Here is a 57,390-nt window from a genome sequence, read left to right on the forward strand (position 1 = left end):
CGAGGCGGCGGACGCCATCGCGGCCAAGCTGGACGCCCGCGCCTCGGTCGTCGCGGCCGAGTAAGCGGCGCGCGGCAGGGCGGCGCGCGGCCCCCTGCCCGGAATTTGGGCGCCGCCCCGTCGCGGGCGGGCCCGGCGCGGCGAGGGCGGGCGATGATCGGGGACGCTCCCCGGCTTGGCGCCCAGGGCGGATCGGTCCGGAATGGCGCGGCAAGGGCAGCGATGCTGTCGGGTTTCGCCCCTGCGGCGCCCGCCTCCTCCGCCGCCGCGCCGGGACGCCCCGGGTGACATGCGCGCCGCGTGCGCGCCACGTGTTTGCAGGAACTTGACGGCCACCGGCGACGGAGCGGGGCGCGCAGGGACGGGAGGCGACGGCGATGGGCGAGATCAGAACCGGCGGCTGCGCCTGCGGCGCGGTGCGATTCGAGGCGGAGGGCGAGCATTACGTGTTCGCCGGCGCGCTGGACCGGATCGACGACCTGCCGGTGGACCTGGAGATCTTCGCCGACCAGAAGCCGGCGCAGTGGAATCACCTGAGCGAAAGCTCGCGCAGGATGACCGCCGCGGAGACGCAGGCGATGTTCGACGCAGGCACGCCCTGACCATGGGCCCGAAACCGCGATGGACCGCCGAGGAAGGGAGGGCGACGCGATGAGAAAAGGCCTTTCCGGCGCTTCGTCCGGGCCGTTAGCCATTTTTCCCGTCAATTTTGTTAGGGATTCGCCACTAAACCATCGCTCATTCCGGCGGACGGGGAAGGCGCAGAGCGCGCCCGGGTCCGCTGATCGGATCAGAGCGAGGACCTTGCGCCATGAGCAAGCACGATCACCCGACTTTCGACCTGGCGGCGCGCCCGGCCTCGAACGCCCTGAGCGGGAGCGCGGCGCCGACGCCGGTCCCCGACTCGGCGGCGCTGGACCGGATCGAGGCCGAGGGCGCGCAGCGCGAAGTGACCGGCGGCTGCCTGTGCGGGACGGTGCGCTTCGCCGCGAAGCTGCGCGGCCATGGCTATTCCGCCTGCCATTGCGCGGAATGCCGGGCCTGGGCGGGCGGTCCGGTCCTGTCGGTGCGCACGAGCTGGTTCGTGCTGACCGCGGGCGAGGACAAGGTGGGCTTCCACCGCGCCTCGGAGACCCTGGAGCGTTCGTTCTGCACCTGCTGCGGGGGGCATCTGTCCTACCGGCTGGTTTCGCAGAGCGGCCTGCGGGACAATTCCCTGGCGATGCTGGGCGCGCTCGACGATTGCGAGACGCTGCCGCTGAACGCGGAGCTGCATGCGGACGCCCGCCTCAGCTCCCTGGGGCCGCTGGGCGCCCCGACGCAGATCGACACCGCGACGATGACCGCGCGGCGCGACATGAAACTGAAGACGATGACGGCCTGATCTCCCCTCCGAAGGGCGGATCCGGCCTGGAGTCAGGGCCGGGCGGCCCTTCGGAAGGAGATCCGCGATGACTGAATTCGACGCAAGCTGGGGCGCCCGCCACGAAGCGGAGCGCAAGCGCCTGGCCGAGACCGGCATGTTCCGCGAGGAGTTCGAGCACGCCTCCTGCGGCGTCGGGCTCGTGGTGGCGGTGGACGGCAAGCCGCGGCGGAGCGTGGTGGAGGCGGGGATCTCCGCGCTGTCCGCGATCTGGCACCGGGGCGCGGTGGATGCGGACGGCAAGACCGGCGACGGCGCCGGCATCCACGTGCAGATCCCCCGCGCCTTCTTCGAGGAACAGATCCGCCGCACGGGCCACGAACCCAAGCCCGGCCATCTGGCCGTGGGCCAGGTGTTCCTGCCCCGCGCCGATTTCGCGGCCCAGGAGGCCTGCCGCACCATCGTGGAGACGGAAGTCCTGCGCATGGGCCACTACATCTACGGCTGGCGGCACGTGCCGGTCGACATCTCGGTGCTGGGCGAGAAGGCCAACGCGACGCGGCCCGAGATCGAGCAGATCCTGATCGCCTGCAACACCGACGCCGATGTCGATACGTTCGAGCGCGAGCTTTACGTCATCCGCCGCCGGATCGAGAAGGCGGTGGCCGCGGCCCATGCCAACGGCTTCTACATCTGCTCGCTGAGCTGCCGGTCGGTGATCTACAAGGGCATGATGCTGGCCGAGGACGTGTCGGTCTTCTATCCCGACCTGCGCGACGACCGGTTCGAGAGCGCCTTCGCGCTGTATCACCAGCGCTATTCCACCAACACCTTCCCCCAGTGGTGGCTGGCGCAGCCGTTCCGGATGCTGGCCCATAACGGCGAGATCAACACGCTCAAGGGCAACGTCAACTGGATGAAGTCCCACGAGATCCGCATGGCCTCGACCTATTTCGGGGACACCGCGGAGGACATCAAGCCGATCGTGCCGTCGGGGTCTTCGGACTCGGCCGCGCTGGACGCGGTGTTCGAGGTGCTGGTCCATGCCGGCCGGTCCGCGCCGATGGCCAAGACCATGCTGGCGCCCGAGGCCTGGTCGAAGACCGCCTCGGCGATGCCGCAGACCTGGCGGGACATGTACGCCTATTCCAACTCGGTGATGGAGCCCTGGGACGGGCCCGCCGCGCTGGCGATGACCGACGGGCGCTGGGTTGTGGCGGGCGTGGACCGCAACGGTCTGCGGCCGATGCGCTATGTGGTGACCGGCGACGGGCTGGTGATCGCGGGGTCGGAGGCCGGCATGGTCCCGGTCAACGAGATGTCGGTGGTAGAGAAGGGCGCGCTGGGTCCGGGGCAGATGTTGGCCGTGGACATGGTCGGCGGCCGCCTGCTGCACGACTACGACCTGAAGGACGAGCTGGCGAACTCGCAGCCCTATGGGCAGTGGGTGGGCACCATCACCGACCTTGAAGAGGTGGTGAAGGGCGCCGACGAGCCCCGGCTGTTCGACCGCGACGAGCTGCGCAGGCGTCAGGCCGCGGCCGGCTATTCGATCGAGGAGCTGGAGACGATCCTGCACCCGATGGTCGAGGACGCGAAGGAGGCCATCGGCTCCATGGGCGACGACACGCCCTCCGCCGTGCTGTCCGAGCAGTATCGTCCGATGAGCCATTTCTTCCGGCAAAACTTCTCCCAGGTCACCAACCCGCCCATCGACTCGCTGCGGGAACATCGGGTGATGTCGCTCAAGACCCGGTTCGGCAATCTCAAGAACGTGCTGGACCAGGACAGCTCCCAGACCGAGATCCTGACGCTGGAGAGCCCGTTCGTCTCCAACGGTCAGTTCGAGGCGATGCGCGAGGCCTTCGGCGCCTCCCTGCGCCGGATCGACTGCGTGTATCCGGCCGATGAGGGCCAGGGCGCGCTGCGCCGTCACCTCGCCCGCGTGCGGACCGAGGCCGAAGAGGCCGTGCGCGCCGGGATCGGGCACCTGATCCTGACCGATGAGGGCGTGGACGCAGACAACGTGTCGATGCCGATGATCCTCGCGACCTCGGCGGTGCATAGCTGGCTGACCAAGAAGGGGCTGCGGACCTTCTGCTCGCTCAACGTGCGGTCGGCGGAGTGCATCGACCCGCACTACTTCGCGGTGCTGCTGGGCTGCGGCGCGACCACGGTCAACGCCTACCTGGCGCAGGATTCCATCGCCGACCGGATCGAGCGCGGCCTGCTGGACGGTCCGCTGACCGAGGCGGTGAAGCGCTTCCGCGAGGCGGTCGACCAGGGCCTGCTGAAGATCATGTCCAAGATGGGCATTTCGGTGATCTCGTCCTATCGCGGCGGGCTCAACTTCGAGGCCGTGGGCCTGTCGCGCGCCATGGTCGCCGACTATTTCCCCGGCATGACCTCGCGCATTTCGGGCATCGGGCTGTCGGGGCTTCAGAAGAAGACGGAAGGCATCCACGCCAAGGCCTTCGGGATGGGCGACTCGGTGCTGCCGATCGGCGGGCTCTACAAGCTGCGCCGTTCGGGCGAAACGCACGCCTGGGGCGCGCGGCTGATGCACATGATGCAGTCGGCCTGCGCCACCGGGTCCTTCGAGACGTGGAAGACGTATTCCGCGGGCATGGCCGCCCAGCCGCCGATCAACCTGCGCGACCTACTGGACTTCAAGCCCAAGGGCGCGCCGGTGCCGATCGAGGAGGTGGAGTCCATCACCTCGATCCGCAAGCGGTTCGTGACGCCGGGCATGTCGCTGGGGGCGCTGAGCCCGGAGGCGCACAAGACCCTCAACATCGCCATGAACCGCATCGGCGCCAAGTCCGACAGCGGCGAGGGCGGCGAGGACCCGTCGCATTTCGAGCCGATGCCCAACGGCGACAACGCCTCGGCCAAGATCAAGCAGGTGGCCTCCGGGCGCTTCGGCGTGACGGCGGAATACCTGAACCATTGCGAGGAGCTGGAGATCAAGGTGGCCCAGGGCGCCAAGCCCGGCGAGGGCGGGCAGCTGCCCGGCTTCAAGGTCACCGAGATGATCGCCAAGCTGCGCCACGCGACGCCGGGGGTGACGCTGATCTCGCCGCCGCCGCATCACGACATCTACTCGATCGAAGACCTCGCGCAGCTGATCTACGACCTCAAGCAGATCAACCCGCGGGCCAAGGTCTGCGTGAAGCTGGTGGCCTCCACCGGGGTCGGCACCATCGCGGCGGGCGTGGCCAAGGCCAAGGCCGACGTGATCCTGATCGCCGGCCATAACGGCGGCACGGGCGCGAGCCCCGTGACCTCGATCAAGTATGTGGGTCTTCCGTGGGAGATGGGGCTGACCGAGGCCCACCAGGTGCTGGCGCTCAACAACCTGCGGGAGCGCGTGACGCTGCGCACCGACGGCGGGCTGCGCACGGGGCGGGACATCGTGATCGCCGCGATGATGGGGGCCGAGGAATACGGCATCGGCACCGCCGCGCTGGTCGCGATGGGCTGCATCATGGTGCGTCAGTGCCAGTCCAACACCTGCCCGGTCGGCGTCTGCACCCAGGACCCGCGCCTGCGGGAGAAGTTCACCGGCTCGGCCGAGAAGGTGGTCAACCTCATCACCTTCTACGCGCAGGAGGTGCGGGAGATCCTCGCCTCGCTCGGCGCGCGGTCGCTGGACGAGGTGATCGGGCGTGCGGATCTGCTGAGCCAGGTCTCGCGCGGCGCGGCGCATCTGGACGATCTCGATCTCAACCCGCTGCTGATCAAGATCGACGAGGGCAAGCACGCCGTCTACGACCGCGCCAAGCCGCGCACCCCGGTGCCCGACACCCTGGACGCCCAGATCGTCGAGGACGCGCAGCCCTTCTTCAACAAGCGCGAGAAGATGGAGCTGAGCTACACGGTCCAGAACACCCAGCGCACGGTGGGCACGCGGGTGTCCTCGCATATCGTGCAGGCCTTCGGGATGCGGGACAACGGGCTCCAGGAAGGCCATCTGACGGTGAAGCTGAACGGCTCGGCCGGTCAGTCGCTGGGGGCCTTCGCGGCGCCGGGGCTGAAGATCGAGGTCTGGGGCGACGCCAACGACTATGTGGGCAAGGGCCTGTCGGGCGGCGTGGTGGTGGTGCGTCCGCCGCTGGGCAGCCCGCTGACCCCGCAGGACAACACCATCGTCGGCAACACCGTGCTTTACGGGGCGACGGCGGGGAAGCTCTTCGCCTCGGGCCGGGCGGGGGAGCGGTTCTGCGTCCGCAACTCCGGCGCCTCGGTGGTGGTCGAGGGCTGCGGGTCCAACGGCTGCGAATACATGACCGGCGGCGTGGCGGTGATCCTCGGCTCGGTCGGGGACAATTTCGGGGCCGGCATGACCGGGGGCATGGCCTTCGTCTACGACGCGGACGGCGAGTTCATGAAGCGCATGAACCCCGACACGCTGACCGCCCAGGGGCTTGAGAGCGCCCATTGGGAAGGCGTGCTGGAGGAGCTGGTGGAGGCCCATGCCGCCGCCACCGGCAGCCCGCTGGCCGCGCGTCTGCTGCGCGACTGGGACGTGGAGCGGGGCAAGTTCCTGCAGATCTGCCCGAAGGAGATGCTGACCCGTCTGTCGCATCCCCTGTCCGACAAGGCGGAGGCCGCCACGGCCTGATCCGACCGCCCTTTTCGGCGCCGTAACGCGGCCCCGCCCCTTCCGGGCGGGGCCGTTTTCGTTGCGGGACGCGGGGGGGCGCCGAAGGGGGCTGGGGCCACTGGACCGGGAACGCCGCGGGCGCCGTGGCGGGGGCGCGCGGCCGCGGCGTCGCGGGCGCCGGCGCGGCTTGCCTCCCGGCGGGGGGACGCTAGGGTCCGGCCATGGCTCTCCGCAAACGCCGCAAGTCCGCCCCTCCGCCCCGACGCCGCGGCCCCTTGCGCCGGCTGGCCCGCGGGATTCTGCAGGCCGTGCTGCTGGCCGGCGCTGTGGCCGTGGCCTGGGTGGCGCTCTACCGCGTGGTTCCGCCCCCCACCACCTTCCTGATCGAGAGCGAGCGCCTGCGGCTGGGCGGCATCCGCCGCGACGCGCTGGATTTCGACGCCCTGCCCGACCTGGTGCGGCTCGCCTTTCCGGCCGCCGAGGACGCGCGTTTCTGCACCCATCACGGGCTCGACGCCGAAGCGATCCGCGCCGCCTTCGAAGCCAATGCCGAGGGCAAGCGCCTGCGCGGCGGCTCCACCATCAGCCAGCAGGTGGCGAAGAACGCCTTCCTCTGGCCGGGGCGCAACTGGCTGCGCAAGGGGCTGGAGACCGGGTTCGCCCTGCTGGCGGAGACGCTGTGGCCCAAGCGGCGGATGCTGGAGATCTACCTGAACGTGGCCGAGATGGGCGAAGGCGTGTTCGGCCTGGAGGCCGCGGCGCAGACCCATTTCGGGGTGAGCGCGGGCCGGCTGTCGGCCCGCCAGGCGGCGCTGATCGCGGCCGCCCTGCCCAACCCGAAGGAGCGCGACCCGGCCCGGCCCTCGGGCGCGCAGGCGCGTCGGGCCGCGCAGATCGTGCAGGGGGCGGAGACGCTGCGCGCCAACGGTGCCGGGGCCTGCGTGCTGGACGGCTGAACGGCGGGCGCGCCCGGGCGCAGGCCCATGCCCGGGGATAGGGCGCGGATGTCGGCCATGGCGGACGGGACGGACGCGACGGGGCGGGCGGATGAGGCGCGCGGATGAGGCGCCGCATCGCGGGAACCGGCCCCGCGGCTCCCCGCCCCGGTTGCATCGGCACGCGCGAAAGACGAGGGTCTCGCGCATCCTGAACCGCTCCTCCTCCGGAAGACACCGACCCGATCATGCGCCGACTGCACCATATCGTCCTCTCGCCCTACGCCCGAAAAGTCCGCCTGGCGCTCGCCGAAAAGCGGGTGGAGGTGGAACTGATCGAGGAGACCCCCTGGACCCGCGAACTGCCGTTCCTGCGGCTGAACCCGGCGGCGACGGTGCCGGTCTTCGTGGACGATCCGGGGCATGGGGGGGCGGTGGTCGCCGACAGCGCGGCGATCTGCGAATATCTGGAGGAGACGCGCCCCGAGCCGCCGCTGCTGGCCGGCGATGCGCGGCAGCGGGCCGAGATCCGGCGGCTGGTGGCCTGGTTCGACGACAAGATGATGCGCGAGGTCACCGCCAACCTGGTCGAGGAGCGGGTGATGAAGAAGGTGCGCGGCGGCGGGCATCCGGATTCCGGGCGGATCCGGGCCGGGTCGCGCAACCTGGTGACGCATCTGGAATATATCGGCTGGCTGGCGGATCAGCGGCGCTGGCTGGCGGGGGACGCGATCAGCCTGGCGGATTTCGCGGCGGCGGCGCATCTGAGCTGCCTCGACTATATCGATTATGTGCGCTGGGAGGCGGCGCCGGCCGCGGCGAAGGACTGGTATCAGCGGATCAAGTCGCGGCCGGCCTTCCGCACGCTGCTCGCCGATCACCTGCCCGGCTTCCCGCCGCCCGAGCACTACGCCGACCTGGATTTCTGATGCCGGGGCGCGGGAGCGCCGCGTAGAGGGCCCGCGCGCAGCAACGGTCCGCCCGCGGCGCGCGGCGGGGCGGGCGCCCGGCCTCGCCGTCTCGGGCGGCGCGGTCGCAAACAGGAGGGCCGGGGGGTGTGTTTCCCCAGGCGCGCCGCCCGCGGCCCTCGCCCCCCGCGCCGAGGGTTCCAGCGCGCCGCGGCGCCCGGTTTCGGCCCTCGGGACCTCGGGCGGCGCGCCTCCGGGCCCCGTCCGCGCGTCATATCCGATTCCGCGCATACCGCATTGCGGCATCCCCCGCGCGGGACTAGCCTGCCCCACCTCGCGCCCCGCCGCACCGGCGACGGCGCCGCAACGCGGAGGCGCGCCATCCCCCTCGATCCCGCCCAGCTCAAGACCCGCCTCGCCGAGGCCGCCCGCGCCGAGGGCTTCGCCGCCATGGGCGTGTGCCGCCCCGACGCCATCCCCGAGGCCGCCCCGCGCCTCGCCCGCTTTCTGGAGGCAGGGCGGCATGGCGACATGGGCTGGATGGAGGCGCGGTCGCATTGGCGCGGCGATCCCACGACGCTGTGGCCCGAGGCGCGTTCCGTGATCATGCTGGCCGAGGCCTATACGCCGGCCGAAGACCCGCTGGCGCTGCTGGAGATGCCGGACCGGGCCTCGGTTTCGGTCTATGCGCGGGGGCCGGACTATCACGACCGGGTGAAGAAGCGGCTGAAGCGGCTGGCCGGGGCCTTCCTGGCCGAGGCCGGGCCGGAAACCGGCGTCAAGGTTTTCGTCGACACGGCCCCGGTGATGGAAAAGCCGCTGGCGCAGGCCGCGGGGCTGGGCTGGCAGGGCAAGCATACAAACCTGCTGGGGCGCGAGATCGGCAACTGGGTGTTTCTCGGGGCGATCTTCACCACCGCCGAACTGCCCGCCGACGCGCCGGAGGTTTCGCATTGCGGGACCTGCCGCAAATGTCTCGACATCTGCCCGACGCAGGCCTTTCCCGCGCCCTATCAGCTGGATGCGACGCGCTGCATCTCCTACCTGACCATCGAGCTGAAGGGGCCGATCCCGCGGGAATTCCGGCCGCTGATCGGCAACCGCATCTATGGCTGCGACGATTGCCTGGCGGTGTGCCCGTGGAACAAGTTCGCGGCGGAGGCCTCGGGGGCGCTGTATCAGAGCCGGGTGGAGCTGAACCGCCCGCGGCTGACCGACTTCGCGGCATTGGACGAGGCCGGGTTCCGGGAAGTGTTCGCAGGCTCGCCGATCAAGCGGATCGGACATGCGCGGTTCCTGCGTAACGTTCTGATCGCGATGGGAAATTCGGGGGTGTCCGAGTTGATCCCTTGGGTCGAGGCGCGGATCGACGACCCCGCCCCCCTGGTGCGGGGGACCGCGGTCTGGGCCCTGTCCCGGCTGGCGCCGGGGAGGCTGGCGGCGCGGGCTCCGGCGAGGCCCGATCCCGACCCGCAGGTCGCCGAGGAATGGCGACTGGCGCTGGCCGAGACCGGCGGCGCGGCGCGCCGCGCCTGACGGCCGCCGCTCGGGGCCGGCTCAGTCCCCGCCCACTCGGTCCCGGCCACTCGGTCCCCGCCCCCTTCAGTCCCCGCCCAGTTCCATCTGTTGAAGGGTGAGCCGGGCCTCCTCCCCCACCGGGCCGTCGCGATCGAGATCGACGGCCTTGAGCAGCGCCTCGCGCGCCTCGGGCTTGCGGCCCAGCGCGGCCTGGGCGGCGCCGGCCTCCAGCCAGGCGTCGGGGGCCTCGGGGGCGAGACGGGCGGCGGTCTCGGCATCGGTCAGGGCGGCCTCGGGCTCTCCGGCCTCACGGCGCAGGCGGGCGCGCAGCAGGAGCGCGGAGACGTCCTGCGGCGCTTCCTCCAGCACGGCGTCGAGCGGGGCGAGGGCCTCCGCGCCGCGCCCCAGCGCGGCCAGCGCCTCGGCCTTGTCCCGCAGCAGGAGGGCGGCGCCGGGCTCCATCGCCAGACCGGCCTCGGCGGAGTTCAGGGCCGCTTCGGGCTGGTCGTCGCGCAGCCAGAAGCCCGCGGCGGCCTGATGCAGGGCGGCGGCGGCGGAGCCGGCGGACACGGCGGCGAGGTCGAGCCGCAGGGCGGCGGCCCCGAGCGCGCCTATCGCCTCCAGCGCCAGCGATTCGCAGACCGCGGCGGGGACGCCGCCGCCGAAGCGGAACCAGCGGCGGGCGGCCTCGGCGGCCTCCTGCGGGTCCCGTTCGACCAGCGCGAGGCAGGCGTCGGGGTCGAGCGCGTCGGCGCCGGCGATCGGGGCCCCGGCGATCGGGGCGTTGTCGGCGGGGGCAGGCGCAGGCGCGGGCGCGGCTTCGGGCGAGGGCGGCGCTGCGGCGGGCGGCGGGGGCGGCGGCGGGGCTGTGCGGGGGGCGCCGGTCTGCGCATGGGCTGGGCCGAAGACCGCGAGGACGGCGGCGAAACCGAGCGTCAGTCCGAAGGTCGGTCCGAGCGTGATCGGGGCTCGCACGCGGAGCGGGGCGCATCGCATCGGGGGGAAACCTCCGTTACATCCGGGACGGCGCGACACCTACACCGGAGACCCTGCCATGCCCACCCTGCCCGGCTCCACCCGACCCAAACCCACCCTACTCAGCCTCGGCCACGGCTATTCGGCCCGACGGCTGGCCCGCGACCTGGTGGCGGAGGGCTGGCGGGTGATCGGGACCACCCGCTCGGCGGAGAAGGCCGAGGCGCTGCGGGGCGAAGGGGTGGAGCCGCTGGTCTGGCCCCCGGAAGCGGCGGGAGAGGACGCGGGGGGAGAGGACGCGGGGGCGGCGATCCGCCCGGCGCTGGAGGCGGCGAGCCATCTGCTGATCTCGGCCGGGCCGGACGCGCAGGGCGACCCGGTGCTGCGCGCGGCGGGGGCGGAGATCGCGGCGCGGGCGGAGGGGTTCGACTGGGTGGGCTACCTGTCGACCACCGGGGTCTACGGGGATCGCGGCGGCGCATGGATCGACGAGACGGCGACGCGCGCCCCCTCCACCCGCCGCGGGACCTGGCGGATGGCGGCCGAGGACGCGTGGCTGGCGCTGCATCGCGACCACGGGCTGCCGGTGCACCTGTTCCGGCTGGCGGGGATCTACGGGCCGGGCCGCGGGCCGTTCGAGAAGGTGCGTCGCGGAACGGCGCGGCGGGTGGTGAAGCCGGGGCAGGTGTTCTCGCGCATCCATGTGGATGACATCGCGGCGGTGCTGCGGGCCTCGATGGCGCGGCCGGCGCCGGGGCGGGCCTACAATGTGTGCGACGACGCGCCGGCCCCGCCGCAGGACGTGATCGCCGAGGCGGCGCGGCTGCTGGGCCTGCCGGTCCCGCCCGAGATCGCCTTCGAGGACGCCGAGATGACCCCGATGGCGCGCAGCTTCTACGCCGAGAGCAAGCGCACCTCCAACGCCCGCATCCGCGAGGAGCTGGGCGTGGACCTGCGCCACCCGGATTACCGGAGCGGGCTGCGGTCGCTGCTGGACGAAGCCGGCTGAGGGTTTCGCGCCGCCGGGCCGGCGTCGGGCGGGGCCCGCGAAAGGCGGGGACGGGAGGGTGCGGCGCGGCGGATAGGGAGGGATGGCGGGTTCGCACCCGCCCTACGGGTCGGGGTCCTCGATGACCGCAAGGCGCGCCTCGCCGGCGGTGAGGGGGCCGGAGGCGCGGTCGACGCGGAGCATCGCCAGACCCTCGCCCCCCGAAACGATCCCGAGCTGACCGGCGACGCGGCCGGACTCGGTCACGATCTCGGCGCCCGGCGCGGGGGGCTCGCCGGTGACGGCGACGCGCATCAGGCGGCGGCGCAGCTCGGTCTTGTGCTTCATGCGGGCGACGATCTCCTGGCCCACATAGCAGCCCTTGCGGAAGTCGACGCCGTGCAGACGCTCGAACCCGGCTTCGAGGATGTAGCTGTCGGGGCCGAGTTCGGCCCCCGCCTCGGGCGCGCGTACGGCGATGCGCAGCGCGTCATAGGCGCCTTCGGGGGCGGGGGCGGCGCCGGTGGCGGCGAGGGCCGCGGCCGGGTCCGGCGCGTAGAGCCGCCAGCCCAGCGCCGGGTCGCGGGGGTCGCGGACCAGGAGGGCGCCGGCCGGGGTCTGGGGCGGGGTCTGGGGCGGCGCGTCGCCCCAGAGCAGGGCCGCGTCGAGGCCGGCGGCCGTGATCTCGATCTTGCGGCGCAGGCGGTAGAGGGCGAGGCGCTTGGCCAGTTCGCCTCCATGCGCCAGCGGGGCGTCGACGAGCAGGGCGGGGACGTCGGGGTCGCGGCCGTCCTCGATCACGAAGAAATCCGAGAGATACTTGCCCTGGGGAGTGAGCAGGGCGGCCCAGACGGCGGTGTCGCCGCGGGCGCGGGAGACGTCGTTGGTCACGAGATCCTGGAGGAAGTCCCGCGCCTCCTCCCCCGCGAGGCGCAGCACGGCGCGCGCCGTCGTCATGCCTGTCAGACCGGTCATCGGTTCCTCCGTCTGGTCGCCTGTGGGGGCAACATAGGGGCGGGCGGGCCGGGCTGCGAGGGGGGCCGCGCGACACAGGGCGCGAAGGTGGCCGCGGGGGCGCCCGCGCGGCGCTGGATCCGGGGCGCGGGTGGCGAGGGGCGCGGGTGGCGAGGGGGCGCGAGGCGGGAAGGGGGCGGGAAGGGGGCGGCCTTCGCCCGGCCTCCGCCGACCCGGCGGTCAGGGAGGCGCAGGGCGGACGCAGGTCCGCGCGCGACCCGGCCTCAGGCGCGTCCCTCCCGGCCGCCCGGTCGAATTGCGACGAGGCGGGCGGGATTCGGCGTCGCCTCCGCCCGCCGCCGCTGCTAAACCGCGAGGCGTCCCGAACCGATGGAGCCCGCCATGTCCGCCGCCAAAGCCCCCGACCTGATCCTCAAGAACGGCACGGTGGCCAATCACGACGGGATCGGACTGGCCGACATCGCGGTCACCGACGGCAAGATCACCGATATCGGCGACCTGTCGGGCGTGGACGCCGGCGAGGTGATCGACTGCGCCGGCCTGCATATCCTGCCCGGCGTCATCGACAGCCAGGTGCATTTCCGCGAACCGGGCGCCGAGGCCAAGGAGGACCTGGAGACCGGGGCCGCCGCCGCCGCCATGGGCGGCGTGACCTGCGTCTTCGAGATGCCCAACACCAACCCGACCACCACCACCTACGAAGCGCTGGCCGACAAGGTGGCCCGCGGCCGCGACCGCATGGCGGTGGATTTCGCCTTCTGGTTCGGCGCCGCGGCCGAGAACGTGGACCTGCTGGCCGAGGCCGAGTGGCTGGAGGGCTGCGCCGGCATCAAGATGTTCATGGGATCGTCCACCGGCACCCTGCTGGTCGACGCCGACGAACATGTCGCGCGCGTGCTGGCCAATGGCCGCCGCCGCGTCGCCGTGCATTCGGAGGAGGAAACCCGGCTGGAGGAGCGCAAGGGCCTGCGGGTTCCGGGCGATCCGTCCTCCCACCCGGTCTGGCGCGACGCGACCGCGGCGCTGATGTGCACCACCCGCCTGATCCGCCATGCGCGCGAGCAGAACCGGCGGGTGCATGTCCTGCATATCTCGACCGCGGACGAATTCCCGATCCTCCAGGCCAACAAGGACCTGATCACCTGCGAGGCGACGCCCCATCACCTGAGCCTGAACGCCGACGACTACGCCCGGCTGGGGACCCTGTTGCAGATGAACCCGCCGGTTCGCGACGCCTCCCACCAGGCGGCGATCTGGGACGGGCTGCGGCGCGGCGTGATCGACGTGCTCGGCTCCGACCACGCGCCGCATGAGCTGGAGGCGAAGGCGAAGGAATACCCGGCCAGCCCCTCGGGGATGCCCGGCGTGCAGACGCTGGCGCCGATGATGCTGGATCACGTCGCCAGGGGGCGGCTGAGCCTGGCGCGGTTCGTCGACCTGACCTCGGCCGGACCGCAGCGGATCTTCGGGATCGCCGGCAAGGGCCGGATCGCGGCGGGCTATGACGCGGATTTCACCGTCGTGGACCTGAAGGCGCGGCGGGAGATCCGCAACGACTGGATCGCCTCGCGCTGCGGCTGGACGCCCTATGACGGGACCTGGGTGCAGGGCTGGGTGACGGGCACGGTGATCCGCGGGCGCCGGGTGATGTGGGAGGACGAGCTCGTGACCCCCCGCGGCGGCGCGCCGGTGAAGTTCTGCGAAGGCCATACGGGATGACGCCGCCCCTCCGGGGCACGGACGTTTCGACAGGCGCGCCGGCCCGGCCCGCCGGGCCCGGCCCGGTCGAGCCGCCGGAAGCCCAGGTCCGCTTCGCCTTCATCGCCATGATGTCGGCGATGATCGCCATCAACGCCTTCGCCGCCGACATGGTGATCCCCGGGCTGGGGGTCATCGCCGACCATTTCGCGCTGCAGGACCCCAATTCGCGGCAATGGGTGATCTACGCCTCCTTCCTGGGGATGGCGGTGTCGCAACTGCTGATCGGACCGCTGTCGGATTCGCTGGGCCGCAGGCCGGCGGCCTTCACCGGCCTGGCGGTGTTCGGGCTGGGCTGCATCCTCGCCGGCGTGGCGCAGGATTTCGAGACGCTGCTGGCGGGGCGCGTGCTGCAGGGGCTCGGCTCCGGCGGGTTGCGGGTGCTGGCCTACGCCATCCTGCGCGACCGGGTGGCGGGGGACGAGATGGCGCGGTCGTCCTCGCTGATCTCCATCGGGTTCCTGATCCTGATCTTCATCGCGCCGATGGCCGGTCAGCTGGTGATCATGCTGAGCGACTGGCGGGGGCTGTTCGCCTGGCTGCTGATCCAGAGCGGGCTGACCGCCCTGTGGCTGGCCCGCGCCCTGCCCGAGACCCTGCCGCCCGAGCGCCGGCGCCCGCTGGCGATCCGGCCCATGGTCAGGGCGATGCGGGTGGTGGCGGCGACCCCGGCGACGCTGGCCTGCGCGGGGGCGCTGGCGGCGACGCTGGGCTCGCTGGCGACCTATATCGCGACGGCGGAGCAGATCTTCAACGGCATCTACGGGCTGGGCGCGCTGATGCCGCTGGCTTTCGGCGCGCTGGCCCTGGCCGAGGGCGGGGCGGCGTTCTTCAATTCCCGCGCCGTGAAGCGGATCGGGGCGCTGAGGATGGCGCGGATCGGGCTGATCGGCTGGGTGTTCGGCGGCTCGATCGCCGCGGCGGTGTTCGCGCTGGGCTTCGACGGGGTGCCGCCGCTGTGGCTGTTCATGCTGTGGAACGCGGGCTCTCTGGCCATGTTCGCGCTGCTGTTCGGCAACCTGAACGCGGTGGCGATGGCGCCGATGGGGGACATGGCGGGGTCCGCGTCCTCGGTCCTGGCCTTCATGTCGACCGCGGGCGGGGCGCTGCTGGCCGCCGGCGCCGGGGCGGCCTTCGACGGGACGGTGGTGCCGCTGGCGGCGAGCTTCGCGGTGTCGGGCGCGGTGGGGCTGGGGGCGCTGACCTATGCCCAGCGCCGCGGCGCCTTCGCCTGACCGGAAGGGGGAGATCCCAGGATGACCGCGCCGCTGTCCATCGTGATCCCGACGCTGAACGCCTCCGGCGAGATCGGCCCCTGCCTCGGCGCGCTGGCCGAGGCGCTGACCGAGGGGCTGATCCGCGAGGTGATCCTGACCGACGGCGGCTCCTCGGACGGGATCGAACTGGTGGCCGATGCGGCGGGGGCGGAGCTGGTGTCCGGCCCGGCCGGGCGCGGCGGGCAGCTGGCGCGCGGGGCGGAGGCGGCGCAGGGCGAATGGCTGCTGTTCCTGCACGCGGACACCATCCTCAGCCGCGGCTGGTCGGAGGCGGTGCGCCGCCACATGCGCGAGACGCCGGAGGCCGCCGGCTGGTTCCGCCTGCAATTCGACGCCAGCGGCGCGGCCCCGGCGCTGGTCGCGGCCTGGGCGAATTTCCGCGCCCGGCGCTTCGGGCTGCCTTATGGCGACCAGGGGCTGCTGGTCTCGCGGCGGGTATACCGGCGGGCGGGGGGCTTCGACGCGATCCCGCTGATGGAGGACGTGGCGCTGGTCCGCCGGATGCCGGCGCTGCGGGAGCTGGACGCCAACGCGGTGACCTCGGCCCGGCGTTACCGCGAACAGGGCTGGCTGCGCCGCGGCTGGCGCAACCTGAGCACCTGCGCGCTGTGGCGGCTGGGGATGTCGCCCGAGCGGCTGGCCCGGCGCTATGAGCGCTGAGGCGCCGCGCCGGGCGCGGGCGCGCGCGGGGGTCGCCCGGCGGCAGGTCGTGATCTTCGTGAAGGTTCCGCGGCCGGGGCGGGTCAAGACCCGGCTGGCGCGCGGGGTGGGGGCGCCGGAGGCGGCGCGCTGGTTCCGGGCGCAGAGCCGGGCGCTGATCCGCAGTCTCCGCGCCGATCCCCGCTGGGAGGTGCGGCTGGCGGTGAGCCCGGACGCCGAGGGGCTGGCGACGCGCGCCCTGCCCGGCGGCGCGGCGCGGCAGGCGCAGGGGGGCGGCGACCTGGGCGCGCGCATGGCGCGGGCGTTGTTCGAGGCGCCTCCCGGCCCGGTTCTGGTGATCGGGGCGGATATTCCCGGCGTGACGCCGGCGGTGATCGCGCGGGCCTTCGCCGCGCTGGGCCGGGCCGACGCGGTGTTCGGCCCGGCGGAGGACGGGGGGTTCTGGCTGGTCGGCCTGGGGGCCGCGCGGCGGGCCCCGCGGGACCTGTTTCGCGGCGCGCGGTGGTCGAGCGCCGACGCGCTGGGCGACGTTCTGGGCAATCTGTCGGGGGTGCGGGTGGGCTTCGCCGACCGCCTCGCCGATGTGGACGAGCCCGAGGATCTGCGCCGGCTGAGGCGCTGACGGCGCGGGAGCCGCGCGTCGACCGGCGCGCCCGTGGCGCGGTCCCGCCCGCGCGGCGCTGCGGGGCGGGCGCCGGGCGGAACGGTCTCCCCGCCCGGCGGGCAACGCCTCCGGGCGAAAGACGTCCGCAGCGCGGGCGCCCACTTTCGCCCCTCACGACGGCTGGCCTAGGGTGACGGCGAGGCGCCGCGACGGGGTCTCCCGTTTCCGATCGCAGCCGGAGCCCTGCCCGTGACGTCATCCGCGACGCCCCCCGATACGCTTTCCGCGACGCCTGCCGGAATGGCGGCCCCGCCGGCGCCCGAGACCGCCCCGCCGACCGCCCCGCCGACCGCCCGGCCGGCGCCGTTGCTGCTGGGACTGCTCGCCCTGTTCGGGGTGATCGCGCTGCTGCTGCTGGCGCCCGGACGCATGGCGGTGAGCACCATGGAGGGCGACGTTCTGCATCTGCTCGACGGGGTGACGCGGATGCGCATGGGGCAATGGCCGCATGTGGATTTCGCCACGCCGCTGGGGGCGCTGGCCTATCTGCCGGTCTCGGCCTGGGGGGATCTCGGGCTGGGGCGCGCGATGGCGCTGAGCCATGCGACGGCGGCGGCGGTCTGCCTGCCGGCGCTGGTCTGGATCGGGCTGAGCCGGCTGCGGCTGGGCATGGCGCTGGCGCTGGGGGCGGTGGTGCTGGTGACCGCCGCGACGCTGGCCTGGTCGCCGGACTCCCAGGGCGCCACCGCCGCCATGTCCTACAACCACTGGGGCTGGGCGCTGGTCATGCAGGGCATGGCGCTGATGCTGCTGGACCGGGCCGGGGCGACGGCGGGGGGGGCGACGGGGCGGGGAGCGACGGGGCGGGGGGCGACGGCGGCGCGGACCGGCGCGCTGATCGACGGGCTGATGATCGGGGCGCTGGGCGCGGTTCTGGTGTTCCTCAAGGCCACGTTCGCGGTGGGGCTGGCCGGGATATGGCTGGTCTGGGTCCTGACCGGGGCCGAGCGGCGGGCGATCGCGGCCTCGGTCCTCGCGGGACTGGGGCTGGCGGCGGCGTTCGCGGCGGCCTTCGGCGGGGTCGAGGTCGCGCAGGCCTATATCGGCGACCTGCTGCGCGTGGCCGAGGCCGGCGAGGCCAGGCCGATGTCGCAGAAACCCGCGCTGATCACCTTCGTGACCCCGTCGGGTCTGACGGTGATGATCGGCGCGTTGATCGGCGCGCTGGCGCTGGCCCGCGGCGGGCGCGGGCGCGCGGCGATCCGCTTTTTCGCGGCCTGCATCGCCGCCCACCTGCTCGCCTGGCAGAATTTCGGCTACGACCCCACCGCGATGACCGCGCTGGCGCTGATCCTGCTGGCGCAGTCGGGCGGGCTGATCCCCGGCGCGCTGGCCTTCGGGCGCCCGGCGGCGACGGTGGCGCTTTGCGCCGGGCTGGTGATCTTCGGGGTGCGGGCGCCGGGGCTGCTGAACTCGGCCCGCAGCTTCTTCCACCTCTTCGCCGCGCCGCCCGAGCAGGTCGCCGTGCTCGCGGACTTCGCCCCCGACGTGATCTGGCAACGGGCCGAGAGCGATTTCTCCGGCAGGTTCAAGCTGTTGCCGGAGGATGACGAGCCCCTGAACCTGGGCGGGATCACCCAGCCCACCTGCACGGTGCTCACCGGAGGGCCGGGGCTGATCGCCGAGGCCGCCGCCGCGATCCTGGAGACGCCGGCGCTGCGCGGGCGCAGCGTGCTGTCGCTGGACCTGGTGAACCCGCTGTGGATGCTGACCGGGGCGCCGCCGCAGGCGGGGGCGTGGAACTGGGTCTACGGCCCCTCCCCCGCGCAGATCGCCGGGGCGGAGCTGCTGGCGCTGCCCCGCTGCCCCTATGCGCCGCCGATCACGCGGATGATGGCGGAGGAGGCCGCGACCTCGGGCCGGGCGATGCGGGTGGCGCTGCGGACGCCGAACTGGACGATTTTCGAGCCGGGGCCGGTCGGCTCGGCGCCCGTGCCCGCGCCCGCGCAGGAAGCGGAGGGGCCGGAGGGGGCGACGGACTGACCGGCCCCTGCCCCGCGCTCAGCGGGTGAGGGCGGCGACGATCCACAGATAGGCGATCATCGCCATCGCGATGGAGACGCCCATGGGAAAGCGTTCGGCCCCCGGGGCCAGCGCGTGCCAGCCCCGCGCCCGGCCGCGGGTCACGGCCTTCGCCAGCCGCACGCCCGCCAGCCCGACCAGCAGCCCGACGGCGAGCAATTGCAGGGCCAGCGCCACCGTCGCCGGCGCCACGAACAGCGCGCAGGCGCCGAGCATCTTCACGTCGCCCCCGCCCATGCGCCGCAGGGCGAAGAGCCCGAAGCCCAGCCCCAGCACGATGACCGCGCCCAGCGCCCGCCAGCCCAGCGCCTCCGGCGGCAGGGTCAGCGGGCCGAGCACGACGAAAAGCAGCGCCATGGCGGCGTTGAGCTTGTTGGGAATGCGCATCCGGCGCAGGTCCCAGACCGCCGCGGCGACCAGAAGCGGGGTCAGGGCGACGGCGATCAGCCAGGCCTCGGCCGGGGGATCGAGGCCCAGCAGCCGGCCCTCCAGAAAAGAGGCCATCAGGGGTCCGCCCGCATCCTCGGTCATGTGTCCTCGGCCATGTCTCTCGCCCCCCCGGAGGCGTGGTGTCGGCGCGGGCGAGCCGCGCGCGTGGTCAGGGCCGCGGCGGGCGCGGCGGTTCCCGCGGGCGGATCAGCCGCCGCGCAGCAGCGCCAGCTTGTCGGCGGCGGGCGCGTAATGGGCGGGATGAGCGGCGAGCGACTGCTCCAGCAGGCCGGTCGCCACCCGCCGGTCGCCCCGGCGCAGCGCGATGATCGCCATGTTGTGGTAGAGCACGGCCTTCTCCTCGCCGGTCAGGGTGACCAGGGGCAGGCGGTAGCTGCCCTGAAGGGCGCCGGCGATGGCGAGGTTGTTCTTGGCGGAGAACAGCGACGGGTCGAGCACCAGCGCCTGTTCGAACATCTTCTCGGCCGCCGCGGATTCGCCGCGCGACAGGTAGGACACCCCCCAGTTGTTGAGCACGGAGCCGGGCTGCGGGCTCATGGCGCGGGCCTGGGAATAGGCGGCGTCGGCGGCGTCCCAGTCGCGGCGATGGTCGGCGATCAGCCCCATCAGGGTCAGCTTGCGGTCCGAGGGCGAGCCCGGCGGCATCAGCGCGAGCTGCGCCTCGGCCTCCGGCCACATGTCGAGCCGGGAGAGCGACAGCCCGTATTCCACCCGGTCCGAGGGGCGGACGGAGGGGCTTTCGACCAGTTCGGCATAGACCAGCCGGGCCTCGGCATGGCGGCCGGCGCGGGACAGGGAGCGGGCGAGGCCGCGGCGCATGATCGGGTTCTCGGGATCGCTGGCGAGCGCTTCGCGGAAATAGGTCACGGCCTCGTCGGGGCCGGCGACCGCGAGCATGATCTCGTTGAGGCTGTCCTGATCGAGCGGGTTGTAGTTCTCGGCGCGCTGTTCCTCGACATCGACGCCGGCGTCGATGAACTCGGTGCAGCCGGCGAGCAGCAGCGGGGCGGCGAGCGCGATGGCGAGCGCGCGGCGCAGGGGATGCGCGCGGGGCGTGCGGCGGGTCGAGGGGAAGGGCGGGTGCGGCATGGCGTGAATTCCGGTTCCTGGCCCGTCTCAGGCGGACGGGGCCGCGGCGGGCGCGGCGGGCCGCGCCGGCGGGGGCGCGGAAAGGGCGGGGTCGGCGCGGCCGGCGGGTGCGGCCAGGGCGGCGGCGGCGGGTAGCGGGACGACGGGAACATGGGCGGCGGGGATATGGGCGGAGGGCAGCCGCACCACGGGCGTGCCCGCGGGAACATCGGGGGGCGTGCTGTCGTCGGCGGCGCCGGGAAGGGGCGCGGGGGCGGCGCGGGGGCCGGGGGCCTGCGCGGCGGCCTCCACCGCGCCGGGTTCGGGCAGACCCGCGCGACGGGCCATCGCCGCCGCGCCGCCGCTGGGCCGGGCGGCGGCGGCGACCACGCCCAGCGGCGCGGGCGGGGCGATGGGCGCGGGCTCCACCCCGCGGGCGCGGGCCGACATGGCGATGTTGCGCGAAAGCGCCGTCGGGGTCGGGCGGCCGGCGCGGCCCAGCAGCTCGGCGGCGATGCGGAATTCGCCCTCGGCCTCCTCGAACCGGCCCAGATCGTAGAGCGCGGTCCCGTGGCTGTTGCGCGCCGAGGGGCTGGCGGGCCAGGCGGCGACGGCGCGGGCCAGCAGTTTCTCGGCCTGGCGCCGGCGCCCCATCTGCCGCCAGGCGGAGCCGAGGCCGACCAGCGCGGCCTCGGTCGGGCCTTCCTGCACGAGGGCGAGGCGGAACATGCGCTCGGCCTGCACGGGGCGGCCTCGGTCCAGAAGCGCGCGGCCACGCTGGGCGGCCTCGCCGGGGGGCAGGTCCTCGGCGGCGCGGCGGGCGGCCTCCTGCTCGGCGACGGCCTGGGCGGCGGCGACGTTCTCGGCCGGGATCGGGACGCCGAGGGGCGGGCCGTCCGCGGCCTCGTCGGCCTCCGCATCGTCGGGGGAAAGGCCGAGGGCGGCGAGGAAGCGGGTGGCGAGGTCGGGTTCGGGGGCGGAAGCCTCCGGCGCCTCCGCCTCCGCCTCCGCGACGGCGGTCGGGAACGCGGGGGCGTCGGGCTCGTCGGGCAATGGGGCGGCGTCGGGGTCTTCGGTCGGGCGGATGTCGACGGGGGCGGCGAAGACCGGCGCGGGCCCCGTGTTGGGAACGGTGTTGAGCTCGGGGTCGGGAGCGGCGGCGGCGACGGGCGGGATCGGCACGGGGCCGCCGCCGGCGGCCTGCTGGGCGGCCATGAACTCCTCGATCGACATCTTGCGGCCCTGCCCCGGCGCGACCACGCCGAAGCGCGTCGTCCAGTCCGCGGCCCCGCCGGCGGGCGCGGAGGCGCCGGGCGCGGCCTCGGGGAAATTCGGGTTGGCGGGCGCGGCGGCCGGCGGCGGGGTCGCCTCCCCCTGCCCGCCCCCGACCCCGCCCGCGCCTTCGGCGGCGCAGCCGGCGAGCACGGCCAGCGCGGCCGCCGTCGCAACCGGACCCAGCCCCCGTTTCAGACCCGGACGCGACCCGAGACACGGCCCGACACGCCCCCCCGGACGGGGCGCAGGACCATGCGCGGATCGGGGCCTCGGACTCGAAGACGGCTCGGCACGACGCGCCCCTGTCGGCACTACGGCTTCCCCGCCATGACTTCCATGATGTCCACCAGCGACGGACCGATCAGGATCAGCATCAGCGGCGGCACCGTGAAGAACATGGTCCCCAGCGTCAGCTTGGTGGGCAGCTTGTTGGCCTTCTCCTCGGCCCGCATCACGCGCTTGTCGCGCATCTCGGCCCCGTAGACCCGCAGCGCCTCGGCGATCGAGGTGCCGAACTGCGAGCTCTGGATCAGCACCGTCACGAAGGAGCCCACGTCCTGCACGCCGGAGCGGTTGGCGAAGTCGCGCAGGACCACCGCGCGTTCCTTGCCCGCGCGCATCTCCACGGAGACGATCTGGAACTCCTCGGCCAGCGAGGGATGGGCATGGGTGATCTCGTCGGCCACGCGCATCAACGCCTGGTCGAGCGACTGCCCCGCCTCGACGCAGACCAGCATCATGTCCAGCGCGTCGGGGAAGCCGTCCTGGATTTCCTGCTGGCGGGCGCCGCGGCGCCGCGTGACCCAGTAGTTCGGCGCGAAATAGCCGACCGCCATGCCGCCGACCACGGTGTAGGCGAGCATCTGCGCCTCGGACCCGCGCAGCAGGGAATAGAGCAGCGCCCCGACGGCCAGCAGAACCGCGCCCAGCACGCGGGCCACGAAATAGGTCTGCACCGCGGCGCGGGACCGGTAGCCGGCCTGGATCAGCTGTTCGCGCGCCGTGGACAGGGCCTTCTTGTCCTTGGGCTCGAACAGGGGGGCGAGGGAGCTGAGGCGGGAGGGCTTGTCGTCGGCGCGCAGACGCTCGATCTCCGCCCGCCGGCGGGCGCCGGCCTGGCCGGACAGGCGCATGGCGTCGCGGTCGCGCTGGAGACGGGCGAAGGGGTCGGAGTGCTTCGAGAACACGATCGGCGCCGCCGACAGGATCAGCAGCGCGGCGAACCCCCCCATCACCCAGACCGGCCCCATGGGGCCGAAGGTCTCGATCAGCAGGTCGATGATATGGTTGATGCTTTCCAAGCCGCTCCGTCGTCGGCCGGGCCGTGCGGGCCCGGTCCTTTCCATTGCGCCCCGGGGCGCGCGCGCCCGCCGAGCTGTCCCTGATGCGCCCCGCCCGGTTTTCCGGGTCCGGAGGCCGCGGCGCCGGCCGCTTCGGGGCCGGCCATCATACCTTGATATTCACCATCATGCGCATGAAGACGATGTTGATCGCAAGCATGATGCCCACGACGATGGTGGCCGGCACGAAGGCCGGGTGATCGACCACGCCGTCATAGTAGTTCGGCCGGATCAGCTGCACCACGATCAGCGCCAGGATCGGGAAGGCCGAGAGGAACCAGCCCGACCAGCGGCTTTCGGCCGTGATCGCCTTGACCTTGCGGAACAGCTTGAAGCGCGAGCGCACCACCGCGGCCAGCCCGGCGAGGATCTCCGCGAGATTGCCGCCCGACTGGCTCTGGATCGCCACCGCGACCGCGAGGAAACGCAGGTCGGGCACCGCCACCCGGTCGGCCAGCCGGTCGAGGCTGTCGTTGATGTCGAGCCCGTAGATCGCCTCATCGGCGATGATCCCGAACTCGGTGCCCACCGGGTCCGGCATCTCCTGCGCCACCAGCGCGATGGCGGAGCTGAACGGGTGGCCGATGCGCAGGGCGCGGACCATCAGCTCGATCGCTTCGGGGAGCTGCTCCTCGAACCGGGCGAGCCGCTTCTTGGCGCGGCTGTTCAGCCAGACATACATCGCCCCGTAGGACATCCCCAGCGCCAGCGGCGCCGAGAGCAGCGGGCCGATATCGGCGAACATCACCATGCCGACGAAGACCAGCGCGCCGGCGATCCCGGTGATCAGCAGGATGATCCGCGGCGACCACGGGATGTTGGCCTGGGCCGCCTTGTCGAACAGCGACGCCACCAGCGGCGCGTTGGCGGCGTTGATATGGCGCTCGCGCTCCTTGCGGAGCTGGGTGAGGACCTCCATCGGGTCCTCGCCCTTCTCCAGCAGGGTCAGGCGGCGGTTGACCTTCGCGTCGCGGCGCGCGGAGCGGCCGAAGGCCAGCAGGTAGACGCCTTCCACCGCCAGGAAGATCCCGACGAAGATGGCGATGAAGACGAGAGGGGCGACGGCCATGGCTCAGCCCAGCTTGCGGTTGGGAGTGTAGATCTCGTTGGGCAGGTCGAAGCCCCAGGCGCGGAAGCGCTCCGCGAAATGGGAGCGGATGCCCGACGCCTCGAACTGGCCGAGCACGGTGCCGTCGCCGTCGATGCCGGTGCGCTTGAAGCGGAACACGTCGTGCATGGCGACGACCTCGCCCTCCATGCCGGTGATCTCGGCGATATGGGTCATGCGCCGCGAGCCGTCCGACAGGCGCGAGACCTGCACGATGACATGGACGGCGGAGGCGATCTGGGCGCGGGTGGCGCGCAGCGGCATCTCCAGCCCCGACATCAGCATCATGTTCTCCACGCGCCCGACCGCGTCGCGCGGGGAGTTGGCGTGAACCGTGGTCATCGAGCCGTCATGGCCGGTGTTCATGGCCTGGAGCATGTCCAGCACCTCGTCGCCGCGGGTCTCGCCGACGATGATGCGGTCGGGGCGCATGCGCAGCGCGTTCTTGAGCAGGATGCGCTGGGAGACCTCGCCCTTGCCCTCCACGTTGGGGGGGCGGGATTCCATCCGCGCGATATGGGTCTGCTGGAGCTGAAGCTCGGCGGTGTCCTCGATGGTGGCGATGCGCTCATCGTTGGCGATGAAGGAGGACAGGGCGTTGAGCGTCGTGGTCTTGCCCGAGCCGGTGGAGCCCGAGACGATCACGTTCAGCCGGGTCGCGACCACGGCCTGGAGAAAGGCCGCCATTTCCTCGGTGAAGGCGCCGTAGGCGATCAGCTTGTCGATGGAGAGCGGCGACTTGGAGAATTTGCGGATCGACAGCAGCGGGCCGTCCACGGCGCAGGGCGGCACGATGGCGTTGACGCGGGAGCCGTCGGCGAGCCGCGCGTCCACCCAGGGCTGGCTTTCGTCCACGCGCCGGCCGACGGCGGAGACGATCTTGTCGATGACCCGCAGCAGGTGCTTGTTGTCCTTGAACTCGACCTCGGACAGCACCAGCTTGCCGCGGCGTTCCACGAAGATCTGGTGGGCGCCGTTGACCAGGATGTCGGAGACGGTCTCGTCCTTGAGCAGCGGCTCCAGCGGGCCGAGGCCGGTGACCTCGTCCATCAGCTCCTGGGTCAGCTGCTCGGCCTCGGCGGCGTTGAGCACCATGCCCATGTCGCGCAGGCCCTCGCGGGCGATGGAGGCGATCTCCCGGCGCAGCTCGGATTCGGGCACCTTGTCGATGATCGACAGGTTCAGCGTCTCCAGCAGGCGGCGATGCAGGTCGACCTTGATCTGCAGCAGGCGCTGGCGGCGCTTGAGCTCACGGCTCTCGGCGGCGGCGGCTTCGGCGGCGCGCGCTTCGGCTTCGGCCGTGGCGGCGCGGGCCGCGGCGGCCTGCGCGGAACTGGTCAGCACCACCGGCGAGGCCGAGGCGCCGGCGTCCTTGGCATAGCGCTTGAACATGGCGCACTCCTCCCGGGTTTACGCGAGGGCGACGCGGGACGCCTGCACCTCTTCGAGCACGGCCCTGGCGGTCTTGCGGATTTCCTTGCGCAACGGATTGCCGCTGGCGAAGTCCGCGAGCGGCGAACCATGGTCACAGGCCTGGACCACCGCCTTGCCGCCGTCGGGCAGCAATACTCCATACTCGATTCCAAGCGTTTCGGCCATTTTCTTGACGCGACCTTTCGCGCCGAAATCGCCGAATCCGGGCACTCGGTTCATCACGTAGTCGAGCTTGTCGAAGGGCAGGTCCTCGGCCTGGAGCGCGCGCAGGAAGCGCAGCATGTTCTGGGCCGAGCGCATGTCGATCTCCATCACCGCCCAGAACCGCTGGGCGGCGTTCAGCGCGGCCTCGGTCCATTCGGTGAGCGCGGTGGGCAGATCGACGATCACGACGTCATGGCTGTCCGCGGCCATGGCCAGCAGGCGCTGCATGCCGTCGGCCGACACGATGTTGAGCGGCAGGGCGTCGGCGGGCGCGGTGAACACCGACAGCCTTGCGCCGCGTTCCTCCAGCGCCGCGGCGAAGCCCTGGGCGTCGGCGCGCGACATGTCGGACAGGAAGTCCAGCACCGAGTCCCTGCGCGGCATGTCGAGATAGGTGGCGACCGAACCATACTGGAAATCCAGGTCCAGCAGGCAGACCCGCAGGCCGGACTTGCGGCTTTCCTGCGCGATCTCCCAGGCGAGGTTGACCGCGAACGTGGTGGCCCCGACCCCGCCGGCGACGCCGTAGACCGGGTAGATCAGCCCGTCGCGGCCCTTGCTCTCGACCGAATCCGCCGGCGCGCCCTCTCCGCGGCGGGCGGAGGAGATGCTCTCCATCAGGGCGCCGGTGGATAGGGGCGTGGGCAGGAAGTCGGTGGCCCCGGCGCGCATCAGCCGGTGCACGGCGACGGGGGCGATTTCGTCGACCACCACGATCACGACGGCGCCGCGGCGGGCGCAATGGGTGACCAGGGCCAGAAGGGTGTCGAGCCGGGACATGTCCTCGGGCCCGGCGCAGACCAGCACGGTGGGCGCGGCCTCGCCGCCGCCGGCGGCTTCGAGGATGCCGGGAACCTGCTGCGGCTCGGCCCGTATCCAGCCGCCGCCGCCGAAATCGGCGTCCAGCTCCCGCGGGAGCCCGCCGAAACGAGAAGGATCGGTCGCCACGACGACCAGCTCCGCCGTCGCGGCGCCGTCGCGTTTTCTTTTCAGCATTCCGTCAGTCGCCTCCGCGCGCTGCCCCGGCCCATCGTCGCCCTGCGGAAGTCTCCGCCCGGCGCGCGGCCTGCGCTCGATCGCATGTCGTTCCCCCGATATAACGCGGCCGGGCCGGCGCAGGAAGCCGGCGGCGCGTCGCGTTCGGAGAGGTCCCCCCCGGCCGGCGCATGACGCGCGGGGCGGCGGCGGCGCGAGACGGGCGGGCGGACGGGATCAGCCGTCGGTCGTCGCCACATCCGCCGCCTCGACCTCCTTGGTCGAGTATTGCTCATAGGCGAGATAGGCGCGCTTGCCGTCGAAGGAGCGCCCTCGCCAGCCCGCGCCCCAGCCCTCGACGGAGGACACGGCGCGGCGGTTCACCCGCTCCTCCCGCTCGACGGGGATCACGGGGCGGGTCTCGCCCCGCGACACCACCAGCGCGAGCTGCCCGGGGGCGACGCCCAGCTCGACCAGCCGCGCCGCCGCGGCCCGCGCCCGGCGCAGACCGAGGCGCTGGTTGTAGGGGTCGGAGCCCACCAGGTCCGCATGGCCCTCGATGGCGATCATGGTGGAGGGATGCGCCCGCAGCCAGCGCGCCTGCGCCTCCAGGGCGATCTCGGCGGCGGGCTCTATCGCGGTGCTGTCGAAGGCGAAGGTGATGGTGTCGGGCGACGCGGCCTGGAAGGCGGCGCGCAGGGCGGCGAGGCGCTCGGGGTCCATGGCCCGGCCGGTCATCGCCGCGAAATTGTTGGCGTCCCACCTGCCATAGGACTCGTAGGCGGTGATCTGGTCCTTCAGCGGCGGGGTGTAGCCGCAGGCCGCGGTCAGCGCCGCCAGGCCGAGGGCCGCGGCCCGTCCGCCGCAGGTCGTCGCCCGCCGGCGCGCGTTATTCCACGACATAGCCGTAGGCCCCCTCGAACTCGCGCCCCGCCACCGAGCGGATCACCGGGTCCGCGGCATGGCCCAGCTTGCCCAGGAGGAACAGGTCCTCCTCGCTGGGCAGGCGGATGCGGTCGGTGGGCAGTTCGATCGCGTCCTCGGTCACCGGCGAGATCAGGTAGGCGGTGACGATGATCACCAGCTCGGTCTGCCGGCGCTGGAAGTCGGCCGAGCGGAACAGCGTGCCCAGGATCGGCACGTCGCCCACCCAGGGCAGCTGGTTGGCGTTGTCGACGAACTCGTCCTGAAGCAGGCCCGCGATGGCGAAGCTCTCGCCGTCCTTGAGCTCGATCGTGGTCTTCGCCCGCCGGGTCGAGAAGCCGTTGAACTGCACGCCGTTGTTGGCGATGACGATGGAGGTGTCGATGGCCGAGCTTTCGGCCTCCAGCTCCAGGTTGATGACCTCGGCGGAGACGACGGTGGGGGTGAAGCCCAGCGACACGCCGAAGGGGCGGTAGTCCACCGAAAGGTTCCCGTCTTCGGCCGAGTAGACCGGCACCGGATATTCGCCGCCCGCGAGGAAGGAGGCGTCGTCCCCCGACAGCGCCACCAGGTTGGGCTCGGCCAGGGTGCGGGCGAAGCCCTTGGATTCCAGCGCGTCGATGGCGAGGTTGGCGACGATGCCGCCGGCCGCGTAGCCGATGCGCATGATGCCCTCGGCGGGGTTCGAGGCCGCGTAGGGCGTGCTCAGCCCGCGCTGGGTCGGCACGCCGCGCACGTTGTCGGCGTTGGCGTAGTCGCCCTGGGCCGAGGACACGCCGAAATTGCCGAAGCCGAAGCCGACCGACCAGTTGAAGCCCAGCGATTTGGAGGCGGAGCGCTGCACCTCGGCGAAGCGCACCCGCAGCAGCACCTGCTGGGAGCCGCCGACCGACATCATGTTGGAGACCCGGCCCGGCGCGTAGCGTTCCGCCAGTTCCAGCGCGCGGGCGAGATAGGCGGCCGAGGACACGGTGCCCGACAGCACCACGCCGTCGGCGGCGGAGCGGGCCTGGATGTCCTCGCCGGGAAGGATCTGCTGGAGCCGTTCCTTGAACTCCTGCAGGTCGGGGCCGACCTGGACCGAAACGTTGGAGATCAGCCGCCCGCCCGGGCCGAACAGGGTCAGCGTGGTGCGCCCCGCGGTCTTGCCCAGCACGTAGACGGTGCGGTTGGACAGGGCGGCGACGTCGGCGATGCCGGGATTGGCGACGGAGACCTCGGCGAAGGGCTCGCCGGCCTCCAGCACGATGGCGCGGTTGACCGAGACCGTGACGGTGGGAGAGGCCGCGCCCTCCAGCACCCGCACCGCCGGGGCGCCGCTCTGGGCGCGGGCGGGGGCGGGGGCGCCGGCGGCGAGGAGCGCGGCGACGGCCAGCATAAACGCGGGGACGGCCGCGACGCCGGCGCGCGAGGCGCGGCCCGCGGCGGCGGCATGGGCGACGCGCTCGATGCGCCGGATCACGTCGCGGACGACGTTGGGCCGGAATATCATCGCGTCTCACCTCCCCAACCGGACATCGGACTTCAAGTTCGACCCGCAAGCCTCGGGGATAGGGCCATTTTTATATTTACCTGACAAGCCCCATGCCGGGGCTGGGCGCGGCGCGACGGCCTCGGGGGCGCAAAAGTGGCCGAAAAGCGACACCTGCGCGGGCCGGCCGAAGCGCCGGGCGGGCGGGACGTCGCGGCGTCGGCGACATGCGGCGAAGCGTGAGTTCGGCGCGGATTCCGGGGGAAGAGGCGGGTGGGGAGGGGGGATGCGAAAAGACCGCCGGCGGGGGCCCGCCGGCGGTCCATGAGAAATTCGCCATGTCGAGAGTCCCGGTCTGGGCCCCGTTCAGGATCCCCGTTCAGGGCATCGTGCGGACTTCGACCTGGTTGCCGCGGCGCACGATGACCTTCACTTCCGGCTCCGGCTCGGGCTCCGGCTCGGCGACCTCGACCGCCTCGACCTCGCCCAGCAGGGCGGCGCGGTCGATCGGCGCGGAGGCGACGGCGTCGGTCGCCCCGAAGCCGCGCAGCGCGATGGAGAGGTTGCCCAGTTCCGAGGCCAGCGTCAGCTGCTGCACCTGCGCCGGCGAGCCCTGCAGGGTCACGGTGCGCGCCACCTTGGCCTCGATCCGGTCGGGATCGGTGTCCTGGTCGACGGCGATGACCTCGATATTCTCGATCAGGGTGCGCGTGGTCAGGCCGTTGCGGCGGTCGTTCACGGTCAGGAACACGTCGATCCGCGAACCGGGCAGCACGAACCCGCCGACCGAGGAGGCCGCGTTCACCGGCATCGTGTAGGCGCGCATGCCGGGTTCGAGCAGGGACATCACGGTGGCGCGCTCGCCGAAGCCGGTGACCTTGGTGCGCAGGATCAGCTCGTTCGGCTCCATCCGCCGCAGCACGGTGCGGGGCTTGCCGTCGGCGCCGAACAGGTCCTCGGGCGAATTGAACGAGTTCTCGGGCAGGATCTCGGCCGGCCATTGCACGACCTTGACGTCGGCGGCGGTGATCGGCTGCCCGAACTTGAGGGATTTGTTGGCCACGGCCACGGGCACGGTGGCGACGGCGTTGGCCGGCGCCATGCGCGATTCCGCGGCCTGAACCTGCGCGAAGACGTACCAAGCGGCGCCGCCGGCGAGCGCGAGACCCGCGACGAAGACGAAGACGGCGAGCGATCTCATGATGCGATCCCCTATGCGCGATGCATGAAGCCGCCCTCCGCGCAAGGGCGAAGGACGGCTGCACTTGTCAGCTGAACAGCGGCTCCGCCGGGCTCCGGACCGCGGGCTCGCTCAGGCGAGACGCGATCCGGGCCGGCTGATGAGCGCTGGATCAGTTGGTGGCGGCGGCGTCGCCCCAGGAGGCGCCCGACACGGTGGTCGCGCCGGTGGACAGCTGCGACGAGATCTCGGTGATCATCGAGTCGACGCCGGTGTCGAGGGCGGCGATGGCGCCGATCGACAGGATCACGACGGCGGCGGTCAGCACGACCCAGTCGACGGTCACGGCGCCGGACTCATCGAGGATCGCGCGGCGAACCTTGGCAAAGAAAGTCATAGGATATCCCTCCACAACACGGGATCCGGCATCCTGGCCGATCCCAAGCATCGCCCGACATCGGGCGGAAGCTACTCACCCCGATACGGGGCACACACCCCCTGCAGACGGGGGAACTGCAACTCGCTGAGGTCCAGAACTTCCGAACTCGACCCCCTCGCTGTACACATAGATGAACATTGCCGAACGGAAAATCAAGCCGATTCGCGCCCGGAACATGAAAACCAACGATGACAGAGCGCCGCAGCACGTAAAGCCTCAATAAACACGGGCTTTTCCGTGACTTCGGGTGCGCGGAACATGTCCGAGGCCGGTGCGGGACCGCCTGCCAAGGCTAAACGATCATCACGAGAAACAGTTTCGTTTAGGTTAACGGCGACTCGAATCGGTGAATTGGGCGAACAGGCCGGCCCCGCGATTCCCCGCCGCCGGGCGGATAGGAGGGGCGCGCGGATCAGGGCGCCGGGATCAGGGCGCGGTCGGGTGCGCGAGCAGGACGTCGTTGAGATTGGTCAGCATGTCCACCACGCCGTCGCGCAGCGGCTCGCCCACGCCGATGCCGATCAGCAGCACGCCGGCGGACAGCACCACGAACTCGATGCTCACCGCGCCGCGGTCGCAGCGGAGCAGTCTCGACACGCCGCCCCGGACTCGAGGCGGCCCGGCGTGGTCCGGGCGCCGCAGTCCGCCGGCAATCGCTATGGTCGCAAGCATGGTACGCACCGACAGGCAGCCAAATTTGATGCACGTTACAGGGGCGATGCTAGCATATGCATGTCAGTTCATCCATATCGGCGAAACCGGGGCCGGGGCGCTTGGAACCCCGCGCTTTCCCCGGCGTCTTCCATCGACGGACCCTACTCGTCGGATCGGGACCGGGCGTCCTGCGGACCCGGCCTCCCGGCGCCTCCCGGCCATGAGCGACGCGGATGCGGACGACAGGCGCCCGGGGGCCATGGGGGCCGACGCCCGGACGCGGCGGCGCCTGGCGCGCCGTCCGGATCCGGCGTCGCGTCTGGCCTCGGCTCTCGTCGTCCTGCTGCTGATCGCGGCGGGCGCGGCGCCCGCGGCGGCGGGGCCGGTCTCCGCCGCAGCGGCCGTGCGCGGCTTGACCGGAGGCGGGGCGGAGACACCCGCGCTGCGCCGGCTTCGCCCTCCCCCGGCGGGAGAATCTCTCGCGTTGCCAAGCATTTCCGAGCGGCCCGAGGGTGAAGACCCTGCGGTTCCGGGCGTCTCGATTTCAGCCGTGGGCGGCGCCGCCGCGCGCCACGGGCCGGGCGGGTCGCCCTGGTCCACGTCGCCGGCGGGCGCGTCTTCGGGCGGGATTGCGGGGACGGGCGGCGCCGGGCTTCGCCGGGCGGGAGCCCCGCGGCCCGCCGGGCTCGCCTTCGCCCAGCCGCATGGAACGACGCCCCCAGCCTGGGCCGCGTTCTGGCGGAGCCCCGGCGCCTCGCCCGCGGTGACGCCCGGCCGATCGCTGGAGCCGTTGCTGGCGGCGCTCGACGCCCGCCCCGGCGCGGCGTCGCGGGCGGGCGACATCCGCGCCGCCGGGCTGCGCGTGATGCGCCGCCACGGCGACGCGCTGCGGGCGGCGGCGCGAGAGACGGGGCTGTCGCTGCCGTTCCTGCTGGCCATGGCGTTGACCGAGTCCGGAGGCGATTCGCGGGCCGTCAGCCCGGCCGGCGCGATGGGGCTGATGCAGCTCATGCCCGCGGTGCTGTCGGACCAGGGCGTGACGGACCCGTTTTCGGCCGGGCAGAGCGCGCCGGCGGGGGCCCGCCATTTCGCGGCGCTGCTGCGGCGGTTCGAGGAGGACCCGGTGGCCGCCCTCGCCGCCTGGAACGCGGGGCCGGAGGTGGTGGCGCGGCGCGGCGGCGTGCCGGACTGGCCGGAGACGCGGGCCTTCGCGCCGCGCACCCTGACCGCGTTCGCCGCGCTCAGGACGCTCTGCGCCCCGGTTCCGTCCGGGCCGCGCGACGCCTGCGGGCCGGTCACGGTGTTCGCCGAGACGCGCTGAGCCGCCCCCCGGCGCGTCCCGGCCCCCTTTCCCCGGCCGTTCCGCCCGCGCCCTGCAACGGATCCGCCAGGCGCCCCGTCGAAGGCCGGGCGCCGAGGGCCGCGCGCCTCCGCCCCGCGGAGGCGGCCTCGCGCCCTGCGCGAAGTCCTGCGGGCGCAGCCCGCGGGCGCGGCCCGGGCCGACGCAAGCGCCCGCCGCCCGCGCCGCGGACGCGAAACGGCCCCCGGGGGCGCCGGAGGCCGTTCGCAACATCGTCCCGGCCGAGAAACGCGAGGCGTCAGGCGACCAGCGTCGCCTCGGTCTTCGCCCTGATCTCGTCCAGCGTCACGCCGTCGGCGATCTCGACCACTTTCAGCCCGCCTTCGACCACGTCGAACACGCCCAGCCCGGTGATGATCCGGTTGACCACCGCCTTGCCGGTCAGCGGCAGGGTGCAGGCCTTGAGCAGCTTCGACTCGCCCGCCTTGTTGGCGTGATCCATGATCACCACCACCCGGCCGACGCCGGCCACCAGGTCCATGGCCCCGCCCATGCCCTTCACCAGCTTGCCCGGGATCATCCAGTTGGCGAGGTCGCCTTCCTCCGACACTTCCATCGCGCCCAGGATCGCCATGGCGATCTTGCCGCCGCGGATCATCCCGAAGCTGGTCGAGGACGGGAAGAACGAGGTGTGCGGCAGCTCGGTGATGGTCTGCTTGCCGGCGTTGATGAGGTCGGCGTCCTCCTCGCCCTCGATCGGGAAGGCGCCCATGCCGAGCATCCCGTTCTCGGACTGGAGCGTCACGTCCACGCCTTCGGGGATGTAGTTGGACACCAGCGTCGGGATGCCGATGCCGAGGTTGACATACATGCCGTCCTCAAGCTCCTGCGCCGCGCGCGCGGCCATCTGGTCACGATCCCAGGGCATAATCCGCCTCTCCTTGTCATGGCCGGGCGCGGCGCGATCCGCCGCCCCGTCGTTGCTTTCGTTCGTTCCGCCGCGCCGCGTCCGCGCCGCTCAGCGGCGACCGAAGACGGCGACGCGGCCGCCCCGGTCGTAGACCTTCGCGTCCTCGGGGACGGGCGGCAGGCTCGGCCAGCTCACCTGCCAGCCGAACTCCTCCAGCCACATCGCCAGCGCCGCCCGCGAGGGCACCGCCGACAGCGCCCGGGCGCGGCCGCGGGGGTCGAAGATCTGGCCTTCGCGCCCGGTCGGCTCCCAGCGCATCTCGACGAGCGCGCGCCGTGGCTTCTTCGTGCGCAGCACCATCGAGTCGACGATCACGTCGCGCACGCCCAGCCGGTCGAGCTGCGCGAAGATCTCGTATTGCCGCGGCGTGTGGTAGAGGAAGCCCAGCACCATCGCCGTGTCGAACGCCCCCGGGGTCATTCCGGCCAGCGCGTCGAAGACGTCGCCCTGCACGAAATCGTGGCGCTCGGGCGCGATCCCGCAGCGGTCGAAGACCGTGCGGGCCCGCGCTATCGCCTCGCCCCGCGCCTCGATTCCGGTGACATGCGCCGCGCCCCCGCTTTCCAGCGCGGCGAGCGCGAAGCGCCCGTCATGGCTGGCGATGTCCAGCACCCGCTTGCCCGCCAGCATGTCGCGCGCGGGCGCGATGAACAGGTCGTGACGGAAGTTCAGGCGCGTCAGCGTGGCCGCCACCGTCCCTTCCGCCTCGAAAACCGGATAGGCGTCGAAGAAACCCATGATCCTCTTTCGCGACGTGTCCCCGGTCATCGCCCGGCCGCCGTCGTCCGGCGCGGGAGGGGTGAGCACGGGGGGGCGTCGGAGGGCGGGCGGCGCGGGGCGCGCCCGGTCTTCCGCGCCCCCGCGACGCGGCGCCCGGCGCGTCCGCCCCGGATCAGGCGGCGCGGGTGGTGCGCTTTTCGATCCGCTTCTCGGACTCGCCCTGGATCAGGCGATGCACGTAGATGCCCGGCAGGTGGATCTCGTCGCCGTCGAGCGCGCCCAGCGGCACGATCTCCTCGACCTCGGCGACGCAGACCTTGCCGCAGGCGGCCGCGTCCGGGTTGAAGTTGCGCGCGGTCTTGCGGAACACGAGGTTGCCCGAGGGGTCGGCCTTCCAGGCCTTCACGATGGACACGTCGGCGACGATGGCGCGTTCCAGGATATAGGTGACGCCGTCGAAGTCCTTGTGCTCCTTGCCCTCGGCGATGACGGTGCCGACGCCGGTCTTGGTATAGAAGCCGGGGATGCCGGCGCCGCCGGCGCGCATGCGCTCGGCCAGGGTGCCTTGCGGGTTGAATTCCAGCTCCAGCTCGCCGGACAGGTACTGACGCATGAACTCGGCGTTCTCGCCGACATAGGACGAGATCATCTTCCTGACCTGCTTGGTCTGGAGCAGGACCCCGAGGCCGAAATCGTCGACGCCGCAATTGTTGGAGGCGACGGTGAGATCCTTGACGCCGGCGTCGCGGATGGCGGCGATCAGGTTCTCGGGGATGCCGCAGAGGCCGAAGCCGCCGGCGGCGATGAGCATGCCGTCCGCGAGCAGTCCGTCGAGCGCCTCGGCGGCGGAACCGTAAACCTTCTTCATCGCATCCTCCGGGATGGGGCCGGGGCGGCCGGGGGTGGACCCTGCGGTCCGCGCGGGATGCGCGCGGGGGGCCGAGGGTGGGCGTCCGCCCCTTTCATCGCGCCGCAGCATGGCCCCTGTCAACGCGGGCGGCGACCTCGCGCCCGGGCGGATCGACGCGAGACGCCCGCCGCCTGTCCCCGGCGCCGCCGGCGCGACCTTTCCCGCGCGCCGGGGCGGGCCGGCGCGACCCGCGCGACCTCTCCCGGCGCGCCCGGCGCAAGTGTTCCGCAGGGCGCGCCGCCCGAGGGAGCGCCGGCGGCCCCCGCCCGCCCCGGCGCGCGGTCGGCCGGGCGCCGGCGGACAGGGGGCGAGCGGAGAGCGGACGGAAAGGGGAGCGGGCGGGCGGACGGGAGGCGGGCGTCAGGCGACGTCCGCGAAGGCCGCGTCGAGAATATCGGCGGCCTCGTCGATCTCGGCCTCGGTTACGGTCAGGGGCGGGGCGATGCGGAACACGCTGCACATGCCGGGAAGGGCCGCGATGTTCACCGACAGCCCGCGCGCCGCGGCGGCCCGCATCGCCGCCTTGCCCCGCGCCTCGTCCGGCGCCTTCGAGGCCCGGTCCGCCACCACTTCCAGCCCCACCAGCAACCCGCGCCCGCGCACATCCCCGATGCAGGCATGTCTCCGGGCGAGATCCCGCAACCGCCCCTGAAGCCGCCCCCCCATCTCCGCCGCCCGCGCGGCCAGGCGGTCGCGCCTGACGATCTCCAGCACCTTCAGCCCCACCGCGGCGGGCAGCGGGTCGGAGACATGGGTGGTGTAGAAGAGGAACCCGTTGGCATGGGCCTCGGCCTCGATCGCGGCGGAGGTCGCCACGGCCGACAGCGGCAGCCCGGCGCCCAGCGTCTTCGACAGGGTGAGGATGTCGGGGGTCACGCCGTCGCGCTCGAACGCATACATCAGGCCGGTGCGGCCGACGCCGGTCTGCGCCTCGTCCAGGATCAGCAGCATCCCGCGCGCGTCGCATTCCGCCTTGAGCGCGGCGAGATAGCCCTCGGGCAGGTCGATGATCCCGCCGGAACTGAGGATCGGCTCGGCGATAAAGGCGGCGAGCGCGCCGGTCGACATGGCGTCCACGGCGGCGAAATCGGCGGCCAGCAGCTCGCGCCAGCCCGGCCCGTCCTCGCCGAAGCGGGGGCGGTAGGCGTTGGGCGCGGGGATCGCGTAATTGCCGGGCATGGCCGGGCCGTAGCCTCTGCGCCCGGCGGAATAGGTCGCCCCCGCCGCCGCCCCGGTCATGCCGTGCCAGGACTGGGCGAAGCTGACCACCTCCCATTTCCCCGTCGCGCATTTGGCCAGGCGCAGGGCGGCGTCGTTGGCCTCGCCCCCGGTGGTCAGCAGCAGGGCGCGGTCGAGCCCCTCGGGCAGCGTCGCGCAGAGCGTCTCGGCCAGGTCCACCACCGGCGCGGAGAGCATGCCGGAGTAGAGATGCGCCATGCGCCCGGCCATGTCGCGGATGGTTTCGGTGATCTCGGGATGGGAATGGCCGAGCACCGCCGACATCTGCCCGGAGGTGAAATCGAGGATCGAGCGGCCGTCGGCGGCGAAGACGCGGGCGCCCTCGGCGCGCACGATCTCGGCGTCGAACCAGTCGGCGCCGTAGCGGATCAGGGCGCGGTCGGCGCGGGCCATGAAGTCGGGGGAGGCGGGCATGGAAGCTCCTGGGCCTGAGGGCGGCACGGGGACGGGACGCGCCCCACTCTGCGCCCGCGGCGGCGGAGCGGGAAGCGAGGCGGGACGGCGTGGGCGCGGGATTGTTCTCGATCTTCGACGCAGGACGGGAATAATCGGAAGAAACCGCATGACAGGAGAGAACCGCCATGCTCGACGCCGCCGATCGCCGGATCCTGTCGCTGCTCCAGCGCGACGCGCGGCGCACCCAGTCGGAGCTGGCGGAGGCGGTGGGCCTGTCGCTCTCGGCCTGCGCCAAGCGGACGGCGCGGCTCTGGGCCGGGGGTGTGATCGAGGGGGCGGTGGCGGTGCTGGACCGGGCGCGGTTCCGCAAGCCGGTGACGGCGGCGGTGATGGTGACGCTGACCGCGCCCCGGGCCGGCGTGTCGGAGGCCTTCGCCGCGGCCATCCTGCGCCATGAGGAGGTGCTGCAATGCCATGTGGTGACCGGGGATTTCGACTTCCTGCTGATGGTGCAGGCCCGGTCGATCGAGGACTACCACGCCTTCGCCCAGGCCACCTTCGGAGCCCTGCCGACGGTGCGCGCCTACAAGACGACGTTCGTGCTGCGCACCCACAAGAACGTGGACCGGCTGCCGGACTGGGCGCTGACCCCCGCGGACTGACGGCGTAGGGGCGTCTTGGCGCCCCTGCCTGGCGGGTCGGTCCGGGAGGGCCCCGGCAAGGCCGGGAGAGGACGGTCCCTCCCCTTCCCCCGGCCCCTGCCCGCCGCCCCCTGTCCCCCGGCCCCTGCTCCTCTGGCCCCTGCTCCTCTGGGCCCGGCTTCCTTCGGCCCCTGCGCTCGCGGCGCGTCCCGGCGCCGCCGGCGCGACGGCTCGACGCGCGCCGGGGCGGGCGGGCGCAGACGGCGCGAGGCCGGGCGGCGCGCTCCCTCCCCCGCCGCCGCGCCGTCCCCCGGGGAGGGAGCGCGCCCCTCGCCCCCGCGCCAGGCCGAACCGCGGCGCCGGGCGCGCGGCGGACCGGTGCGCCCGCCGGCGCCGGCGCCAGGCGTCGTCTGTCGCGCGAGGCGCCCCCGGAAACCTGGTCTTCACCTTTCCCGGTCACTTCTCCGCCCGACATTGCCGGGCGCCGGGCGCTTCGCTAGGGTCTCGCGGAACCGAAGGGAGGAGCCCGTCATGAACATCCCCGTCAACATCCCGATGAACCTGAAGGATCCGTCGGTGCTGACCGGCCGGGCCTATTACGATGGCCAGTGGCGGGACGGCGACGGCGGCCGGAACTTCGAGGTGACGAACCCCGCCTCCGGCAAGGTGATCGCCGAAGTCGCCGACTGCTCGGCCGAGCAGGCCGCCGCCGCCATCGACGCCGCCTATGCCGCGCAGAAGTCCTGGGCCGGGCTGCTGGCCTCCGAGCGCTGCGCCATGGTGGCCGAGCTCGGCCGCCTGATGGTCGAGCATGCCGACGACCTGGGCGCCATCCTGTGCGCCGAAATGGGCAAGCCCTTCGCCGAAGCGCGGGGCGAGATCATCTACGGCGCCAGCTTCCTCGAATGGTACGCGGAAGAGGGCAAGCGCATCTACGGCGACACCATCCCCGCCGCCGCCAAGGGCAAGCGGATCATCGTGCTCAAGCAGCCGGTGGGGGTCGTGGCCTCGATCACGCCTTGGAACTTCCCCAACGCCATGATCACCCGCAAGATCGCGCCGGCGCTGGCCGCGGGCTGCACGGTCGTCGCGCGTCCCGCCAAGCTGACGCCGCTGTCGGCCACCGCCATCGCCGTGCTGGCCGAGCGCGCGGGCTTCCCGGCGGGCGTGTTCAACCTGATCACCTCCTCCTCGGCCTCGTCGATCGGGAAGGAATTCTGCTCCAACCCCAAGGTGCGCAAGCTGACCTTCACCGGCTCGACCGAGGTGGGCCGGGTTCTGATGCGCCAGTGCTCCGACGACATCAAGAAACTGAGCCTCGAGCTCGGCGGCAACGCGCCCTTCATCGTCTTCGATGACGCCGATCTGGATGCGGCGGTGGAGGGGGCCATGGGCTCCAAGTTCCGCAACGCCGGCCAGACCTGCGTCTGCGCCAACCGCATCTACGTGCAGAAGGGCGTCTATGAGGCCTTCGCCGAGAAGATGGTGATGCGGATGCAGAGCCTGCATGTCGGCGACGGCTTCCAGGAGGGCATCAATATCGGCCCGCTGGTCGACATGGATGCGGTCGAGAAGGTCGAGGAGCATGTGAACGACGCGGTGGAGAAAGGGGCCGAGGTGATGTTCGGCGGCTTCCGCCACACGCTCGGCGGGTCGTTCTACACGCCCACCCTGCTCACCGGCGTGACCCAGGCGATGAAGGTGGCGAAGGAGGAGACCTTCGGCCCGGTGGCGCCGCTGTTCTCCTTCGACACGGAGGAAGAGGCGGTGCAGATGGCCAACGACACCGAGTTCGGCCTCGCCTCCTATTTCTACAGCCGCGACATCGGCCGCTGCCTGCGGGTGGCGGAGGCGCTGGAATACGGCATCGTCGGGGTGAATGACGGCCTGCCCTCGACCGCGGTGGCGCCCTTCGGCGGGGTCAAGCAGTCGGGTCTCGGCCGCGAGGGCTCCAAATACGGCATCGAGGATTTCCTCGAAGTGAAGTATCTGAGCCTCGGCGGCATCTGAGCCGCGTCGCCGCCGACCGCGCCGCTGAACGGCCCGGTCGGCGGCGCGCCCGGCGCCCGCCCGCCGGCGGCGCCGGATCGCCACGGCGCGCGGTCGACGTCGCCGCTGGTGGCGAGGGGCGCGGGCCGCCTGGGTCGCGCCTGAAGACCGGCTGTCGGGCGGGTTTGGGGCGGACGGAGGGGCTTTCGTTCCTTCGTTCGTTCCTTCGTTCCTTCGTTCCTTCGTTCCTTCGTTCCTTCGTTCCTTCGTTCCTTCGTTCCTTCGTTCCTTCGTTCCTTCGTTCCTTCGTTCCTTGAGGAAACCACCGCGCCCGCCAACCGCCTGCAAGCCCTGTCCGCTTGAAAACCGGCCGTTCCGCCCGCTCTCACGCCAATGCTGTTGCGGACCGCTGACCGCTGACCGCTGACCGCTGACCGCTGACAGAAAGGCGCCGACGGCGCTCCGCGTCCCAATTCACTTCTCATCCCGCCCACCATGTTCGCGGTCACCCATCAACGACCAACGCCGCCCGAGCCCCCACGCTCGTCAACAGGGCCCGGCCCCCATCCCCCGCGACCCGCGCCGACAACCGGCCCCGCGGCCGCCCGCGCGCCTCATGTCCCGCCCCGCGCCAAGACCGCGCGCCGGTTCCCCAAGTCATATGCAACGCCGCGCATATCAAGGCGGACGCATTCGAGGGCGCGACCGCGGCGCCGGCCGCCCCTGGACCTGACGACGCCCCCCCACCGCGCGGACGCACCAACCCGATCGGCGCGAAGGCCCCTCCCGTCCCCAGAGGCTCCGAGAGCCATGGCGGCGCGGCGAAGAAGCCCGCGCCCCGCCCGGCATCCGCCCGCGCATCCCCGGCGCTCCGCGACCTCTCGGCCCGCGCGACGCCCGCAACGCCGCGCGGGCGCCCCGGCCCCGCCCTCGCGCCCCCGGACGCGCGGCTCCCCCGCGCGCCGCGCGACCCGTCCGCGGATCGGGGCGCGCCCGGCCGAGCCGGCGCCCCCCGCCGTCCCGCGGCCCCCTTTGCCTCCGCCGCCGTCCGTGCCAACCTCCGCGCGCCCCCGCAATCCGCCACGGAGCCCCCCATGTCCGACCGCCCCCGCGTCATCGTCACCCGCCGCCTCCCCGAGACGGTCGAAGCCGCGCTGACCGAGCGGTTCGACACGGTGCTCAACCCCGACGACACGCCCTTCGACGCGCCTCGACTGGCCCAGGCCATGGCCTCCGCCGACGCCGTCCTGTGCACCGTGGGCGACCGCATCGACGCCGCCGCGCTGGGCGAGGCGCCGCGCGCCCGCCTGCTCGCCAATTTCGCGGTGGGGGTGAACCATATCGACCTCGCCGCCTGCGCGGCGCGGGGCGTCGCCGTCTCCAACACGCCGGGCGTGCTGACCGACGCCACCGCCGACATCGCCATGACCCTGATCCTCATGGTCCTGCGCCGCGCCGCCGAGGGCGAGCGCATGGTCCGCGCCGGCGCCTGGGAGGGCTGGGCCCCCACCCAGCTGCTGGGCGGAGACCTCAGCGGCCGCACGCTGGGCATCGTCGGCATGGGGCGCATCGGCCAGGCCACGGCCCGGCGCGCGCATCACGGGTTCGGCATGCGCATTCTCTACACCAATCGCTCCGAGATCGATCCGGGGCTGCCCGCCCAGCGCATGGAACTGCCGGAGCTGATGGCCTCGGCGGACGTGATCTCGCTGCATTGCCCGGGGGGGGAGGCGAACCGGGGCCTGATCTCGGCCGGGCTGATCGCGCGGATGCGGCCCGGGGCGGCGCTGATCAACACCGCGCGGGGCGACGTGGTGGACGAGCCCGCGCTGATCGCGGCGCTGGAGACGGGGCGGATCTCGGCCGGGCTGGATGTGTTCGAGGCGGAGCCGGCGGTGCCGGAGGCCCTGCGCAAGCTCGAAAACGCGGTGCTGCTGCCGCATCTCGGCTCCGCCACGCGGGAGACGCGGGAGGCGATGGGGATGAAATGCGTCGCCAACCTGGAGGCGTTCTTCGCCGGCCGCCCGCTGCCCGACCCCGTGGACTGAACACGGTGGGCTGAGGCGGTTGGCGAGGGCGCCGAAGAGCCGCCGCGGCGGGGTCCGGAACGGCGCCGCCATCGTCCCCCCCGCGCCCCTGCCCGGGCCTCGCGCGCGGCGCCAAAGGGCGAGACCGCCGCGCCATGGGCCGGCGGTCTCGGAGGGCGGCGCGTGCCGGAGGCGGGTCCGCGGACGGACCGGCGGAGGCTCAGTACTTCTTGGGACCGTAGCCGGTGGGATAGGCCGGGATCTGCTGGGGCGCGAGCGAGCCCGCCACGTCCTTGGACACCGGCGGCGCCACCGGCGCGCAAGCGGCGGCGCCCAGGGCGGCGAGCAGGACGCCCGGCAGCAGGATGCGGCCGAGGGCGCGGGTCGAAACGGCGTTGAACAGGGTCATGGTCGTGTCTCCATCTTCAGGCCGCCGAGGCGGCGGAGGGCCATCGTCAGGCCGCCGGCTTCAGGGCGGCGCCTGCGCAATGATCTGGAGCGGCGCCGGGCGGTTCCGGGGCGGAGATCGGGACAAATCGGGGCGATTCGGCGCCGCCAGCTCGCTGACGACGTTGCGGAAGGCGCGGTGAGCGGCGTCTGAACCCCGCTCCCGGATCGGAATGCGGCGCGTTTGGGGAGCGGATCGGGGCGACGCGCGGGCGATTCGGCGCCGCGGCGTCAGCCGGGCGGATCGCGGCGCTGATCCCGACGAAGGTCGATCGCGACGGGGGGCCGGCGCGACGGGGGCCGGCGCGCGTCTCGGGCGGCCCCGCGCGCCCCGGATCAGCCCCCGGAACCCGGCCCGGCCTCGGCCAGCGCCCGCGCGTCCAGCACGGCCTGCGCCCAGTCCGCCGGCCGCTCCTGCGGCAGGTTATGGCCCGCGCCCCGGAACACGCGCAATTCCTGCGGGCCGGAAAAGCGGGAGCCATGCCCGGCGGTTCCCGGGTTCACGCCGTCCGCGTCTCCGTCCACCCGGATCGTGGGCACGGATATGCGCGGCCGGCGGGCGAGCGCGGCCTCGATCTCCGCCGCCGCCGGATCGCCGGGGACCAGCCCGAAGCGGTGACGGTAGGAATGGATCACCACCTCGACGAAATCCGGATTGTCGAAGCCGGCGGCGGCGGCGGCGAAGGCGGCCTCGTCGAAGTCCCAGCGCGGCGACCACATGCGCCAGAGCAGCCGGGCGATGCCGGCGCGGTCGGCCTCCAGCCCGCGCCGGCCGCGCTCGGCGTGGAAATAGTATTGATACCAGAGCGCGGCCTCGGCCTCGGGCGCGGCGGGCTCCATGGCGCGGGCGATGTCCTGGATGTTGTAGGAATTGCCGGTGACCAGCGCCTGCACCCGCTCGGGCCATAGCGCGGCGACCACGCAGGCGGCGCGGCCGCCCCAGTCATAGCCGCCCAGCACCGCCCGCTCGATCCCCAGCGCGTCCATCAGCGCCAGCATGTCCCGCCCCAGCGCCGCCTGCTCGCCGGAGCGGGGGGTGTCGGGCGACAGGAACCGGGTCGGCCCGTAGCCGCGCAGCCACGGGGCGATGACCCGCGCGCCGGCGGCGGCGAGGATCGGGGCGGCGTCGGCATAGGCGTGGGGGGAATAGGGGAAGCCGTGGCCCATCAGGCAGGGCCAGCCGTCCTGCGGCCCCCATTCCAGGCAGGCGACGGCGAGCTGGCCGGCCTCGACGATGTATTCGCGCATGGAGGTCTCCGGTGTCGTGGCGCGGGAACAGCAGGCGCCGCCGCGGGGGGCGAGGTCAACCGGCGCGCCGGTCGAGGGTCGTGGTTCGCGGGGTCGCGGGGTCGCGGGCGCCGGCGAAGAGGCGGCCGAGCGACGCGGCGAAGGGGCGGGCGGAGTCGGGTTCGGGGCCGGGTTCGGGATCAGGTTAGGGTTCGGGTTCGGGGGCGACGGCCTCGACCCGGGTCAGACCGGAGCGTGACTTGAGATCGTCGCGCCCCGCCTTCCCCGCCGCCTCTCCCGTCATCGCGACGCCCTCCGTGCCGCGCCGCCTCGCGCCAGCGAGGCGCGGGGGCGAGAGGGGTTCCCCCCTCGACGCCTCCGCCGCCCCCCGCTCCGCGCCCCCCCGGATACGCCGAAGGGCGCGCGCCATGCCCGGCGCGCGCCCTTCCCCCCCTGCCTCAGGCCCGAAGGCCCGGGCTTTACCGGGGCGCCATGCGGATGGCGCCGTCGAGACGGATGGTCTCGCCGTTCAGCATCGGGTTCTCGCAGATATGCGCCGCGGTCATCGCGTATTCCGACGGATCGCCGAGGCGCGAGGGGAACGGCACCTGGGCGCCCAGCGACTTGCGGGCCTCTTCCGGCAGGCCCATCAGCAGCGGCGTCAGGAACAGGCCCGGCGCGATGGTGCAGACCCGGATGCCCGAACGGGCGAGGTCGCGGGCCATCGGGATGGTCATGCCGACCACGCCGCCCTTGGAGGCGGAATAGCAGAGCTGGCCGATCTGGCCTTCGAAGGCGGCGACGGAGGCGGTGTTGATGATCACCCCGCGCTCGCCGTCCTCGGACACCGGCTCCGCCGCGGCCATGCCGGCGGCGGCCTGGGAGGCGACGTTGAACGTGCCGAACAGGTTGACCTTGATGATCTTCATGAAGTGGTCGGGGTTCAGGGGGTTCCCGTCCCGGTCCACGGTCTTGGCGGCGCCGCCGATGCCGGCGCAGTTGACCGCGATCCGCTCCTGCCCGTGGGCGGCGCGGGCGGCCTTGAGGCCCTCGGTCACCGAGGCCGGGTCCGACACGTCGACCTTGGCGAACAGGCCGCCGATGTCCTTGGCGACGGCTTCGCCCTTCTCCGCGTTCATGTCGAACAGCGTCACCTTCACGCCGGCCGAAGCCAGCTTGCGCGCCGTCGCCTCGCCGAGGCCCGAGGCCCCGCCGGTCACCACCGCGGCCAGACCGCTCTGGAGTTTCATCGCGTTTCTCCTGTTTGCTGTGTCGTCGGATCGCCCGGCGGCGCGCGCCGGAGCGCCCCCTGTTCGGGGCGAGGGCCGCGGGCGAGGGTTGGAAATCGGGGCGCGGGGACGGGGATGGGCCCGGAGACCCGTCCGCCCCCCCGGCCCCCTCAGCGCTGCTTGGGCTCGACCGTCTCGACCGGACCGCCGGCCTTCTTCCAGCCGCCGAAGCCGGTCTCGATATGGGCGACGGGCTCGAGCCCCATGTCGGCCGCGATCTTGGTGGCGAGCGCCGAGCGCATGCCGCCGGCGCAGAAGAAGACGAACTTCTTGCCCGAGCGGAATTCTTCCTTGGCGTAGGGGCTGTCCGGGTCGATCCAGAATTCCAGCATGCCGCGGGGCACGTGCCAGGCGCCGGGGACGGCCCCGTCGCGCCACAGCTCGCGGATGTCGCGGATGTCGACGAAGGTGATGTCGTCGGCGCCGTGCAGGGCGATGGCCTGCTCGGCGGTCAGCACCTCCAGCTCGGCGTTGGCCGCCTTCACCATTTCCTTGGTGCTCTTGATAGCCATGGTCGTTCTCCCGTCCGGACCGGCGTTGGGGCCGCGGTCCTGTTAACCGATTGATTAATGCCTGCGCCCAAGTTCCGCAAGGCGAAACAGGGATGCGGGCGGGTCGCGGCGGCGAAGCGAAGCTCGGGCCCGTCGGGGGCGGAAGCCCCCTCGGCCCCGCGACCCGCGCCGCGGGTCGGGCGCCCGGAAAGGCGCCCGCGCGGCGTCAGCCCAGCTCCAGCGCCATCGCCGTGCCTTCGCCGCCGCCGATGCAGATGCCGGCCATGCCGCGCTTGAGCCCGCGGGCCTCCAGCGCGTGCATCAGGGTGACCAGGATCCGCGCGCCCGAGGCGCCGATCGGGTGGCCCAGCGCGCAGGCCCCGCCGTTGACGTTGAGCCTGGCGCGGTCGATGCCCAGATCGACTTCGGCGGCCATGGGCACCACGGCGAAGGCCTCGTTGATCTCCCACAGGTCGATGTCGGAGACCTGCCAGCCGATCCGCTCCATCAGCTTCTTCATCGCCGGGCCGGGGGCGGTGGAGAACCAGGCCGGCGCCTGCGCGTGGGAGGCGTGGCCGAGGATCGTGGCCCGGATGGTCAGCCCCAGCCGCTCGGCCTCGGACCGCTTCATCAGCGCCAGCGCCGCCGCCCCGTCGGAGATCGAGGAGGCGTTGGCCGGCGTCACCGTGCCGTCCTTGCGGAAGGCGGGCTTGAGGGTCGGGATCTTGTCGGGGCGGGCGTTGCGCGGCTGCTCGTCGGTGGCGACCTGGGTCTCGCCCTTGCGGGTGCGCAGGGTGACGGGGGCGACCTCGGCGTCGAAGTCGCCCTCGGTCTGGGCCCGCAGCGCCTCGGCCAGGGAGCGGATGGCGTAGTCGTCCTGGGCCTCGCGGGTGAACTGGAACTTTTCGGCGCAGTCCTCGGCGAAGGTTCCCATCAGGCGGCCGGGCTCGTAGGCGTCCTCGAGCCCGTCGAGGAACATGTGGTCCTTCACCTCCGAATGGCCGAGCCGGGCGCCGCCGCGCATCTTGGGCAGGATGTAGGGGGCGTTGGACATGCTCTCCATGCCCCCCGCCACCATGATCTTCTGGGAGCCGGCGAGGATCTGGTCATGGGCCATCATCACCGTGCGCATGCCCGAGCCGCACATCTTGTTGACGGTGGAGGCGGGGACGTCCTCGCCCAGGCCCGCGGCGAAGCCGGCCTGTCGGGCGGGCGCCTGACCCTGTCCGGCAGGGAGCACGCAGCCCATCAGCAGTTCGTCCACCTGGGCGGGGTCGAGGCCGGCGCGCTCGACGGCGGCCTTGATGGCGACGCCGCCGAGTTCAGCGGCGGCGGCGCCGGAGAGCTCGCCCTGGAAGCCGCCCATGGGGGTCCGGGCCGCGCCTACGATGACGACGGGGTCGTCGGTTGCTGCGGACATCGCTTCGCCTCCCTGATGGTGTGTTTGAGGCGCATTTGGGGGCGCCGGGGGGGGCGATGCAAGGGTCGGGACCGTGGCGCGGGACGTGGCCCAGGGGAGCGGCCGCCCCGAGCGCGCGCCGGTGGGACGCCCCCGCCTGCGGCCGCCCGGAACGGGGGCGCGGGTGGCGAAGGGGAGACGGGTGGGGACGACGGCGCGGAGACCCTCGGGGGTCGGCCGGGGGAGAGGGCGCATGTCTCCGCCCTCTTCGGCGAGGCCCGGCGCGACGCCGCCGCGAGGACCCGCCGCTGGCGCTGACCGCCCGCCCGCCGGCCTGGCCGCGCCTTTCGCCGCCCCGCCCCCTGGCCACCCGCGGCCCCGGTTCCCGCGCGCCGCGGCGCCCCGGCGCCGCCCGCGGACCCTTCGGCGGCGCGCGTCTCTTCTTCCCCAACGCGCCCCCGAAACGCGAAACGGCGCCCGTTTCCGGGCGCCGTTCGGGATTTTCGACAGCGACGACCCCGCAGGGCCGCCCGCCCCGATCACATGTTGCGCTGGCGGTAGGTGATGCGCCGGACCGACCCGGTGCGCGAGCGCATCAGGATCGTCTCGGTCTCCATCCACTCGCCGTCGCGGCGGGCGCCGCGCAGGATCGAGCCGTCGGTGACGCCGGTCGCCGCGAAGATCACGTCGTCGGTCACCAGCTCGCGCAGCGCGTATTTGCGGTCGAGATCGGTGATCCCGGCCTTGCGCGCCCGGCCCCGCTCGTCGTCGTTGCGGAACAGCAGCCGGCCCTGGAACTGGCCGCCCATGCAGCGCAGCGCGGCCGCGGCCAGCACGCCCTCGGGCGCCCCGCCGGAGCCCATGTACATGTCGATGCCGGTCACGTCGCTCTCGGCGCAGTGGATCACGCCGGCCACGTCGCCGTCGGTGATCAGGCGGATCGCGGCGCCGGTGGCGCGGATCTCGCGCACCATCTCCTCATGGCGCGGACGCTCCAGCACGCAGCAGGTGATGTCGGCCGGCGCGCAGCCCTTGGCCTTCGCCAGCGCCTCGATCCGCTCGGTCGGGGTCATGTCGAGGTCGACGACCCCCTCGGGATAGCCGGGGCCCACGGCGAGCTTGTCCATATAGACGTCGGGCGCGTGCAGCATCGAGCCGCGCGGCCCCATCGCGATCACGGTCAGCGCGTTGGGCATGTCCTTGGCGGTGAGCGTCGTGCCTTCCAGCGGGTCCAGCGCGATGTCCACGGCGGGGCCCTGGCCGCTGCCGACCTCCTCGCCGATGAACAGCATCGGGGCTTCGTCGCGCTCGCCCTCGCCGATCACCACGACGCCCTGGATGTCGAGCATGTTGAGCTGGTCGCGCATGGCGTTCACGGCGGCCTGGTCGGCGGCCTTCTCGTCCCCCTTGCCCACCAGCTTGGCGGAGGCGATGGCGGCGGCCTCGGAGACGCGGGCGAGGCCCAGCGACAGCATGCGGTCCGCGAAAATCGCGTCGGTGGCGGCGGGGCTCTGGTCGGGCATGGAAGCTCCCTGTTCGGGCGGTCGGCGAACGAAGGGCCGATCGACCCCCCGGGCATGGTTTCTACGAAGCGGGGCGGGCGGCGGCAAGGGAAACTCCTGTGACGCGGCGTCGGGGCCGGGCGCGCGGTAACCGTCTCTAAACCGACGGGCTATACTAGGCGGGCGACGCAACTTCGGAAGGAGACGCCCATGTTCGGCCTGTCGCGCGCGGCCCCCGATCAATCCGCGGATGCTCTGCGCCGCGCGCTGGAGGAATGCTGGGCGGTGATCGAATTCACGCCCGACGGGACCATCCTGCGGGTCAACAAGGCGTTCATCGAAACCGTCGGCTATTCGGAGCAGGAGCTGGTGGGCAAGCATCATTCCATGCTCTGCCCGCCGGAGGTGGCGCAATCGGAATTCTACAGGACCTTCTGGACCAGCCTCGCGGCGGGCAAGCCGGCCAACGGCCGCTTCAAGCGTCGCGACAAGAACGGTCAGGCCATCTTCCTGCGCGCCTCCTACATGCCGCTGAAGGATGCGGCCGGAAAGGTGACGCGGGTCGTCAAGATCGCCGCCGATGTCAGCAAGGACGCGGACGCGGAGCTTGACGCCAACGGCAAGCTGGAGGCGATCTCCCGCGTGCAGGCGATCATCGAATTCGACGTCGAGGGCCGGATTCTCACCGCCAACGAGAATTTCCTGAAGACGATGGGCTACCGTCTCGATGAGATCAAAGGCAAGCATCACCGGATCTTCATGCCGGCCGGCGAGGCCGAGAGCGCGGAATACGCCCAGTTCTGGAAGGCGCTTGGGGAAGGCGAAAGCTTCACGAAGGAGTTCCGCCGACGGTCCAAGGACGGCGTCGACGTGTGGATCGCGGCCTCCTACAACCCGGTGATGGACCGCTACGGCAAGGTGTTGCGCGTGGTGAAGTTCGCCACCAACGTGACCCCGCGGATGCAGTCGGTGGAGACGCTGGGGGAGGCTCTGGACCGGCTGTCGAACGGCGACCTGACTCGGGCCATCGACACGCCGCTTCAGCCCGCCTACGAGCCGCTGCGCCTCAGCGTCAACAAGGTGGTGGACTCCTATCGCGGCATGGTCGAGCGGATCGGCTCGGCGACGGAAACCCTGCGCCGCGGCTCGGGCCGCATCTCGAACGGCGCCACGGACCTGTCCGACCGGGCCGAGCAGCAGGCCGCCACGCTGGAGGAAGTCGCCGCGACGATCGAGGAGCTGTCGGGCGCCATCACCTCCACCGCGCAGAACTCGCGCCACGGCACCGACGTGGTGCGCAAGGCGGCGGAGCGGACCGAATCGGGGCAGGCGGTGATCGAGCAGGCCACCGACGCGGTGCGCACGATCGAGGAGAGCAGCCGCAAGATCAACGAGATCAACAGCGTGATCGAATCGATCGCGTTCCAGACCAACCTGCTGGCGCTGAACGCGGCGGTGGAGGCGGCGCGGGCCGGAGAGGCCGGCAAGGGCTTCGCGGTCGTGGCTTCGGAGGTGCGCAACCTCGCGCAGCGATCCTCGGACGCGGCGGCGGACACCTCGCGGCTGATCAAGGAGAGCAGCGGCAACGTGGAGCGCGGGGCGCAGCTGATGACCTCCGCCGTGCAGGTGTTCGGCGAGATCCGCGAGCAGGTGGACGCGCTGGCGCGGTCGATCGCCGATATCGACACGGCGAACACCGAGCAGGCGGCCGGGGTGAACGAGATCAACTCGGCGGTCGCTGACCTGGATGCGAACACCCAGGCCAACGCCCATGCGGCGGTGGAGAACGCGGCGGCGGCGCGGTCGCTGGACTCGGAACTGTCGGACCTTGCGGAGATGCTCGATTTCTTCCGCATCGGCGCCGCCCCGACCAGAAGCCGCCACGCCGCCTGAGCGCGGGCGGCCGCGTCAGCCCTGTCGCCAGGCCGAACCGTTCCGCCCGCGGCCGCAGGACACGTGGCCGCGAGCGGAACGGTTTCCAACGGCATCGTCGGCGCGACGACCCGCCAGCCGGACGAAGCGCAAGCAAGGGTGAGCGGCGCGGGACGGAACGGGCGACCGAGGAGGCGATCAGCGAGCGTCGACCACACGAGACCTTTGACGAAGCGGAGCCCCCCACGGCGCGCGACGGCTCGGATCCAGGCTCAGAGCGCCGGGCGCCGCATCGGCTTTCGGAACCGTGTTCGGGTTCGGACCTTCACCTGACCACCGAAGTCCGGGGCTCGGGCCGCCGGTCGGGAAACGGAGCCCGCGTCGCCCTGCCAGGCGCCGCCGACGCTCGCTTCTCTCGCCCCCCCCCGGGCCACGGCCCCAAGAGCCGGGCGCATCCGGACCGCACGGCATCCCGTTGGACTGCGAAAGGCCGCGCGCGGGGCGGCGTCTTTCATAGCGCCCCGCCCTGCCCCGACCCCGCGCGCGGCCGTCGCCGCGGGCCTTCCGGCCGAGTTCAGACGGTTTCGACCCGCAGCGCCATGGGCTGATCGAGGCATTCCTTCATGCCGCCCAGCCGCCCCAGCGCCCCGTCAAGCGCGGCGCGGGAGGTCGGGTGGGTCATGAAGATCGCCGGCGCCGCCCCGCCCTCGTGGTCATACTGGCGCATCTGGCGGATGGAGACGCCCTCCTCCCCCAGCGCCGCCGCCACCTTGGCCAGCGTCCCCGGCGCGTCATGCAGCGACATGCGCAGGTAGTAAGCAGCCGCCCCCGCATCCGCAGCGCGCGGGGCCGCGGTCAGCGACGCCGCCGGCGCCCCGAAAGCCGGCCCGATCAGGCCCCGGGCGATGTCCAGCACGTCGGCCATCACCGCCGAAGCGGTCGGCCCCTCGCCGGCGCCGGGGCCTTCGTAATGGGTGGCGCCGACGAAATCGCCCTCGACCATCACCGCGTTGGTCACGCCCGCAAGCCGGCCCAGCGCGCTGTCGACGGGCACCAGGCAGGGGGTCATGCGCTGCTCCAACCCCGCCTCGCTCATCGAGGCGACGCCCAGCAGCTTGATCCGGTAGCCCATGTCTTCGGCATGGGCGATGTCGGTGAGGGTCACCCGGTCGATGCCCTCGGTCTGCACGCCGGCGAAATCCACGCGGGTCCCGAAGCCCAGCGCCGCCAGCAGCGCCAGCTTGTGGGCGGCGTCGACGCCCCCGACGTCGAAGCTGGGATCGGCCTCGGCGTAGCCCAGCCGCTGCGCCTCCTCCAGCACCTCGGCGTAGTCGGCGCCGCGGGCCTGCATCTCGGTCAGGATGTAGTTGCAGGTGCCGTTCATCACGCCCATCACCCGGCGGATGCCGTTGGCGGCGAGCCCCTCGCCCAACGCCTTGACGATGGGGATGCCGCCGGCGACGGCGGCCTCGTAACGCAGGGCGACGCCGCGGGCCTCGGCGGCCTCGGCCATGGCCTGGCCGTGATGGGCGAGCATGGCCTTGTTGGCGGTGACCACGTGCTTGCCGGTCTCGATCGCGGCCTCGACCGCGGCCTTGGCGGGCCCGTCCTCGCCGCCCATCAGCTCCAGCAGCACGTCGAAGTCGTCGCGGCGGGCGAGGGCGACGGGATCGTCCTCCCACGCATAGGCGTCGAGCGCCACGCCCCGTTCGCGGCCGCGGGAGCGGGCGGAGACGGCGACGATCCGGATCGGGCGGCCGCCGCGGGCGGCGAGCAGGTCGGCATGGGTCTGCACGATCTTGACCACCCCCGCGCCCACGGTTCCCAGTCCGGCGATGCCAAGGCGAAGCGGGTTGGTCATGACGGTCGGAACCTCCGGAGACGGGTGGGCGCGAGCGGGCGCGAGGCAGGGGCGGCGCCGGGCCGGGCGGCCCGTGCGGATGCGCGGCCCTTGCTACAGGGGCCTTCGAATGGGGGCAACATGGCGAGGGCGCGCAGTCGTCGCGCCGGGCTGCGGCGCGCGGTGCGCGGCACAGGGGCCCGCGCGGCGCGGCCCGCGGCCCGGGCATCCGGACAGCGCGCACCCGGCCCGTCGCGAGGCGCCGCGGCAAGCCCGGCGCGGGTTGCGCCCGAGCGCCCGCGGCGCGTGGCGGCCGGTCGCGGGCCGCACGGTCTCGGAGGGGCGGCCCCCCGCATCATCGGCCAGGGGCGGGGGGGCCGGGAGGGACGGGGGCGGCGGAGCGCGACGGCGCCGCCCGGAGACCTCTCCGCCCGCGCCGCGCCCGACTGCGCCGCGGGCGGGACCGGGACGCCATTGAGCGGGCGAAGGCGGCGCTCCCCCCGCAGGCCACGGGCGCGCGCGGCGAAGGTCACTCGGCGGCGGCGCGGGCCTCGGCTTCAACATGGCGGGCCATGGCCGCCTCGGGGTCGGACAGCAGCTTCTTCACGCCGCGGGCGGCCTGGCGGATGCGCTGCTCGTTCTCCACCAGCCCGAGGCGCACGAAGCCCTCGCCGTATTCGCCGAAGCCGATGCCCGGCGCCACGGCCACCTCGGCCTCGCGCAGCAGCATCTTGGAGAACTCCATGGAGCCCAGCGCCCGGAACGGCTCAGGCGCCGGGGCCCAGGCGAACATGGTGGCGGGGGGCGAGGGGATCTCCCACCCGGCCCTCGAAAAACTGTCGACCAGCACGTCGCGGCGCGCCTTGTAGACCGCCCGGATCTCTCCCACGCAGTCCTGCGGGCCGTTCAGCGCGGCGGCGGCCGCGACCTGCACCGGCGTGAAGGCGCCGTAATCCAGGTAGGATTTGATCCGCGACAGCGCCCCGATCAGGCGCTCATTGCCCACCGCGAAGCCCATCCGCCAGCCCGGCATGGAATAGGTCTTGGACATCGAGGTGAACTCGACCGCGATGTCCTTGGCGCCCGCCGCCTGCAGGATCGAGGGCGGCGGATTGTCCTCGTCGAAATAGATCTCGGCATAGGCGAGGTCCGACAGCACCCAGATGTCATGCCGCTTGGCCAGCTTCACCAGCGCTTCGTAGAAATCCAGGTCGCAGACCTGCGCGGTCGGGTTGGAGGGGAAGTTGACCACCACCGCCGTCGGCGCCGGCACCGTGTGCATGCAGGCGTGGTCGATGTCGCGCAGGTAGCGCTCGGGGTCGAACACACCGCCGGGCAGCGGGATGTGGCGCAGGGCGCCGCCGGCGATGATGAAGCCGTAGGGATGGATCGGGTAGGAGGGCGAGGGCGTCAGCACCACGTCGCCCGGCGCGGTTATCGCCATGGCGAGGTTGGCGAGCCCCTCCTTGGAGCCGAGGGTGGCGACGACCTCGGTCTCCGGGTTCAGATCCACCCCGAAACGGCGGGCGTAGTAGCCGGCCTGAGCGCGGCGCAGGCCCGGAATGCCCCTGGAGGCCGAATAGCGATGGGTGCGCGGGCGCTTCACCGTCTCGACCAGCTTGTCGACGATATGGGCGGGGGTATCCATGTCGGGATTGCCCATGCCGAAATCGATGATGTCCATGCCGTCGGCGCGGAAGGCGGCCTTCAGGCGATTGACCTCGGCGAACACATAGGGCGGCAGGCGCTTGATGCGGTGAAATTCGTCGGACGGTCGGGGCATGGCGGCGTTTCCAGGGCGGTGCGATGGGCCGCGTCGGATCTGTCGCCCGACTGCGGAGATGGGGCGGCGTCATAGCATTTTCGCAGCGGAATGACAGGCGGTTTCGCGGGGCGGGCGGGCGCCGGCCGGGAGTTCGGGGAGGAAGGCGCCGCGTCGAGGTCACGCCAACGGCCCGGTTGCGCCCGCGGCGCGCGGAGAGCGGGCGCGGAACCCGAACGCGCGCCGCTGGGACGGGGGGCTTGAAATCCCCGGCGACGGCGCAAAGGTGAAGGGGCGACGCAACGAGCTCGACGACGAAACGAAGTCGACGGGTCGAGGGCGCGAAGGCGAAGGGGACGCAGGGCGGGCCGTCGCGACGCGCAGCGGCGCGCGGGGCGCCCGGCGGTCAGCCCTCGGCCGCGGCCTCCGCCGCCCGCGCTTCGGCCTCCGCGGCGTTGGCGCGGCCGGCGGCCTGCAGGCGCGACAGCTCGGCCGGGCTCATCACCGGGGCGCCCAGCGTCTCCGCCGTCACCGCCGCGGCGGCGGCATCCGCGCGCAGCCGCTCCGCCGCCGCCCGACCCTGGGCCGGATCCGGGGCGCCCGGCCCGAACGCTCCCGGCGGCGGCGCGTCGGGGAAATCGGCCAGCGCCGGCCACGCCGTGCCCTGGGGGACCGGGGTCCGCGGCAGATCCAGCACCTCGAAGGGCGAGCGCCCGTCCTCGCAGCCGGCCAGAGCCATCCCGCAAAGCAACATCGTTGCTGCGGCGCACAATGACGCATGACGCGCGGCGGGTTTGTTCGGTTCGTGGCGATTGTGCATTATGGTAGAATACTTACCGACGCGCGAAGCCGCGCGCCAGTGCCTGCGAAGCGACGGCCACGCCGAATGAGCCGCGCTCGACCCGGAGGACGACCAGAATGGAAGACCGCGACCTCTCCCGCCAGGCCGCCGACGCCGCCGTGGACACCGCCGAGTTCGCGCTGAACATGGCCAAGGTGATGGAATCGAGCCAGCAGATCTGGCTGCGTCTGCTCAAGACGCAGATGAATGACGACAAGCCCTTGCACGCCGATCCGCTCAACGCCTTCCCGGCGTTCGCCGAGCTTCAGCACGCCGTGCTCAACCACCCCCAGCAGGTGGCCGAGCGCTCGATGCAGCTCTGGGCCAACCAGGCCGAGCTGTGGCGCCGCGCGACCTCGCAATGGTTCGGGACCGAACCCCCCGCCGACCCGGTGGCCGCGCCGGCCAGGGGCGACAAGCGCTTCAAGCATGATTCGTGGTCCCGCGACCGCGTCTTCGACTACATCAAGCAGTCCTACCTGCTGACCGCCTCCTACCTGGAGAACGTGGCCGACGACGTGGGCGAGGATCTCGCCCCCCGTGACCGCAAGAAGATCGGCTTTCTCATGCGGCAGTGGATCGAGGCGATGTCGCCCTCCAACTTCGCCGCCACCAATCCCGAGGTCATCGAGGCCACGCTGGCCCAGAAGGGCGACAACCTGGTGCGCGGCCTGCGCATGATGGCCGAGGACCTGGAGCGCGGCAAAGGCACCCTGATCATCCGCCAGACCGACATGAAGGCCTTCAAGGTCGGGCGCGACATGGCGGTGACGCCGGGCAAGGTGGTGTTCGAAAACGACATCCTGCAACTGCTGCAATACGCGCCGGCGACCGAGCAGGTGCACCAGACCCCGATCCTGTTCATCCCGCCCTGGATCAACAAGTATTACATCCTCGACCTCAACGCCCAGAAGTCGATGGTCAAGTGGATGACCGAGCAGGGCTTCACCGTCTTCCTGATCTCCTGGGTCAATCCGGACGAGCGCCATCGCGACCACACCTGGGAGAGCTACCTGGTCGAGGGCGCCATGACCGCCATCGAGAAGGTGCTGGAGGAGACCGGGGAGAAGACCCTCAACCTCTCGGCCTACTGCATCGGCGGCACGCTGACCGCGACCATGCTGGCGATCATGGCCAAGACCGGGGACAAGCGGGTCAAGTCCTGCACCTTCTTCACCGCGCTGACCGATTTCGAGGACGCGGGCGACCTGCAGGTCTTCGTGGACGAGAACACGCTCGACGTCGTCGACGACCAGATGGACAAGGGCTTCCTGCCGGCCGAGGCGATGGCCACGACCTTCAACATGCTGCGCTCGACCGACCTGATCTGGAACTACGTCGTCTCGAACTACTACCTGGGGAAGGAGCCGTTCCCCTTCGACCTGCTCTACTGGAACGCGGATTCCGTGGCGATGCCGGCGAAGCTGCACCACTATTACCTGGAGCGGTTCTACAACGACAACGCCTTCTCCAGGGGCGACCTGCGGATGCTGAACGTCGACGTGACGATTTCGGACATCAAGGTCCCGGTCTACGCCATGGCCTCGAAGGAGGACCACATCGCCCCGGCGGCGGCGGTCTATCGCGGCGTGCGGATGATGACCGGCGCGCGGGAGCGTCGCTTCGTGCTGGCCGGCTCGGGCCATATCGCGGGGGTGATCAACCCGCCGGAGCTGAAGAAGTATCAGCACTGGGTGGACGGCGATTTCTCGGAAGGCGAGCTGACCGGCTGGCTGGAGACGGCGGAGGAGCGCCCCGGCTCCTGGTGGCCGGACTGGGCGGCGTGGCTGGCGAAGAAGTCCGGCAAGATGGTCCCGGCCCGCGAGCCTGGGGCTGTGCTGGGCGTGCTGGAGGACGCGCCGGGGAGCTTCGTGAAGAAGCGGTTCGACGAGGGGTGAGGCTGAGCTTCAGCTAAAATCTTCGTAAGGGTCTACGCCCACTGGATAGACCGACTTCAGCGCTTCATCTGATTTTCGGTCTCCATTGGGCCCACGGAACATTGGATGGACACACAAGGTGTCGGTGCCCCGAGGCATAAGCTCTCCTCTGGAGTTGTACTCAAATTGAGCAACTTGGTATCGGTCGGACACGTTCTGCTGAACCCCAATGCAACCCAGCTCAATTAACATCCTAGCAAAATCCAGCTCAGTAACCTTTTCTGAGATGCCGGGCCTCCCCCTCAGGTGCCTCCTATATATCACCTCCAACTCATCTAACTTGAATGTATAACCCAATCGAGGCACTACATCCCTGCACACCTTCCATGCGCCTGGATAGCTTGCCCGAAACGCGGTGCAAACACTAGTCGCAAGCTCATTAACTATTTTATATGTGCCATCCAACACATGTCGAGGCTGAATATAAGCGTACTCACCTGTCTCTGAGTAGTTTTCACGAATCACTGAGTGAAAGATCTTCAAGGCCTGACGGGGAAGCATTTGAGTATGACGAAGGATGAATATCTCCGGACGCTCAAGGTCGCCAGTCTCATTAGTAACCATTTCCGGGAAAACTTTCTCGAAAAACCTCTGCAGCCCTTGACGGCTATCCAGATTCAAACCAAGTAACTCCCTATTTCTGACAGAGCTCCCATCATTGTACAGACGCATATGAATACACATTCTATGAGCGACAACCGAAAGTATCTCGGATGACTTCCAATGCAAAAACAGCGGCGGATTAAAATCCTTGCCCGCATTCGTTGAAAGTGCCAAAAAATTATAGTAGAGTTCCGATGGGATACAACAGCGAACCTCAGGCCTATTCCTTCTGGTGTTGAATTTCCCCACAGACTTTAAAAAACCTTTTATTCCGTCCGAAACACGCTCATCATCTACTTTGTAGCTCTCCAAGCTATCAATTAGTATCACAACACGAATCTCGTTATCACGACACAAACTCTCCACCCTCTGGCGAAGCTCACGCCCGGGCTCATCGAACTCATTGAACAGCTCTCCGAACAAAGCCGATAACATACCGCCCGAAGACCCCGATGCGTACCGCCCGTTCAAGCGCCGAATCAAACGTGTAAGGAAACTGGTCGCGGAGTTCGCCCGCTCCACCCCTAATTCACCGAAATAGTTCTCAAGAAACTGATCTCTAGAAATCAGCCTAGGGTATCTCCTTCTGAGTTCGCTAAGGATTATCGTAAACAGCACGGAATCCCAGTAATCGTCCATTTCCTCAACAAAAACAGTCCCGCCTCCTTGAGAAGATATCTCACCAACCTCTTTAAATACCTTCCATTTGTCAATATTTATACAAATATCATATTTCCCAAAGCCCTCAATATAAGACAGATAGGCAGTCTTACCTGACCCCCTACGTCCAACAACGTAAGAAGGGCTCGAATCCTTC

Annotated in this window: 47 protein-coding genes (2 of these 47 cut by a window edge); 19 read left to right on the plus strand and 28 right to left on the minus strand. The window is 71.9% G+C overall.

The features are described from left to right. The 7 genes from BLV24_RS18050 to queG form a co-directional block, all read left to right on the plus strand. Positions 1–64, plus strand: the end of a protein-coding gene (locus BLV24_RS18050; protein WP_092684582.1) for an NAD(P)-dependent oxidoreductase. 1,361 nt of this gene lie to the left of the window's left edge; 64 of the gene's 1,425 nt are visible here — the last part of the coding sequence; the start codon falls outside the window, past its left edge; it ends in the stop codon at positions 62–64. Positions 65–377: 313 nt separating this feature from the next. After that, the gene (locus tag BLV24_RS18055) at positions 378–602 is read left to right on the plus strand and encodes a hypothetical protein (protein WP_092684418.1); all 225 of its coding nucleotides are present in this window, start codon (positions 378–380) and stop codon (positions 600–602) included. Between the two features lie 209 nt (positions 603–811). After that, positions 812–1,384: a GFA family protein gene (locus BLV24_RS18060; RefSeq protein ID WP_092684420.1), complete on the plus strand. Its 573-nt coding sequence runs from the start codon at positions 812–814 to the stop codon at positions 1,382–1,384. A gap of 67 nt (positions 1,385–1,451) precedes the next feature. Continuing rightward, complete coding sequence (gene gltB, locus BLV24_RS18065) at positions 1,452–5,987, plus strand: glutamate synthase large subunit (protein ID WP_092684422.1); 4,536 nt, start codon at positions 1,452–1,454, stop codon at positions 5,985–5,987. Between the two features lie 203 nt (positions 5,988–6,190). Beyond that, positions 6,191–6,925, plus strand: coding sequence for a monofunctional biosynthetic peptidoglycan transglycosylase (gene mtgA / locus BLV24_RS18070; protein ID WP_092684424.1), 735 nt, complete (start codon positions 6,191–6,193; stop codon positions 6,923–6,925). Positions 6,926–7,152: 227 nt separating this feature from the next. Then, positions 7,153–7,833 (plus strand): FtsZ-binding protein FzlA, encoded by a 681-nt coding sequence (fzlA, locus tag BLV24_RS18075; RefSeq protein ID WP_092684426.1) that lies wholly within the window; start codon positions 7,153–7,155, stop codon positions 7,831–7,833. Between the two features lie 360 nt (positions 7,834–8,193). Further along, positions 8,194–9,348, plus strand: a complete 1,155-nt coding sequence (gene queG, locus BLV24_RS18080; RefSeq protein WP_281242942.1) for a tRNA epoxyqueuosine(34) reductase QueG — start codon at positions 8,194–8,196, stop codon at positions 9,346–9,348. Between the two features lie 66 nt (positions 9,349–9,414). On the opposite strand, the gene BLV24_RS18085 is transcribed toward queG, so the two are convergent. After that, positions 9,415–10,326, minus strand: coding sequence for a tetratricopeptide repeat protein (locus BLV24_RS18085; protein WP_092684428.1), 912 nt, complete (start codon positions 10,324–10,326; stop codon positions 9,415–9,417). 58 nt (positions 10,327–10,384) lie between these two features. Here BLV24_RS18085 and BLV24_RS18090 point away from each other — a divergent pair, with 58 nt between their 5' ends. After that, positions 10,385–11,314 (plus strand): SDR family oxidoreductase, encoded by a 930-nt coding sequence (locus BLV24_RS18090; protein WP_092684430.1) that lies wholly within the window; start codon positions 10,385–10,387, stop codon positions 11,312–11,314. A gap of 102 nt (positions 11,315–11,416) precedes the next feature. On the opposite strand, the gene ygfZ is transcribed toward BLV24_RS18090, so the two are convergent. Further along, positions 11,417–12,268 (minus strand): CAF17-like 4Fe-4S cluster assembly/insertion protein YgfZ, encoded by an 852-nt coding sequence (gene ygfZ / locus BLV24_RS18095; RefSeq protein ID WP_245710651.1) that lies wholly within the window; start codon positions 12,266–12,268, stop codon positions 11,417–11,419. 381 nt (positions 12,269–12,649) lie between these two features. On the opposite strand from ygfZ, the gene BLV24_RS18100 reads away from it, so the two are divergent. The 5 genes from BLV24_RS18100 (at position 12,650) to BLV24_RS18120 (ending at position 18,610) form a co-directional block, all read left to right on the plus strand. After that, the gene (locus BLV24_RS18100; protein WP_092684588.1) at positions 12,650–13,987 is read left to right on the plus strand and encodes a dihydroorotase; all 1,338 of its coding nucleotides are present in this window, start codon (positions 12,650–12,652) and stop codon (positions 13,985–13,987) included. Continuing rightward, positions 13,984–15,261, plus strand: coding sequence for an MFS transporter (locus BLV24_RS18105; RefSeq protein WP_092684432.1), 1,278 nt, complete (start codon positions 13,984–13,986; stop codon positions 15,259–15,261). Before BLV24_RS18100 ends, BLV24_RS18105 begins: the two co-directional genes overlap by 4 nt. 21 nt (positions 15,262–15,282) lie before the next feature. After that, on the plus strand, positions 15,283–15,963 hold the full coding sequence (locus tag BLV24_RS18110; protein WP_092684434.1) for a TIGR04283 family arsenosugar biosynthesis glycosyltransferase: 681 nt from the start codon (positions 15,283–15,285) through the stop codon (positions 15,961–15,963). A 49-nt stretch (positions 15,964–16,012) separates the two neighbouring features. Continuing rightward, positions 16,013–16,585, plus strand: coding sequence for a TIGR04282 family arsenosugar biosynthesis glycosyltransferase (locus BLV24_RS18115; RefSeq protein WP_342708003.1), 573 nt, complete (start codon positions 16,013–16,015; stop codon positions 16,583–16,585). A 231-nt stretch (positions 16,586–16,816) separates the two neighbouring features. After that, positions 16,817–18,610 carry a hypothetical protein gene (locus tag BLV24_RS18120; RefSeq protein WP_143040357.1) on the plus strand — a complete coding sequence of 598 codons (1,794 nt, stop codon included), beginning with the start codon at positions 16,817–16,819 and terminating at the stop codon, positions 18,608–18,610. Positions 18,611–18,628: 18 nt separating this feature from the next. Here BLV24_RS18120 and BLV24_RS18125 read toward each other — a convergent pair whose 3' ends face one another. From BLV24_RS18125 to BLV24_RS22085, 12 genes are all read right to left on the minus strand, one after another. Next, positions 18,629–19,153: an A24 family peptidase gene (locus BLV24_RS18125; RefSeq protein WP_176954814.1), complete on the minus strand. Its 525-nt coding sequence runs from the start codon at positions 19,151–19,153 to the stop codon at positions 18,629–18,631. A 132-nt stretch (positions 19,154–19,285) separates the two neighbouring features. Next, positions 19,286–20,188 (minus strand): tetratricopeptide repeat protein, encoded by a 903-nt coding sequence (locus tag BLV24_RS18130; RefSeq protein ID WP_092684442.1) that lies wholly within the window; start codon positions 20,186–20,188, stop codon positions 19,286–19,288. A 27-nt stretch (positions 20,189–20,215) separates the two neighbouring features. Further along, a complete protein-coding gene (locus BLV24_RS18135) occupies positions 20,216–21,592 on the minus strand; it encodes a tetratricopeptide repeat protein (RefSeq protein WP_092684444.1) in 1,377 nt (458 codons plus the stop codon). A 161-nt stretch (positions 21,593–21,753) separates the two neighbouring features. Next, on the minus strand, positions 21,754–22,743 hold the full coding sequence (locus BLV24_RS18140) for a type II secretion system F family protein (RefSeq protein ID WP_245710652.1): 990 nt from the start codon (positions 22,741–22,743) through the stop codon (positions 21,754–21,756). 145 nt (positions 22,744–22,888) lie between these two features. Then, a complete protein-coding gene (locus BLV24_RS18145) occupies positions 22,889–23,851 on the minus strand; it encodes a type II secretion system F family protein (RefSeq protein WP_092684448.1) in 963 nt (320 codons plus the stop codon). 3 nt (positions 23,852–23,854) lie between these two features. Next, a complete protein-coding gene (locus BLV24_RS18150; protein ID WP_092684450.1) occupies positions 23,855–25,282 on the minus strand; it encodes a TadA family conjugal transfer-associated ATPase in 1,428 nt (475 codons plus the stop codon). An 18-nt stretch (positions 25,283–25,300) separates the two neighbouring features. Beyond that, the gene (locus tag BLV24_RS18155; RefSeq protein WP_092684452.1) at positions 25,301–26,524 is read right to left on the minus strand and encodes a CpaE/TadZ family protein; all 1,224 of its coding nucleotides are present in this window, start codon (positions 26,522–26,524) and stop codon (positions 25,301–25,303) included. 216 nt (positions 26,525–26,740) lie between these two features. Continuing rightward, positions 26,741–27,406, minus strand: coding sequence for an OmpA family protein (locus BLV24_RS18160; protein ID WP_092684454.1), 666 nt, complete (start codon positions 27,404–27,406; stop codon positions 26,741–26,743). Further along, the gene (locus tag BLV24_RS18165) at positions 27,393–28,805 is read right to left on the minus strand and encodes a type II and III secretion system protein family protein (protein WP_092684590.1); all 1,413 of its coding nucleotides are present in this window, start codon (positions 28,803–28,805) and stop codon (positions 27,393–27,395) included. The genes BLV24_RS18160 and BLV24_RS18165 overlap by 14 nt, the downstream gene beginning before the upstream one ends. 472 nt (positions 28,806–29,277) lie before the next feature. Beyond that, positions 29,278–30,099, minus strand: a complete 822-nt coding sequence (gene cpaB / locus BLV24_RS18170) for a Flp pilus assembly protein CpaB (protein ID WP_092684456.1) — start codon at positions 30,097–30,099, stop codon at positions 29,278–29,280. A 151-nt stretch (positions 30,100–30,250) separates the two neighbouring features. Then, on the minus strand, positions 30,251–30,475 hold the full coding sequence (locus BLV24_RS18175; protein WP_092684458.1) for a hypothetical protein: 225 nt from the start codon (positions 30,473–30,475) through the stop codon (positions 30,251–30,253). Positions 30,476–30,943: 468 nt separating this feature from the next. Beyond that, on the minus strand, positions 30,944–31,114 hold the full coding sequence (locus BLV24_RS22085) for a hypothetical protein (RefSeq protein ID WP_176954815.1): 171 nt from the start codon (positions 31,112–31,114) through the stop codon (positions 30,944–30,946). An 820-nt stretch (positions 31,115–31,934) separates the two neighbouring features. Between BLV24_RS22085 and BLV24_RS22090 the strand changes: the two genes are divergently transcribed. Next, positions 31,935–32,492 carry a lytic transglycosylase domain-containing protein gene (locus BLV24_RS22090; protein WP_176954816.1) on the plus strand — a complete coding sequence of 186 codons (558 nt, stop codon included), beginning with the start codon at positions 31,935–31,937 and terminating at the stop codon, positions 32,490–32,492. Positions 32,493–32,769: 277 nt separating this feature from the next. Here the strand turns inward: BLV24_RS22090 and BLV24_RS18185 are convergent, their stop codons facing one another. The 4 genes from BLV24_RS18185 to BLV24_RS18200 all read right to left on the minus strand — a co-directional run bounded on the left by BLV24_RS18185 (position 32,770) and on the right by BLV24_RS18200 (position 36,724). Further along, entirely contained in the window at positions 32,770–33,399 is a 630-nt protein-coding gene (locus BLV24_RS18185; protein ID WP_092684462.1) for a CoA transferase subunit B, read from the minus strand. 90 nt (positions 33,400–33,489) lie between these two features. Further along, the gene (locus BLV24_RS18190; RefSeq protein WP_176954817.1) at positions 33,490–34,179 is read right to left on the minus strand and encodes a class I SAM-dependent methyltransferase; all 690 of its coding nucleotides are present in this window, start codon (positions 34,177–34,179) and stop codon (positions 33,490–33,492) included. Positions 34,180–34,333: 154 nt separating this feature from the next. Beyond that, positions 34,334–35,029, minus strand: coding sequence for a CoA transferase subunit A (locus BLV24_RS18195; protein WP_092684466.1), 696 nt, complete (start codon positions 35,027–35,029; stop codon positions 34,334–34,336). A 402-nt stretch (positions 35,030–35,431) separates the two neighbouring features. Beyond that, the gene (locus BLV24_RS18200) at positions 35,432–36,724 is read right to left on the minus strand and encodes an aspartate aminotransferase family protein (protein WP_092684468.1); all 1,293 of its coding nucleotides are present in this window, start codon (positions 36,722–36,724) and stop codon (positions 35,432–35,434) included. A 167-nt stretch (positions 36,725–36,891) separates the two neighbouring features. Between BLV24_RS18200 and BLV24_RS18205 the strand changes: the two genes are divergently transcribed. From BLV24_RS18205 to BLV24_RS18215, 3 genes are all read left to right on the plus strand, one after another. Further along, complete coding sequence (locus BLV24_RS18205) at positions 36,892–37,368, plus strand: Lrp/AsnC family transcriptional regulator (protein ID WP_092684470.1); 477 nt, start codon at positions 36,892–36,894, stop codon at positions 37,366–37,368. A 510-nt stretch (positions 37,369–37,878) separates the two neighbouring features. Further along, on the plus strand, positions 37,879–39,357 hold the full coding sequence (locus BLV24_RS18210; protein WP_092684472.1) for an NAD-dependent succinate-semialdehyde dehydrogenase: 1,479 nt from the start codon (positions 37,879–37,881) through the stop codon (positions 39,355–39,357). 1,073 nt (positions 39,358–40,430) lie between these two features. Further along, a complete protein-coding gene (locus BLV24_RS18215; protein WP_092684474.1) occupies positions 40,431–41,384 on the plus strand; it encodes a 2-hydroxyacid dehydrogenase in 954 nt (317 codons plus the stop codon). 199 nt (positions 41,385–41,583) lie between these two features. Here the strand turns inward: BLV24_RS18215 and BLV24_RS18220 are convergent, their stop codons facing one another. The 6 genes from BLV24_RS18220 to glpX form a co-directional block, all read right to left on the minus strand. After that, on the minus strand, positions 41,584–41,772 hold the full coding sequence (locus BLV24_RS18220) for a hypothetical protein (RefSeq protein WP_092684476.1): 189 nt from the start codon (positions 41,770–41,772) through the stop codon (positions 41,584–41,586). 374 nt (positions 41,773–42,146) lie between these two features. Continuing rightward, a complete protein-coding gene (locus BLV24_RS18225; RefSeq protein WP_092684478.1) occupies positions 42,147–43,058 on the minus strand; it encodes an alpha/beta fold hydrolase in 912 nt (303 codons plus the stop codon). 458 nt (positions 43,059–43,516) lie between these two features. Continuing rightward, positions 43,517–44,287 (minus strand): SDR family NAD(P)-dependent oxidoreductase, encoded by a 771-nt coding sequence (locus BLV24_RS18235; protein WP_092684482.1) that lies wholly within the window; start codon positions 44,285–44,287, stop codon positions 43,517–43,519. A 149-nt stretch (positions 44,288–44,436) separates the two neighbouring features. Beyond that, the gene (locus tag BLV24_RS18240) at positions 44,437–44,838 is read right to left on the minus strand and encodes a rhodanese-like domain-containing protein (protein ID WP_092684484.1); all 402 of its coding nucleotides are present in this window, start codon (positions 44,836–44,838) and stop codon (positions 44,437–44,439) included. A 205-nt stretch (positions 44,839–45,043) separates the two neighbouring features. Then, on the minus strand, positions 45,044–46,237 hold the full coding sequence (locus BLV24_RS18245; protein WP_092684486.1) for an acetyl-CoA C-acyltransferase: 1,194 nt from the start codon (positions 46,235–46,237) through the stop codon (positions 45,044–45,046). 518 nt (positions 46,238–46,755) lie between these two features. Then, positions 46,756–47,739 (minus strand): class II fructose-bisphosphatase, encoded by a 984-nt coding sequence (gene glpX, locus BLV24_RS18250; RefSeq protein ID WP_092684488.1) that lies wholly within the window; start codon positions 47,737–47,739, stop codon positions 46,756–46,758. A gap of 189 nt (positions 47,740–47,928) precedes the next feature. Between glpX and BLV24_RS18255 the strand changes: the two genes are divergently transcribed. Further along, complete coding sequence (locus BLV24_RS18255) at positions 47,929–49,611, plus strand: methyl-accepting chemotaxis protein (RefSeq protein ID WP_092684490.1); 1,683 nt, start codon at positions 47,929–47,931, stop codon at positions 49,609–49,611. A gap of 553 nt (positions 49,612–50,164) precedes the next feature. Here BLV24_RS18255 and BLV24_RS18260 read toward each other — a convergent pair. The 3 genes from BLV24_RS18260 to BLV24_RS18270 form a co-directional block, all read right to left on the minus strand. Beyond that, the gene (locus tag BLV24_RS18260) at positions 50,165–51,451 is read right to left on the minus strand and encodes a homoserine dehydrogenase (RefSeq protein WP_092684492.1); all 1,287 of its coding nucleotides are present in this window, start codon (positions 51,449–51,451) and stop codon (positions 50,165–50,167) included. Between the two features lie 508 nt (positions 51,452–51,959). Further along, positions 51,960–53,213, minus strand: coding sequence for an LL-diaminopimelate aminotransferase (locus tag BLV24_RS18265; protein WP_092684494.1), 1,254 nt, complete (start codon positions 53,211–53,213; stop codon positions 51,960–51,962). Positions 53,214–53,598: 385 nt separating this feature from the next. Beyond that, entirely contained in the window at positions 53,599–53,931 is a 333-nt protein-coding gene (locus BLV24_RS18270) for a hypothetical protein (protein ID WP_092684496.1), read from the minus strand. 179 nt (positions 53,932–54,110) lie between these two features. Between BLV24_RS18270 and BLV24_RS18275 the strand changes: the two genes are divergently transcribed. Continuing rightward, a complete protein-coding gene (locus BLV24_RS18275) occupies positions 54,111–55,931 on the plus strand; it encodes a PHA/PHB synthase family protein (RefSeq protein WP_092684498.1) in 1,821 nt (606 codons plus the stop codon). A gap of 9 nt (positions 55,932–55,940) precedes the next feature. Here the strand turns inward: BLV24_RS18275 and BLV24_RS21745 are convergent, their stop codons facing one another. After that, positions 55,941–57,390 carry the 3' portion of a P-loop ATPase, Sll1717 family gene (locus BLV24_RS21745; protein WP_176954818.1) on the minus strand. It continues 113 nt past the right edge of the window, so 1,450 of the gene's 1,563 nt are visible here — the last part of the coding sequence; the start codon falls outside the window, past its right edge; it ends in the stop codon at positions 55,941–55,943.

This window comes from Albimonas donghaensis (assembly GCF_900106695.1).
Taxonomy (GTDB): domain Bacteria; phylum Pseudomonadota; class Alphaproteobacteria; order Rhodobacterales; family Rhodobacteraceae; genus Albimonas; species Albimonas donghaensis.

Bases quoted from the DNA above. Each gene is read 5' to 3' on its own strand.
- BLV24_RS18205 (WP_092684470.1), top strand. From the start codon at position 36,892: ATGCTCGACGCCGCCGATCGCCGGATCCTGTCGCTGCTCCAGCGCGAC.
- BLV24_RS18260 (WP_092684492.1), bottom strand. From the start codon at position 51,451: ATGACCAACCCGCTTCGCCTTGGCATCGCCGGACTGGGAACCGTGGGC.
- BLV24_RS18215 (WP_092684474.1), top strand. From the start codon at position 40,431: ATGTCCGACCGCCCCCGCGTCATCGTCACCCGCCGCCTCCCCGAGACG.
- mtgA (WP_092684424.1), top strand. From the start codon at position 6,191: ATGGCTCTCCGCAAACGCCGCAAGTCCGCCCCTCCGCCCCGACGCCGC.
- BLV24_RS18055 (WP_092684418.1), top strand. From the start codon at position 378: ATGGGCGAGATCAGAACCGGCGGCTGCGCCTGCGGCGCGGTGCGATTC.
- BLV24_RS18060 (WP_092684420.1), top strand. From the start codon at position 812: ATGAGCAAGCACGATCACCCGACTTTCGACCTGGCGGCGCGCCCGGCC.
- BLV24_RS18165 (WP_092684590.1), bottom strand. From the start codon at position 28,805: ATGCTGGCCGTCGCCGCGCTCCTCGCCGCCGGCGCCCCCGCCCCCGCC.
- BLV24_RS18110 (WP_092684434.1), top strand. From the start codon at position 15,283: ATGACCGCGCCGCTGTCCATCGTGATCCCGACGCTGAACGCCTCCGGC.
- gltB (WP_092684422.1), top strand. From the start codon at position 1,452: ATGACTGAATTCGACGCAAGCTGGGGCGCCCGCCACGAAGCGGAGCGC.
- BLV24_RS18200 (WP_092684468.1), bottom strand. From the start codon at position 36,724: ATGCCCGCCTCCCCCGACTTCATGGCCCGCGCCGACCGCGCCCTGATC.
- BLV24_RS18090 (WP_092684430.1), top strand. From the start codon at position 10,385: ATGCCCACCCTGCCCGGCTCCACCCGACCCAAACCCACCCTACTCAGC.
- BLV24_RS18210 (WP_092684472.1), top strand. From the start codon at position 37,879: ATGAACATCCCCGTCAACATCCCGATGAACCTGAAGGATCCGTCGGTG.
- BLV24_RS18255 (WP_092684490.1), top strand. From the start codon at position 47,929: ATGTTCGGCCTGTCGCGCGCGGCCCCCGATCAATCCGCGGATGCTCTG.
- BLV24_RS18195 (WP_092684466.1), bottom strand. From the start codon at position 35,029: ATGAAGAAGGTTTACGGTTCCGCCGCCGAGGCGCTCGACGGACTGCTC.
- BLV24_RS18150 (WP_092684450.1), bottom strand. From the start codon at position 25,282: ATGTTCAAGCGCTATGCCAAGGACGCCGGCGCCTCGGCCTCGCCGGTG.
- BLV24_RS18220 (WP_092684476.1), bottom strand. From the start codon at position 41,772: ATGACCCTGTTCAACGCCGTTTCGACCCGCGCCCTCGGCCGCATCCTG.
- fzlA (WP_092684426.1), top strand. From the start codon at position 7,153: ATGCGCCGACTGCACCATATCGTCCTCTCGCCCTACGCCCGAAAAGTC.
- BLV24_RS18185 (WP_092684462.1), bottom strand. From the start codon at position 33,399: ATGCCCTGGGATCGTGACCAGATGGCCGCGCGCGCGGCGCAGGAGCTT.
- BLV24_RS18125 (WP_176954814.1), bottom strand. From the start codon at position 19,153: ATGGCCTCTTTTCTGGAGGGCCGGCTGCTGGGCCTCGATCCCCCGGCC.
- BLV24_RS18085 (WP_092684428.1), bottom strand. From the start codon at position 10,326: ATGCGATGCGCCCCGCTCCGCGTGCGAGCCCCGATCACGCTCGGACCG.
- BLV24_RS18265 (WP_092684494.1), bottom strand. From the start codon at position 53,213: ATGCCCCGACCGTCCGACGAATTTCACCGCATCAAGCGCCTGCCGCCC.
- BLV24_RS18100 (WP_092684588.1), top strand. From the start codon at position 12,650: ATGTCCGCCGCCAAAGCCCCCGACCTGATCCTCAAGAACGGCACGGTG.
- BLV24_RS18245 (WP_092684486.1), bottom strand. From the start codon at position 46,237: ATGTCCGCAGCAACCGACGACCCCGTCGTCATCGTAGGCGCGGCCCGG.
- BLV24_RS18240 (WP_092684484.1), bottom strand. From the start codon at position 44,838: ATGGCTATCAAGAGCACCAAGGAAATGGTGAAGGCGGCCAACGCCGAG.
- BLV24_RS18235 (WP_092684482.1), bottom strand. From the start codon at position 44,287: ATGAAACTCCAGAGCGGTCTGGCCGCGGTGGTGACCGGCGGGGCCTCG.
- BLV24_RS18105 (WP_092684432.1), top strand. From the start codon at position 13,984: ATGACGCCGCCCCTCCGGGGCACGGACGTTTCGACAGGCGCGCCGGCC.
- BLV24_RS18175 (WP_092684458.1), bottom strand. From the start codon at position 30,475: ATGACTTTCTTTGCCAAGGTTCGCCGCGCGATCCTCGATGAGTCCGGC.
- BLV24_RS18160 (WP_092684454.1), bottom strand. From the start codon at position 27,406: ATGTCGTGGAATAACGCGCGCCGGCGGGCGACGACCTGCGGCGGACGG.
- BLV24_RS18130 (WP_092684442.1), bottom strand. From the start codon at position 20,188: ATGCCGCACCCGCCCTTCCCCTCGACCCGCCGCACGCCCCGCGCGCAT.
- BLV24_RS18145 (WP_092684448.1), bottom strand. From the start codon at position 23,851: ATGGCCGTCGCCCCTCTCGTCTTCATCGCCATCTTCGTCGGGATCTTC.
- BLV24_RS18225 (WP_092684478.1), bottom strand. From the start codon at position 43,058: ATGCGCGAATACATCGTCGAGGCCGGCCAGCTCGCCGTCGCCTGCCTG.
- BLV24_RS18275 (WP_092684498.1), top strand. From the start codon at position 54,111: ATGGAAGACCGCGACCTCTCCCGCCAGGCCGCCGACGCCGCCGTGGAC.
- BLV24_RS18270 (WP_092684496.1), bottom strand. From the start codon at position 53,931: ATGGCTCTGGCCGGCTGCGAGGACGGGCGCTCGCCCTTCGAGGTGCTG.
- BLV24_RS18155 (WP_092684452.1), bottom strand. From the start codon at position 26,524: ATGCTGAAAAGAAAACGCGACGGCGCCGCGACGGCGGAGCTGGTCGTC.
- cpaB (WP_092684456.1), bottom strand. From the start codon at position 30,099: ATGAGATCGCTCGCCGTCTTCGTCTTCGTCGCGGGTCTCGCGCTCGCC.
- ygfZ (WP_245710651.1), bottom strand. From the start codon at position 12,268: ATGACCGGTCTGACAGGCATGACGACGGCGCGCGCCGTGCTGCGCCTC.
- glpX (WP_092684488.1), bottom strand. From the start codon at position 47,739: ATGCCCGACCAGAGCCCCGCCGCCACCGACGCGATTTTCGCGGACCGC.
- BLV24_RS18190 (WP_176954817.1), bottom strand. From the start codon at position 34,179: ATGGGTTTCTTCGACGCCTATCCGGTTTTCGAGGCGGAAGGGACGGTG.